Origin of the sequence: Mesoflavibacter sp. SCSIO 43206, assembly GCF_019904215.1 — a bacterium.
Lineage (GTDB): Bacteria > Bacteroidota > Bacteroidia > Flavobacteriales > Flavobacteriaceae > Mesoflavibacter > Mesoflavibacter zeaxanthinifaciens.
In genome coordinates this window covers 1347402-1405072 of the sequence record NZ_CP063201.1, presented here as the reverse complement: position 1 = coordinate 1405072, position 57671 = coordinate 1347402, and the positions used below count along the sequence as shown (strand labels likewise).

Below are 57671 nucleotides of genomic sequence, written 5' to 3'. Positions count from 1 at the left end.
ACAAACTTGTAAAATGAAAGAAAAACAAACACGTAATGGTTTGCGTTTATTACTTACTTTTGATAATATAAAAACAGTAGAAAAAGCACTTCAGGTATTAAAACCAATTTTGGAATAATTTTTGAAACTTGATAAAAAAATAAAACCCATGAATAAAAAGTTATTTTTTGTATTTGCTATAATTCCATTTTTTGCATTAGCACAACATACCATAAAAGGAAAATTCCCAAATACAGACGATTTTAAATTTGCTTTTCTATATCAAGTAACAACACAAACCAGCAAATTTGTAAATAATGCCGAAATAAAAGAAGACGGTTCATTTAGTTTTACTTTAGACAAAAATCAACCTGCAGGTACATACCGCATCGTTTACAATCAACCACAAGATCGATATAATTTTGACTTTTTATATAATAATGAAGATATAGAATTGACTTACGACTTTGACAATGGTCTAACCTTTATTAAATCTGAAGAAAACAAACTATGGAACTCTTACAATAAAAGCATTCAATTAGTTGCAAATAGTCTTAACAACTTTTACCTAAAAGGAGATAACAACGAAGAAGATTTTAATAAAATCATACAAATTTTACAAAATACACAATCCGAATTTGAAAAAGCTGCAGAAGGCAAAATGGCACTAAACTTTATTACAGCAAGCAAGCCTTTTATACCTAAAAAATATGTAGATGCTCAAACATTTTCAGAATTAGCAAAAGCAGAATATTTTGACCATATCAACTTTAGCAATCCTATTTTACAAAACTCAAATTTTCTTATAGAAGCTACTTTAAACTATATTTTTAATTTTATAGACCAAGATCAAGCCAATGCTTCCTATATAAAAAATATTGATACTGCTGTAAATGCAATTGGCAATAACCCTAAAGTAAAAAAAGTAATTTTAGAAGTATTATATTCTCAATTTGCATATGAAAATATAGAACCAGTAGCTAATCATATAGCAACAAAATACTTATTAGATATAGCAAAAGCAGATAACGATAAAGAATTAATAAAAGATCTTACCAATTTTAAAAATGCATCAATAGGTCATAAAGGTTACAATTTTGATATTGTAATTTATGTTGAAAATGGTAAAGCTACCGTAAAAAAAATGCATGATTTAGAAGAAGCTAATACATACTTAATCGTATTTTGGAGCACAACATGTTCTCATTGTTTAGAAGAAATTCCGCAACTTCATAACTACGTAAAAACAATAGATAAAAAACAATTAAAAGTTATTGCTGTAGCATTAGATGAAGACCGTTACCGCTGGAAAGACATGACTTACGATTTTCCAGAATTTCACCATGTTTTTGGAGAAGGCAAATGGGATAACCAAATAGGTAACAATTATAATGTAAAATCTACACCAAGCTACTTTATACTTGATAAAGACAAAGTAATTATTAAAAAACCATACGACTTTGAAGCTTTTAAAGATTATTTTTCTAAAACATTAGAAGAATAGTTATCTATAATATCTAAGCATCTAAATAATTATGAAAAAAAACCGAATTTTCGCAATGTCTTTTGCAAGTGTGTATCCGCATTACATCACAAAAGCCGAAAAAAAAGGAAAAACAAAAGAAGATGTTCATACCATTATTATATGGCTTACAGATTATACTAATGCAGATATAGACACAATTTTAGAAACTAAAATAGACTTTGAGACCTTTTTTGAAAAAGCACCAAAACTTAATCCTAACGTTGATAAAATTAAAGGTCTAATTTGTGGTTACCGTGTAGAAGACATTGAAGATCCTTTAATGCAAAAAATTAGATATTTAGACAAGTTAATAGACGAGCTTGCTAGAGGCAAAAAAATGGAAAGCATTTTAAGATCTTAAAAAAAGAAAAAAGCATCTTCTAAATGCTCAATATTAAATTGCTGTTCTTCTTTTACAATTGCTATAATATCAAAACGCACATCTACTTCTAGGTTATTTACAGTCACATACTCATCTACTGCTTTAACTAAGTTTTTTATTTGTTTTGGTTTTACAAAATCTTGCGGATTCCCAAAATCTGTTGTAGATCGTGTTTTAACTTCAATTATAGCTAAAACATCTTCTTTTTGAGCAATAATATCGACTTCAGCTTTATTAAAACGGTAATTACGTTCAACAATATCGTAGCCATTTTCAATTAAAAAATCGACTGCAAGTTGTTCTCCTTTTTTACCAAGCTGGTTGTGATTAGCCATTACTATTCAAATACAAGTGTAGATTTTGTTTTTTCAACTTTTAAAGTAGCTTTTCTACCTAAAATTAAAGCTCTATTATCATCTTCGTGTCCTGCTGGCATATTAAATGCAATCGGGAAATCATAATCGGCAAGTGCATCTAAAATTAGTTGTTCTATAGATGTTCCCCAAAGGGTCGTATTTTTTCTTAGCTTACTCATATCTCCAACAATCACACCTTTACAGTAATCAAAATAACCAGCACGTTTTAGACTTTGTAACATACGATCTATATGGTATTTGTACTCGCCAATTTCTTCAATAAATAATATTTTTCCAGAAGTATCAATACTAGTTTTACTACCTAACATAGTATGAAGTATCGTCAAGTTACCACCAACAATTGGTGCTGTAACTTCACCTACTTGATTATAATTTGAACCTTGTAAAGTATAACTTAAAGTTTCACCAAAAATGGCTTTTTTAAATGTCGCTATAGTTTGTTCTATTTCACTTTCATCCTTAGGTAAACTTACACACATCATCGCATGTAGACTTTGTACACCTAAATTATGTATTTGGTTATGTAGTGCTGTAATATCGCTATATCCAATAATCCATTTAGGCTGTTCTAAAAATTTAGTATAATCTAATTTATCCAAAATTCTAACCGTACCGTATCCGCCACGTGCGCACCAAATAGCTTTAATATTTGGATTATCTAAAGCATTTTGAAAATCTTCACAACGTTCTTGATCTGTACCCGCAAAATGATTGGCTTGATTAAACACATGTTTACCAACAACAACATTAAGATTCCATTGTTTTAATAAACGTTTTGCGCGTTCAATTTCTTCATTTCTGTGTTTTAAAATTCCTGATGGCGCTACAATTGCAACGGTATCACCAGCTTTTAAATATGGTGGTTGTATCAAATTTTCTGTTAGTTTTTTAAAGTTTGTATTTTGGGATATCATGGCGTTAGTTCCTGTAAAAAGAAACACCAATAAAGTAATAATTATAAATCTGTTTTTTGACATATTGTAAATGTACATTTTTTTTCTAAATCGCTGTTAAAATGTGTATTTTTACGGCTTCAAAAAGATTTTAAGATGTCAAAAAGATATACAATTACTGCTGCTTTACCTTATACTAACGGTCCTATTCATATTGGGCATTTAGCTGGTGTTTATGTTCCAGCAGATATTTATGCACGTTATAAGCGTCTAACCGGTAACGATGTTGCTTTTATCTGCGGAAGTGACGAGCATGGTGTACCAATTACTATAAAAGCAAAAAATGAAGGTGTTACACCACAAGAAATTGTAGACAGATATCATAAAATTATTAAAGATTCTTTTGAAGAATTTGGTATTAGCTTTGATAATTACTCACGTACATCGGCGAAAATTCATCATGATACAGCTTCAGAATTTTTCAAAACCTTATACGATAAAAACGAATTTGTAGAAGAAGTTACAGAGCAATTATACGACGAAGAGGCTAAACAATTTTTAGCCGATCGTTTTGTGATTGGAACTTGTCCAAAATGTGGTAATGAAGAAAGTTATGGTGACCAATGCGAAAAGTGTGGTACATCGCACAACGCCACAGATTTAATCAATCCAAAATCTGCAATAACAGGTAATACACCAACTTTAAAAGAAACTAAACACTGGTTTTTACCGTTAAATAAACACGAAAACTTTTTACGCGAGTGGATTTTAAAAGGTCATAAAAAAGACTGGAAACCAAACGTGTACGGACAAGTAAAATCTTGGATAGACGATGGATTACGTCCGCGTGCAGTTACTCGTGATTTAGATTGGGGAATTCCTGTTCCTGTAGAAGGTGGCGAAGGAAAAGTACTTTACGTTTGGTTTGATGCACCAATTGGTTATATCTCTTCTACTAAAGAATGGGCAGAACGAGAAGGAAAAGATTGGGAACCATATTGGAAAGACCAAGACACTAAATTAGTTCACTTTATTGGTAAAGATAATATCGTGTTTCACTGTATTATTTTCCCGTCTATGTTAAAAGCAGAAGGTAGCTACATTTTACCGGACAATGTACCTGCTAACGAATTTTTAAATTTAGAAGGCAACAAATTATCAACCTCAAAAAATTGGGCAGTTTGGTTACCAGAATACCTAAAAGATTTTCCTGGTAAACAAGATGTATTGCGTTATGCTTTAACTGCTAACGCACCAGAAACCAAGGATAACGATTTTACATGGAAAGATTTTCAAGCCAGAAACAACAACGAACTTGTTGCTATTTTTGGTAACTTTATTAATCGTGTTGTCGTTTTAACTAACAAATATTATAATGGTATTGTGCCAACGCCATCAACATTTACAGCTATAGATGAAGACACTTTAGCTGCTGTAAAAGCCTATCCTGCGGTTATTGAAAGCTCTTTAGAACGTTACCGTTTTAGAGAAGCAAGTCAAGAACTTATGAATTTAGCACGACTTGGTAACAAATATCTTGCAGATGAAGAACCTTGGAAATTAGTAAAAACAGACGAAGCACGCACACAAACCATTATGTATGTTGCTTTACAAATTGCAAGTGCTTTAGCTACATTATCAGAACCGTTTTTACCATTTACTTCAACTAAATTGAAACAAATTTTGAATGTCACATCGAGCGCAGTCGAGATGTCTTGGAGTGACATTTCAACAAAAGACGTGTTATTACCAGCTAATCACCAAATTGGTCAAAGCGAATTACTTTTTAATAAAATTGAAGACAAAGACATTCAAATTCAATTAGATAAATTAGAGGCTAGTAAAAAAGCAAACGAAGCTGCTAACAAAAAAGTAGAGCCACAAAAATACACGATTACTTTTGATGATTTTACAAAATTAGATTTACGTGTTGGAACTATAATTGAAGCCGAAAAAATGCCTAAAGCCAAAAAATTACTAGTTTTAAAAGTAGATACTGGCATAGATGTACGCACTATTGTTTCTGGTATTGCCGAGAGTTTTACTGCAGAAGAAGTTGTTGGTAAACAAGTAACGGTTTTAGTTAACCTAGCACCAAGAGCTTTACGTGGTGTAGAAAGTGAAGGTATGATTTTAATGACCGAAAATGCCGAAGGTGATTTAGTATTTGTAAATCCTGATACAACGGTCAAAAATGGGTTGCAGATTAGTTAGGTTATGAGGTACATGTTTTGTTTTTTACTTTTTTGTTGTAGCATTTCTTTATGGAGTCAAACTGAAGTTTTGACTTTTAAAAATCTTGAAATGTCAAAACGAGTTAGAAAAAATTCTTACACTATTTCTAATTCTATAACTAATGATTTAGCTATAATTTTAGTTGAAAACAAAGATATCTATGCTTACTTAAGTGATTCTAACTTTAAAGTTAATTCTACACAATTTATTAAAACAAAAAACATAAAATCTAAATACAACAAAGTTTTAGGCTTTAGTATCAAACAAAACAACTACCACGTACTTTACACAAATGATTCTAGAAATAAATTCTCAATTTTAAAATTAGATTTTAATAATTTTTCAGGAGAATCTATCGAGGTTGATCTTAATTTAGATAATGACCTATTTTTAGACGCTATCAACTATAAAAACAAATTATATATTTTATCTGCTAATAGTGATTCTATACTTAATCTTAGAGTATATAATAATGAAGGATTTGATTTAGTAAAATCTTTTGAATTAGAAGAAATTAAAGACGAAACTAACTTAATTAGCACAAAATTTCAGTATGGTCTTTTTATGTTTTCTGGTAAAGAAAAAACAAACATAACCAAAATTGAACAAAGAGTTTTTAACTCGATTGAACAAACTTCTGCCAAAAACAAAATGTATCAAAATGATAAATCCATATACTTAACTTTTGATGTCAACGAATTGGCAACACATTTATATAAAATAGATTTAGAGCAACTAAATTTAGATTACAAAATCTATCCTTATCCAAAATCTAAAAGTCACGAATTTAAAAACTATAACTCGTTTATTTTTGAGAATAACATCTATCAAATAGCTTCATCTAAAGAAACTTTAAAGTTTGTGATCTCAGATTTTGATTCAAAAGTCATTAAAGAATTCAATATTTTTAGAGATAAAAAAATACATTTTAAAAATTCTCCAATAATACAAGAAGGTCAAACAGCTTTACCATTTGTTACTACTAGAGAGTTAGAAGAAACCCGAAAATATCTTAGAAAAATAAATAATGGTAATATCGGAATCAATGTTACAAAAAATGATGGTAATTACTATCTAACTTTAGGAGGTTTTCAAGTTATTACCCAACCAAATATGGGATCAGTAAATACTGTAAATGGAAATTTTACAGGTTATAACACTACTTATCTTTCATTTAATTCTTATACAACTACAAAGTCTACTTATTTTAATTCAATTTTAGATTCTAATTTTAATCATGTAAAAGGTAGTTTTGAATCAACACCTTTTAATAAAATAAAAGACTATAAATCGACATTAAAATACTCTAGTGGTGAAGATGTTTTTTTTCATAAAAACGACTTATTCTTTGGCTATTTTAACCAAAAAGAAAGTTCTTATCACCTATTAAAGTTTTAAATAATTAGTTTTCTAGTTTTTAATAATAACTTTTATTTAAATAAAGTCACGTATTAGTGTTCTAATAAAAATTGAAGTTTATTAATGATTTAAAATTTAATTTTTATAGTTGTTAAAGTTAAAAACTGTTAAAACAAAACACCTTAAAACAACAGTTAACATGCTGACAAACTGTTCTTTACAATAAAAACCACAAAGCGAAAGATATGATAAACTTGTCTTAATTAGTCGTCTAAAAAGTGATGATTTTCGTAACTTATAATAGTTACAAACCAAAAACCATTACTATGAAACGACTAATTTTATTATTAGTGACTTTAAGTATTATCTCATGTGGAACACCAAAAACTGTGAGAGATTCTAAAAAAGTCATTAAAGGCGATTGGGTTTTAAACTCGATTACCTACAACCAAACAGGTACTTTTAACGTTACACTATTTGACGATGCTTCAAAATCTTGTTTTGAAGGTAGTACTTGGCAATTTATTCCTAACAACAACACAGGAATTTATACAATTAATTCGGCAGGATGTACTTCTGGCGAAAGAAACTTTGTATTTACCATACAAGAAGTAAGTCCAGAAATGGGATTATACGACTTTTTATTAAAGCCAACCAACGAAAAAAATAAGTCTGAAACTAATCAAGGTTACCGTGTTAATCTATCTCAGTTATCAGATACCAACATGCAATGGAAACAAACCGTTAGTTTAGACGGACAACCATTTGTAATTACAATGAACTTTACCAAAATTTAAAACTAAAAAACCATGAAAAAGACAATTAACAAGATTTCAATATTCAGTCTAACACTACTAATGTGCATTGGACTAACCAACTGTAATGCAGTAAAAAATGCTAATAATAAACAAAAAGGTGCTGTTATTGGTGCAACAAGTGGCGCTGTTTTAGGTGCTATTATTGGTAATAACGTAGGAAAAGGCGGAAACGGAGAATTAGGAGCCGTAATTGGCGGTGTAGTTGGTGGTACTGCTGGAGTACTTATAGGAAAGAAAATGGATAAACAAGCTCAAGAAATTGAGCAAGAAATACCAGGCGCAGAAGTAGAACGTGTGGATGATGGTATTGTTGTTACGTTTGATGAAAATAGTGGTGTCTATTTTGATACTGAAAAGTATAACATTAACGCTGCTTCACAAGCTACATTAAACAAATTAATAGGTGTATTTAAAGAATACCCAGATACTAATTTATTAGTCGTAGGTCATACAGATAGTTCTGGATCTGACGATTATAACATGACACTTTCTAAAAACCGTGCGTATGCAGTAACTAATTACTTAACTAGCAATGGTATTAGCAGTACAAGATTAACAACAAATTGGTTTGGAGAAACACAACCAATGTATGATAATAGTACCGCCGAAGGACGTGCTAAAAATAGACGTGTAAATATTGCTATTTTACCAAATGAAAAAATGATACAAGACGCACAAAACGAGTCTAATTAATAATTATTTGAATATAGAAAAAGAGGTGTAGCCTAAAAACTACACCTCTTTTTTATTTATATCGTATTCTAAGGTATAAAGCAAATGCTCTTATCATTAAAAAAGGGAAAATAATAAGTACAGATCCAAATAAATTTGTTGGTGTAAACGTTTCTGGAAAGTTACGTACTATAAAAAGCATAAGAATAACTCCTAAAATAATAGATACATGAAGCACTAACATATTAGGTGTAAAAGCACCAAAACTAACTTTAACTGGTGTTTGTTTTATGTGTAAAAACACACGTTCTATAGTCACAAATAATAAGTTAATATTAAAAAACCAGTTTCTAAAGAATAGTACTTTCATGTTAGTAAAAATAAGTACTTCATTATTCCAATTTGCCATAAACCCGAAAAAGACAACAATAAAAATAAAATAAACTCCCATTTGTATAATAGAACCAAATATGGATGTTGTTTTATTGCTGGCAAGCACAGCGTTTTTATTTCTTTTGAAAAAAATCCTATCTATAATTATTCTAATAAGCTCGTTCCACCAGAAAAATAAAATCACATAAAATACGGTTGTTTGTCCGCTCCAAATGGATAGCGCTGTAAGTAATGTAAACACTAAAAAATCCCATTGGGAATAATATTTTAATGGTTTTTCTAAAATAGAAGAAAAGCTATTCATATGATTTTATATTTATCCGGTTTATTGAAATATTATAAGAGATTTTTTAACTGTTTAATTCATCTATACTAACGTCGTACAATATGTTTATAAAAGTAGCTTTGTGTAAAAGTAAATTTTGATGTGCTTGTACTTTATTATAAATATGTTCTGACACATTAATAACACCGTTACTAGTTTTTATTTGAAAAGCTGTAGATTTTGTGTTAGAAGTTGTCTTTAACTTATCTATTACCTTAACCTTATTTAGTGATTTTAAATACCCATTTCGTTTAAATTTTGCATATTGATTAATTTGAATAAAGAATTTAAAAGAGTAGTAAACAAATGCTATAATCAATGGTATTAGAAATATAAAAATACCTTTCCATAGTACAAAAAGCAAGACTGTAATTGGTATTAGATATATTAGGTTTTTTCGTGTTTTTTTAAAGAATAATTTTTTTACTAATTCAATTTCCTTATCTCTCATTGGAAGAGACTTTTCTATATTCTCAAAATTTTGATTTCTTGATATTGAATTAAATGATTCTGATGTTTCAGTATTATTTTCTAAAACATTAAATGTTAAAACTTCCTTTTTTTTTGGACTAACTTCTAGATAAACCTCATCATTTAATTTAACCTGAGAAAACTGTTTATAATTAACGCTGTGTTGTTTATTCTCTATTGTAATGTAATAATGTGTTTGTGTATTTTTACGTGAAGAACCATTTCTATGCGATCCAGCTGCTCTATTGTGTTGGGCAGAAGAAGTAGTATGTTTATTTATTCTCTTATCGGTAACAATACCTGAATAGCAATATTTTATTCCTTTTTTTAAATCGATGTAAGTACTCCAAAAAAAATAAGATATAAATATTGAAAAAATTAAGGCGAAAACTGAAAAAACAAAAACAGGAATCTTTCCCATTTTATCAGTAGATAATACAGAATTATAAATGACAAAAAAAATAGCACCTACAAAAACACCAAAAGCAATAAGATAAACATATTGACGCTTTAGCTTTTTTCTATCTTTAACTGACAACGGTTTGATTTCATAAAAATTTTGAGTTGTCATGTATTATAATTGATTTAGACTTTGGTGAATATCCTTAAATTTTTCAAGCACTTTATCATTAAATTTAGTTTCGCCAACAACGGTTCTGTTAGTTAAACTGGTTTTATAAAATTGGATACTAGCAATGGTTTTTGTTTGTACATTAACATCTGCCTTAGCATAAGTTATTTTATTCTTTTGGTCATCTATTACATAATCAAAATAGACAATTTTAGAATCTTTTAATTTATCCTTGTTTTTTGAGTAAAATTGTGCTGTTTGGTTAGAATAACTTCTTAAGCTAAAAGGCAAGTTATCCTTTGGTGCTTCTTCGTTAAAACGCTTAATACCTTTTTGTAATTTATTGATAGCAAATTCATTTTCATTTAAGTCTAACTGCAATGTAAAATCATTTTGATATGTTGTCACTAAAACATTTGAGTTAAGCGATACGTATGATGTAATTTCTTTTCCTTCAAGATAGAGATAATTGATATTTTGCTCTATTTCATTTTGATCTTTTTGAGTTTTAATGGCTTTGTAAAGATTTCCTTTGTTAGAATAAAAATAGGTAATTTTATAGTTATTTATCTCTGATTTAATTTGGTACAACTTATTGTTTTTATAATCGTAAACAATATTATTGCTGTCTCCATTTTTATGAGTTATGGTTTCTTTAATTAGTTGTCCGCTGGTATTGTAAGTATAAGAGTGTTTTTTGTTTTTTTTGGCGTTACTATACTTAAAAACACGTTTATAAAGTCTGTCATTTTTGTAGTAGCTTTTTGTTTTTTGCCAAGAATTGTCTTTTAAATTTTCAGTATGGTAATCTTTTATAAAGCCATTTTTGTTAAATTGATATACAATTGTCTTAATTGGCTCTTTATTTAGATTGTAGTTAACAGCTTCTACTTTTGTAACCTTTTGTGTAAAACCATAATCTATGTTACTTATATCAGGAAGTGATTGAGCAAAGCAAAGAGATTGGAAACCTAATAAAACTGTGATACAAATTGCTTTAATTATCAATTTCATTGTTAATTACCTTAAATTAATTAATACTTAGTTATTAATGTGCCTTTCTGCCAATAGCCTTTACTGCTTATTTGTTTGTTTTTATTTAGATAAACGCCTAAACCACTTCGCTGACCTGACAAAAAATTACCGTAATAACTTGTTCCTGAACTTTTATAATATTGTACACCTTGTCCGCTAAAATTTTTATTTTGGATTTCGCCAATATAACTATCACCTGATGACCAACCATAAGCTCCGACTTTATCCAGTTGTCCATTAGTGAAGAAACCTACATAAGTATCGCGGTTTGCAAATTGATAAAAGCCAAAACCATTACTACAGTTACCTATACAGTTTCCATTAGCTCGTTTGTTTTTAAAATCTGTAGTAATCATATTTTTAGTTTGCTTACCTTTCTCATAGTAACCTGCTTGCAAAATTTCGCCTCCTTTTTTTAGGTATCCATAACCGTGAAATGTTCCATTTTTAAACTGGCCAATATAATATTCTTTTGTATCGTACCATGTAAACATGCCAAAACCATTTCTAAAACCATCAACAAAATTACCCTCATAATAATTTGAGTTATCACTAAAATTTTGTTTGCCAAAACCGTTAGCTTTACCGTTTTTAAAAAAGCCTTTCAGAATATATTCATCAGTTTTTAACTCGCCATATCCATCTACACAATTTCCTGAAAGACATGTAGAGTTTATTTTTGGTGTTTGGTTGTTGGTTTTTACTATTTGATAAGTGTCTGTTGCTTTATTGTACAGTCTTCCTGGGTAAATAGTTTCTTTTTCAGCATTTTTAAAATTAGGTAAATAATACAACGGTTCACTATTTTTGAATAAAACCATATCGTCATTATTATAAGCATAGGCATACTCTTCATTTTTTATTACAATACCTTCTTTCATAACAACCTTTATTTTACCATTATTTATAAATAAAATATTGTCTTTAGATTTTAATTCTTCTAGAGGAATAAATGATGGAATTTTATCTGTATAGTATTTAAAAAAGAAAGTCTTATTTAAAAATCCATCATAACAGATTATATTATTAAAATTTTTAAAAAGTTTTAAACCATTATTTCTTAAAAAGATTTTGTTAGAAATACTTATACCTTCATAATATAAATAACCCACATTTTCTTCAGTTTGTAAATACGTATTTGTATTTAAGTGTACAGTTTTTATTTTTTGTACAGTTCCTTCTTTTGAATCTTCAAAAGGATTATTTATTATCATATAATTTTTCTCAAAAGGGTTATAAACCATAACATCTTTATCATTTACTAAACGTGCATTTAAAAAATAAATTAGTTTATTATTTATGTAAAATTTACAATTAGATAATTGTATTGAACTAAGAGCATTTTTTTTACAGATAAGTGATATTTCAGGTTTGTTTTTTATCTCACTGTAATATATAATTTCACTATATCCTTTAATAGTATGGTTTCCGTATTTATCATAATTAGACTCATATCTTAATTGATTAAGACCAATCTTATGTCCATTTTTAAAAACATGTCTTATTGTTGTAAACTTTCTATCTCCACGGGTCTTTTTTTCTTCAATATGAAGCTCTTCTCCGTATTTGTTATAGACATATTCTATTTCTAAATCATTGTTGGTGTTAGTGGTTTTTATTAATCGGTTTAAATTATCATATTCATAAACAAGGCTATAATTTTCGTATTCTGTTTTTATTAGTAAATCTTTAGAATTGTAATGAAACTTTACGGTTTTCTTTCCTAATTCAGCATACGTTTGTTCTGCTACATAACCTTGGGCATTATATTTATAGGTTTCACCTTCTGTATTGTGTAGTAGCCTGTTATTTTTATCGTAAATAAAAACTTTAGAGTTTAACAACTCATTGGTGCTCATTAAGTAACCGCTTTCTGAGAATATATAACGGTCATAACCGTAAACATCTCCTTTAAGATTAAAATGTTCTAACTTATATCTAATAGCTATAGGATTTAAAGGAGCATTTTGCCAATCTATGGTTTGTGAATTTGCACTTACTACAAATAGTAAAATTAAACTTGCTAATATATGTCTCATCTTAAAATTATTTAGTAGTTATAAATTCTTCAGTAAAATTATCGTCCCATTTAAAGGCATTTACAATCCAACCATTTTTGCTTTTGTAATAGGTAAATATTAAACGTACTGCTGTATTTTCATATTGGATTAAATATGTTTCGCGTTTTGCTATATCACTAATAGTTTCATCTTTAACTTTTAAATAATTAAAAGGCGCTCCAAAACGATCACTAATTATATTGGTATACTTTATAATTTTTTCTTTTAAAGTTTCTATCTCGTTTTCTGGTATTGGCCAATATGGCGTAAGAATTTGAAATGCTTCATTTATTTTATTTTGCTTAAAAAGTGTCGTAACTTCTACAGACATTTGCTTAGTACCTGACACGTCTTTTAATAGCTTGGTTTGAGAAATTGTTTGAAAAGAAATAAAGCAGGTTAAGATTAATAGTAAATGTTTCATTTTAAATGTAAATATGGTTTAAAACAAAACTAGGTTTAAAGAAGACTAAAAACTATACGATAGATGACGTATTTTTGCTAATCATAACATTTATATTTGCCTTTCATTTTTTAAAGAAATTATGCTTCTATTAAACTACATTCAATCCAAAACTAATCTATCAGAAACCTCTATAAAAAACACTGTCAATCTTTTAAATCAAGATTGTACAGTACCTTTTATTTCTAGATACCGTAAAGAAGCAACTGGTAATTTAGATGAAGTTGAAATTGGTGCAATTGTTAAATATAAAGAAGAATTTGAAACGCTTGAAAAACGTAAGGCAACCATCTTAAAAGCATTAGAAGAACAAGACGTTTTAACCAACGAATTAAAAACAAAAATTGAAGCTTGCCAAGACAGTACAACACTTGAAGATTTATATTTACCCTACAAGAAAAGCCGAAAAACAAAAGCCGAAACTGCAAGAAAAAACGGATTAGAACCATTAGCAAAAATCATAATGAGTCAAAATGCTAATGATATAGAAAACATCGCAGTTAAGTACATAAAAGGTGAAGTAACATCTACCGAAGACGCTTTAGAAGGCGCAAGACATATTATTGCCGAATGGATTAACGAACGTGCCGATATTAGGACTAGTTTAAGACAACAATTAGAGCGTTATGCTATGATTTCCACGAAAGTGGTAAAAACAAAAAAAGATGATGAAGAAGCTCAAAAATTTAAAGATTATTTTGATTGGGAAGAAAGTCTAAATCGCATACCATCGCACAGATTATTAGCTATTCTTAGAGCCGAAAAAGAAGGCTTTATTCGAGTAAAAATTGAAGTTGATAATGATCGCGCTTTAGAACGTATAGACCGAAAAATTATAAAGTCGGACAACGCTTGCGCCGATCAAATAGAAATAGCAATAACCGATGCTTACAAACGATTATTATTCCCATCGTTAAGTAACGAAGCGTTACAAAATGCCAAAGATAAAGCAGATGACGAAGCGATAAACATCTTTGCCAAAAACTTAAAACAACTATTGTTAGGATCGCCTTTAGGCGAAAAACGTGTTTTGGCTATAGATCCTGGTTTTAGAACAGGATGTAAAGTAGTTTGTTTAGACGAAAAAGGAGATTTAAAACACAACGAAACTATTTATCCGCATGCGCCAAAAAACGACCAAATTGGTGCCTTAAAAAAGTTAAGTACGTTAACTGAAGCTTACCAAATAGAAGCTATAGCAATAGGTAACGGAACAGCATCTAGAGAAACCGAAGCTTTGGTTAGAAAAATTAGATTTAAAACCGATGTACAAGTTTTTGTGGTTAGCGAAGCTGGAGCTAGTATCTATTCGGCATCAAAAATTGCGCGAGAAGAATTCCCTAATTACGATGTAACCGTTCGTGGTTCAGTTTCAATTGGGCGACGTCTTCAAGATCCTTTAGCCGAGCTAGTTAAGATTGATGCCAAATCTATTGGTGTTGGACAATACCAACACGATGTAGACCAAAATAAATTGCAAAAGCAATTAGATGTTGTAGTAGAAAATTGTGTAAATGCAGTTGGTGTAAATATAAATACTGCAAGTAAAAGTTTATTAAGTTACGTGTCTGGTATTGGTCCAAAATTAGCAGAAAACATAGTAAACTATAGAAGCGAAAAAGGTGCTTTTTCTAGTAGAAAAGATATTAAAAATGTACCAAGATTAGGCGATAAAGCATTTGAACAAGGCGCTGGTTTTTTAAGAATAAAAGATGGAGATAATCCGTTAGACGATTCTGCAGTACATCCAGAAAGCTATGCTATTGTTACTAAAATGGCTAAAGACGAAGGCGTTTCGGTAAAAGAATTGATAGGTAATACCTCTACTTTAAAAAAGATTAATTTAAAAAAATATATTACAGAAGAAGTTGGTCTTTTAACTTTAGAAGACATTGTTAAAGAACTTGAAAAACCAGGTTTAGATATACGTGAGCAGGCAAAAGTTTTCACTTTTAATCAAAACATTAAAACGATTGAAGATTTACGCGAAGGACAATTATTACCTGGTATTGTAAATAATATTACTGCGTTTGGTTGCTTTGTAGATGTTGGTATTAAAGAAAGTGGTTTAATACACGTCTCTAACTTATCAGACAGTTTTGTAAAAGATGTTAACGAGCATGTACACTTACATCAACAGATTATAGTTAAAGTATTGAGTGTTGATCTTCCGCGAAAGCGTATTCAACTTAAATTACATAAATAGATGTTAAAAATAGCTTATCATCCTATTTACAGTCATCCTTTACCTGAAGGACATCGGTTTCCTATGTTAAAATATGAGTTATTACCAAAACAATTATTACACGAAGGGACTTGTATAGAGGATAATTTTTTTGAGCCTGTTAAAATGCTAAATGAAAATCCCATTTTAGCAGTCCATGATGCCAACTATTTTTATGATTTATTAAATTTAACACTAGACCAACGTGCTGCAAGAAAAATAGGGTTTCCTTTAAGTGAATTATTAATTGAACGCGAAATTATTATTGCCGATGGCACTATAAAAGCTAGTGAGTACGCCTTAAAACATGGTATTGCTATGAATATTGCTGGAGGTACACATCATGCGTACACTAACCGTGGCGAAGCATTTTGCATGCTTAATGATCAAGCAATAGGTGCTAGATTTCTTTTAAATAATGGTTTAGCTAAAAAAATTTTAATTGTAGATTTAGATGTACACCAAGGTAATGGAACTGCAGAAATTTTTAATAATGACTCGGCTGTTTTTACCTTTTCTATGCACGGAAAAAACAACTATCCCTTTAAAAAAGAACAAAGCGATTTAGATATTGAATTAGATAATAATGTTGGAGATAGTGAGTATTTATCTATATTAAAAAAAGTGCTTCCGCAATTAATAGAAAAAGAACAACCCGATTTTATTTATTATTTATCTGGTGTTGATGTTATAGCTACAGACAAACTAGGCAAACTTAGCTTAACTATAGAAGGCTGTAAACAGCGCGACCAATTTGTTTTAGAAATTTGTAAGTCTCAAAACATACCGGTAATGTGCAGTATGGGTGGCGGTTATAGTCCTGATATTAAAATAATTGTTAGTGCACATGCTAACACTTTTAGATTAGCTCAAGATATCTTCTTTTAAGATCAAAAACTTTTTAAAAGAATTAATCCTAAAATAATACAACCTATAGGTAATAATAAAAGTATACTTGTATTATAGCTGTTTTTACTTTTATTGAATTTTGCGTTTAAAACCTTTCGGCTTTTACCATTGTACTTCATCCAGTTTTTAAGGTGAATGATTATTGAAAATATGATGAATAACGTCCACATACTAGATGTAGACATTGTTTTAACATGCATCTTACTAAGAAACGTTACAAGAAAAGCACCTATAACAAATAATAAAGCGATTTGAAGTATTGAAATATAAAATAAGGCAATACTGTTAGCTTTTTGTTTAAACTTAGGTTTAAATGCAGAAAATATAGCAAAGAAAAATTGATCAAATGTTGTCATATGTTGAAATAAAAAACCTGCTAAATATAGCAGGTTTTTTTATTTTTTAATGTTCTTAGGAATTTATTATTCTGCAGAAACTTTTACATTATCAATCTCCCAAGTTGCAGCAGCAGAACTTGTAGATGTATATTTAAATGCAATAAAAACATTACCACCTGCAGCAGCAGAAAGATCTAAAGATCCTGAGTCAGTCCAAGAAGACCAACTACCAGTGTTAGTATCTAAAGTTGGTGATAACGCTACCCAAGTACCATCTGTAGTTGGGTCACCACCGTTATAGTCTGTAGCATAAAATACTTCTATATCGTTACCATCGTATCTTTTTACAGTTTGGAATGTTAAGAAAGCACTTGGTGTATTTGATAAGTCAATTGGTAAAGAGATTAACCAATCTTCATTAGTTTGTGCTCCTCCAGAAAAACCAGACATTGTTGCACTATCATCTGGGTTACCAAAAGTATTGTAATACCACTCTTGTGTTCCTGTAACGTTGTAAGGTGTCCATTTATCTAAGTTTCCTGCAGAAAAATCGTCTTCAAATAATGGATCACATCTTAAGTCATTATCAAAGTTAATTGCTTCTGGTGTGTTGATGTAAATTGTGTAAAAATCATCAAAATAATCTCTAGTTAATACACCATCAATACTACCTCTATTTGCTGGTAATGGTAGTCCTTTAAAATCTGAGAAAGTACTTGTACTTAAAATTACACTACTTCCTGTTTCACAACTTTCTAGTAAACGCTCTCCATCAAAACTGTCATTAGTTTCAGAAGCAAATGTAGTTGTATTACCTACTACAAGATTACTATTAAATTGCATGTTATTTAATCTGATATATTGACTTTCTAGAGCATCACTAAACTGAGATATTGACACTTCTTTAGGTACAATAGTTGCAACTTCACTAGTTCTAATAATATGATTTGGTACTAATGTGCTAGCTATTTCATCTATTTGATCTCCATTAAGACGACCTAATTGTAATACTCCGTTACTTTCACCTACAGTCAATCCGTTAAGCTTAACATATACTTTTCTACCAAATTCGTATTGAGTAAATAATGGGTTTTTATCTACTTGTACTACAATTGCAGCAGTTGGATTTTCTGGTGCGTCTTGGATTACTAATTGCTTATAAAAGTTTCCACCTTCATCACTAGACACAACATAACCTACTGTATATTTTTCTGATACTGTTTCGCTAGCTGCTTCATAAGTGTATGCTTCGTTACCGTTACTACCAAATGCACCTAAAACACCACTTAAAGTATTAAATTCTGCATCTGTATTTGGGTATTCTGAAATCCCTTCGATTGTTGAAGGTACATCAAAGTTATCGTCTTCAACACAGCCTGTTAGTACAACTAAGCTTACTAAAAGTACTGCTATTTTGTTTAAATTTATTTTTTTCATCTTTTCTTGAATTATTTTTTTCTATAAATATATTAAAATCTTACGTAAACATTTAAATAATAAGTAGTTCCGTTACCATAAAAATAACGATTACCAAAAACAGGTCCGTTTGGATTTGTTTGTTCTTGCAACTGACTTCTGTAATCCACACGTCTTGATTGCTCAAAACCACCTGTACGATACTCTTGATTAAATACGTTATTTATTGTAGCAAAAAATCCGATAAAGTAATCATTTACTTTCCAAGATTTACCTCCTATAACGTTTACTAACATATAATCGTCAAATTGTTCTTGTTGTAATAGTTGCTTTGCAACTGTAGGATCTACTTCATTTATTTCTCCTCCAGTAACTACGTAATTTTGACCTCCTTGGGTATTATCTTGAAATTGAGTTTCTGAATATAATTCTGGGTCTGTTACGAAAGCAGCACTTCTTTTTAATGCACTAGGATCTACATAAGCGTTAGAGAAATGGTTTGCTGTTACACCTATATTCCAATAGTCTGGATCTCTATATTCAAAACCTATTTGGAAAGCTCTTTCTGGTCCACCAGCAACGTGTAAGTTTTTTAAGTTGGTTGTACCGTCACCAAATTGAGCTGTACCTGTTCCAAATTCTTGACTGTAATAAGTTAAGTTTGGATTGTTGTTATAAATGTATTGACCAAAAGATGCGGCACCTTTTAATTTAATTGTTGGTGTTACTTGTGCTTCTATACCTAATTCTCCTCCTATACGTTGAGTTTCGATATTTGTAATTGCTTCTTGCACTAAGTTGTTTCCTGCACCTTCACTAAAGAAGAAACCTGTATCTGTTCCGTCTTCTGTTGTAGAGTAAAAACCTGTAAGTCTAGCTTTAACTATTGGAGAACGGAAAATATAACTTGCATCTACACTTGTTATTTTTTCGCTATCTACATCTTGTAATAACATATTAGATTGTCTTACGTTTGCAAACGTGTTTCTAATACTTGGTGCTTTAGTCATGTATACACCGTTAAAATCTAATAAGTGACGTCCAGAAATTTTATATGTTAAACCTGCTTTAGCACCAAAGTTTTCAAATTCTACTTTTGGACCTTTACCAAAAGAGTTACCTACAAAATATCCGTTTTCAAATAAACCTGTTCTTTGGTAATCTGTTTTAGAAATGCTTCCTCCTAAATAAAAATCTACTTTACTGTACTTAAATACTGCTTGTGCAAAACCGCTTAATACGTTAGCATCAATTTCATAGTTATACTTATATCTATCTCCTTCTCTAGCAATTCTGTTTGGGTTTCTAACATCAGATTGAGCTGTTGTTAAAGTTCCGTCTGTATTTTGTGCTGGCTCATCAGAGAAAAAGTCTACATCTAAATATCCTGATCCACCTAATAAGTCTGATACTTCTGCAAAGTTTTCACTTTTAAGATTTCTGTAGTTAACAGATGCATTTAATCTGATATTGTCTGATAATTCTGAAGCTAAAATAATATTAGCCATTAACTGCTTATCGTCTATTCTATCTTCTTGTACTGCATATACAGAGTTTTCAAAAGTTGAATTTGCTGTGTATAATGCATTCCAATCAAATTGACCATCGTTTACAAAATTTTGTTGCGCGATGTATGCTTGTTCGTAATCGTAAGCTGTTGGACCACCATCAACATTTAAATGATAGCTTGGTAAGTTTTGATAGTAAGTTGGATCTGTATTTCTAGCTCCTCCAATATAACTATCTTGACCATTAAATCTAACTAACCTTGTTCCTCCGTTATCTATTCTTGTATTACCTATTTGTCCAAATTGGTAACCTATGTTTGTGTTTATAGATGTTTTTTCTGAAATATCCCAATAGTGATTTAACATTAGGATTGGTTCTTCAATTCTTCTAATTCTAGAGTTTCTTATATCTCCATTTAAATCTCCCCAAAATGGGTTGTATTGTCTTCCTTTTAATCTAAAAACTTCTTCTGTAATAGCTGTTGATCTACCTCTTCTGTTTTGTGCGTAGATAGACGTGAAGTTTAAGCTGTGTTTATCATTAATTTTCTTTTCGACTACAGCAACAAAAGAGTTTGCATCATAAAGTGTTCCGTCAATATAACCACCATCACCAAATCTTCTTGAAGCTAAAAGGCTATATGCCCATCCGTCTTCCATTAGTCCAGAGTTATAGCTTGCCATTATACGCCCTTCGTAACTTCTATTTGCAGAAGCAAAAGATAAACGACCACCTTCACGATATTTAGAAGCACGCATAACAATGTTATTTGTACCTGCTAAATCACCAAAGTTATAATCGTTAGGCGTACTACCCATTGAGAATTCTTGATTACGTTGTAAATCATTAATTCCTCCCCAATTTCCCCATTGTGGTCTTCCGGTTGCTTGTTTGTTCATTTCTAAACCATTGATCAACACTTTTCCATTAGCGTTATCTAATCCTCTTGGTCTAAAAAAAGTTGCACTAAAATCAAATGCAGCAGCATTTAAAAATACATCTCTAGATGATTGTAATAGTCCGGATACATTACTTGTTAATCCATCATCTTCACTATTTAACTGATCATCAGAAATAGAAATGATATAAAGGTCTTTTTTATCACTAGCATTATAAGATAAAGTCATATCTTGTATATCTAATGTTTTACCTTCATTAACCACGATAGGATATCTTTTTGTGGTATAATCTACTTTTTCAATTTTAAGAATCTGCTCTCCTAAAGGTAGGTTTTGATTAAAAGCAAATTGACCAAAAGCATCTGTTTTAGTTGTTAAGTTAGACTCTTCAATTGTTACTGTTACATCCGGAATTGGTTCATCGGTTACGGCATCTTTTACACTACCTTTTACAATAGTTTGCTGCGCAAGCACTGTAAACGTTGAAAAAACTCCAAATAAGAAAAATAAAAAACTTTTTTTCATAAGTGAATTTGTTGTTAAAACTTTGTTTTACCATTAAATAATTATTATTTAAGGCTTGCAAATTTACATTATTTATAATAAATATCTACTTTTGGCAGGAGTTTTGTAAATAACATAACAAAAACGTAACAAACACTTTTTAATGAAACATTTTAATTACCTACTATTTGCACTACTATTTATTAGTATTATAAATGTAAATGCACAAGAAAAGAAAAAGTTTAAAATCCACACTGTTGCTTTTTATAATCTTGAAAATTTATTTGACACCATCAATGATCCTACAAAAAATGATGAGGCAAGTCCAATGATGGAAATTAAAGCAAACCGTCAAGACATATACAAGAAGAAAGTACATAATATGGCTAGAGTAATTTCAGAAATTGGATCTGACTTTACTAGAAACTCTCCTGCAATTATTGGCGTTTGCGAGATAGAAAACGTTAACGTCCTTGAAGATGTAGTAAACGACCCATTACTTTTAGGTAAAGATTATGGTATTGTTCACTTTAACTCTCCTGACAACAGAGGTATTGACGTTGCTTTACTTTATCAAAAAAAATTATTTCAAGTAACATCAAGAAGCACACATACTTTAAAGATTTATGATGATGAAACAAGAAAACGTATAAACACAAGAGACCAATTATTAGTATCTGGTGAACTTGAAGGCGAGAAAATGCATTTTATCGTTAACCATTGGCCTTCAAGACGTGGCGGAGAGGCTAGAAGTAGACCAAAAAGAGTTGCTGCTGCTAAGTTAAACAAGCGTATTATTGACAGCTTACAATCTATAGATCCATATGCTAAAATAATAACAATGGGAGATTTAAACGATGATCCTACCAACGCTAGTGTTAAGGACGTTTTAAAAGCAGAAAGAAATAAAAAGAAGGTAGACTTTAAAGGTATTTACAACCCGTACATAGACATGTTTAAAAAAGAAGGATTAGGTACTACTGCTTATAGAGATGCTTGGAGTTTATTTGATCAAATTATGTTAACAGAGCCTTTTTTAAAGAAAGATTATACAAATTGGACTTACTATAGAGCTGGTATCTTTAATGAAAACTACTTAGTAAATAAAAAAGGACGTTGGGAAGGTTACCCGTTAAGAAGTTTTGCAGATGGTGGATTTACCAATGGTTTTAGTGATCACTTTCCTGTTTATGTCTATCTAATTAAAGAACTTGAAGACAAAAAGAACAACGATAAATAAATATCGATAATAATTTAAACAAAAAAGCGAGCTATATAGCTCGCTTTTTTTATATTTTAAAACCAAGTAGACCAAGGTATTTTAGCCAATACTAATATTAATGCGATAGAGTAAAATATAGCAATAGTTTTTAGTTTTTTTGCTGAAGTTAGTTTTTTCTTATGTTTTGAGTATCCTATAGTAATAAATGCTATAGCTAATAACATTGCTACAGGATGTTCTACAGCTACATTACGTATGGCGCTATTTTTCATGATTTCTCCCATGCTCATTTCTCCAAAGTAATCAGCAACAAACCATAAAATAATTCCTATTAAGAATTGAATATGAGAAACAATTAAGGTAAACAAAGAAATTCTAAAATCTCTTGCTTCATATTCTTTATTTGTAAAGGTTTTATATAGTGCGTTTATGGTTGCTATAACTAGCATAAAAAACACTAAGTATGCCCAATAAGAGTGTAACATTTTTACTGTTGAATACATATATTTTTTTTTAAATTAATTAGGCTATAAAGGTAGTAATTATATTGCATAAAAAAACCGCTTCTTTACAGAAGCGGTTTTAAATTTAATTCTTTTTAATAGAATTAGAAGTTATATCTTAAGCTAGCGTTAAACGTTCTTCCAATACCTAAGTAGTAACCAAAAGCATCTCTTTGGTTAATATAGTCTGCATTGAAAAGGTTGTAAACATTAGCTCTAAAAGTCATTTTGTTAGACCCTAAATCAAAGTTATAAGTTAAACCTGCATCTGCAAGAGTATAAGCAGGTAGTCTTACAGAAGAGTATTGGTTACCTGCTAAAGCAGCAGTTGCAACTTCTTCTACGTCAACAAACTCATATAAATCTGTGTAGATGTTATAATCTAAATCTACAGAAAGTCCTTTTAGTAATTTAGCTCTAATACCAGCACCAAATGAAGTTTGAGGAGCGTTACCAACTTTTACGTCTGTTAAATCAACTTTACCATCTGTAATTAAGAATTCACCTGTATCATCGTTTTGTAAAGTATAAGGAGTTTCTCCATCATATTTCCAGTTTCCGATAGAACCATATCCTCTAAAGCTTAAGAAAGAAGCCATAGGTCTGTATTCAAAATCAAATTCTACACCGTTGTGCACCTGAGTTACATCTGTAATTCTGTAGTTACCAAACTCGTCATCAGCATTACCTAAAGTTCCGTCAGGACCAGCTAAATCAGTACCAAATCCTAAGAATCTGTTACTCCATCTTGTTGAATAAACGTCTACATTTACTCTCCATTCTTTACCTTTAAATCTATAACCACCTTCGATACTTGAAATTTCTTCATTATCAATTTCTGGCTCTACTAAAGCATTTGAATATCTAATGTTAGCAAAGATATTATCTAAGAATGGTTGACGAGAGTAAAAACCTGCGTTAGCAAAGAATGCATGCTTATCGTCAATTTTATACCCTAAACCACCTTTTAAATTATAACCAGTTTTAGTTATTTTTTCAGATTTACCTAAACCGTCACCTACACCAACTAAACGACCTTCTCTCTGGTAAGATTGAGTAGATAATGCTCCTTGGAAGAATGCTGAAAAACCACCTTGAGTAAATTCAACTTGACCAAAACCTCCTAAGTAATTAATAGTCTCTGAGTAATCACGGTCATATCTTTGATCTTCATCTGCAAAGTCAAATAAAGCAGACCATGGGTTAGCTTCAAAACTTTCAGTCAATACATAATCTGATGGTCTATCTGTTAAGTAGTTATCATTATAACCTGATAAACCTAAGAAATCATTAATTTGTCTAAAGTGATCACCTCTATAAGTTCTTCCATCAGCACCAACATTAAATGACCAATTTTCATTTAATTCTACATTTAAGTTAGATAATAAACCGTACCAGTTGTGGTTGTTTACAGAAGATCTTCTTAAATAAGAATCTCCAAAGTTACCAACACCATCAGTTGCAGAATCAATGTTATTTTCAACTATTTGATCAAAATCAATAAGTCCGTTTGCATCATTTCTTACTCTTCCTCTACCAAGACCTCCGGTTCCTCCACCACGTCCCCATGATGCATATAACACAGTAGATAAGTCTAATTTTTCATTAATATTAAAATCCCAGTTTAAGTTTGCTACTGGCTTGTGGTAATAGTTTCTTCTTTCTGTATAACGCTCTCCGTCTAAAAACCCTGAGTTACCGTTATATTTATCACCATATCTTTCATAGTTTTCTAAATCGTCTGAGAAATTTTGATCGTGCCATTGTGGTGCTCCTGTTAACAAGAAGTTGAACGAGTGTACTTCGTTTGGCTTATAACCCACAGAAAATAAATAATTTTGACCTTGACCTGCTGTTCCTTCAGAGTATTTTCTGTGTGCTTGCCAGTGGTCTACTAATACTGTATAAGCCCATCCGCTTTCTTTTAAACCAGAACTGTAAGTTGCTGTAATTTTTCCGTAACTATCGTTACCTCCTAATAATCTTACAAAACCACCTTCTTTGTTATCTGTAGTTTTAGATACGATATTAACTGTACCTCCTACTGAAGATATAGCTAATTTTGATGCTCCTAAACCACGTTGTACTTGCACCGCGTTTGCAACATCACTCATACCTGACCAGTTTGACCAATACATTCTACCGTCTTCCATACCATTAATTGGTTGTCCGTTTAATAAGTAAGCTGTATTAGTTTGATCAAAACCTCTTAAGAAAATCTGACTATCTCCAAATCCTCCAGCTTGGTTAGAAACGTAAACAGATGGAGTGTTTTTCATAGCTTCACCAAACTCTACGTTACCAGCTGCTTTTAATTGGATGTCTTTACCTCTAATTGTAGAAACTGCTACAGGAGTTTCTCTTCCTGCTGCTAAATCAATAACTCCAGTTCCGATGATAACAACTTCTTCTAAAGAATTATCTGGAGCTAAAGAAACTTTACCTAAGTTTTTACTTCCGTTAAAAGTTAAAGTTATTGATTCATAACCTACGTAAGATATTACGATTTCTCCTGACTCTGATTGAGTTTTTAAAGTAAAGTTACCATCAAAATCAGTTGTAGTACCATTAGAAGTACCTTTTTCCATAACACTTGCACTTGGCAAAGGGCTATTGATTTCTGAGTCAAGAACAGTACCCGTTACTGTACTTTGAGCCATTGTAAATGCAGTAAACATTAATGCTACTGCCAAAAACATAAATTGAATTTTGTTTTTCATCATGTTGAATTAAAAATTGTTTGTTTTCAAAATTTGATGCAAAATTACTACTAATTATAGATGTAACATTAACTTAATGTTAACAATATTTGCATTTTACAAAACTAAACAACTTTTAAATCACCCAACAATTTGATAAACATAGATATACACATTTTTTTAACAATTATTTAAGAGCCTCAAAATGGTTAATAAGGTTAGTTGTAGAGCTATCATGTACAGCATTATTTTCTGCACCAAACTCACTTAAGATTTTGTTTGCTAATTGTTTTCCTAACTCAACACCAAATTGATCGTAGCTATAAATATTCCAAATAATACCTTGTACAAATATTTTATGTTCATACATAGCTATTAACTTACCTAAACTTTCAGGTGTTAATTTATTAATGAAAATGGAGTTAGTTGGTTTGTTTCCTTCAAAAACTTTGAAAGGTGTTAAAGTTGAAATTTCTTCCTCAGATGCATTTTTTTCTTTAAACTCAGCAATAACTTCTTCTTTAGTTTTTCCGTTTAATAATGCTTCTGTTTGCGCGAAGTAATTAGACATTAATTTATCTTGATGGTCTTGATTACCATGAAGTGATTGTGCAAATCCAATAAAATCTGCTGGAATTAACTTTGTACCTTGATGTATTAACTGAAAAAAGGCATGTTGCGAATTTGTACCTGGTTCTCCCCAAATAATAGTACCTGTTTGGTAATCTACTCTATTTCCGTTTCTGTCAATACTTTTACCGTTGCTTTCCATGATACCTTGCTGAAGGTATGTTGCAAATTGGTTTAAGTATTGAGAATATGGAATAATGGCTTCACTTTCTGCTTTAAAGAAGTTGTTATACCAAATACTTAGTAAGGCTAAAATAACGGGTATATTACTTTCAAAAGATTCACTTTTAAAATGGTTATCCATTTTATTTGCTCCTTTTAAAAGGCTATTAAAATTGTCAAACCCAACTGCTAAACTGATTGATAATCCTACTGCACTCCATAGTGAAAAACGACCGCCAACCCATTCCCACATCGGGAAAATATTATTAGCATCTATACCAAAATCTTTAACTTTTTGAATATTAGTAGACACCGCAACAAAATGTTTTGCAACATCTTCTTCTTTACCATGTTGTAAAAACCAATTTTTAATGGTGGTTGCGTTTGATAATGTTTCTTGAGTTGTAAATGTTTTAGAAACAATAACAAATAAAGTAGTTTCTGGGTTTAGTTTTTTTATAACTTCATTAACATGATCTCCATCTACGTTACTTACAAAGTGTGTTGTTAAATGGTTTTTATAATATTGTAATGAATCCACAACCATTGCTGGACCTAAATCGCTTCCACCAATACCTATATTTACAACATCTGTAAACGCTTTACCAGTATATCCCTTTAATTCGCCCGAAGTGACTTGTTTGGTGAATTTTTCAATTTTTGATTTTACCTCAAAAACTTCTGGCATTACATTAACACCATTCACCTTAAAAACAGCGTCTTTATCTGCTCTTAATGCGGTATGTAAAACAGCTCTTCCTTCGGTTTTATTTATAGCTTCTCCGTTAAACTGAGCGTTAATTGCTTCTCTTAAATTACACTCTTCTGCAAGTTGTAAAAGGTGTTTTAGGGTTTCTTCAGTTATTCTATTTTTAGAAAAATCTACGTAAAAATCTTCCCATTTTACAGTTAGATTATTTGCTCTGTTTGCATCTTCTGCAAACAAATTTTTCATTTTTAAATTTTTTACTTGATCAAAATGCTTTTGTAAATTTTCCCAAGCTTTTGTAGTTGTAGGATTAACTGTAGGTAATGCCATTATTTGGTATATGTAATTGCGTTATCTTGATTGGTTTGTATCTCTAAAACCTGCTCTTCAGTTTCTATAGGATAATTGTATTCTATATTATCTAATTGAATTTTTATAGGTTTTATAAACTTTAAATATTCTGCTTTTAAACTGTCTGATATAGGCTCTGCTTCTGGCAGTTTTTGTTTGAAAGGATCAACTTGTTTTCCGTTTTTCCAGAAACGATAACAAACATGTGGTCCAGATGTATTACCCGTCATCCCAACATATCCAATAATGTCTCCTTGTTTTACAAAATCACCAACTTTTACAGCACGATTACGCATGTGTAAATATTGTGTTGTGTAAGTAGAGTTGTGTTTAACTTTTACATAATTACCGTTACCGCCTCTTCTAGCAGATTCTATTACAGTTCCGTTAGCTGTAGATCGAATTGGCGTACCAATATCTGCAGCAAAATCGGTCCCTTTGTGTGGTCTTACACGATTTCCGTAAAGTGCTATACGTCTATTTAAATTGTATCTAGATGAAATACGTTTATACTCTACAGGTGCTTTTAAGAATGCACGACGAAGGTTTTTTGCGTCCTCAGAAAAATAGTCTTTTAACCCTTTTACAGTATCTGTTTCGAACTGAAATGCGTAAAACGGCTCGCCTTTATGTTCAAAATAAGCAGCTTTAATTTGGTCTATTCCTGCATAAATACTGTCGTCTATATATTTTTCTGTATAAATTACTTTAAATTTATCGTTTTTCTGAAGCCTAAAAAAGTCTATTGTCCAAGCATAAACATCACTCATTTTATAAGCTAAGATGACGCTTTTTCCTTGTTTATCTAATGCTTCTGAAATGTTAGATTCTATAATTCCAGACACTTCTTTTTCGACATATTTTATAGGTTTTGTTGAAGAATATGCGTGAATTGAGTCTTGAAAATTAACAACCACATAATCTGTTTTTGTAGGTTGATAAATAAAACATTTTGGTTCTTTTAAAGAATCGTTAGAACACAATAAAGTATAAGGCTTGCCTATTTGAAGCTTGGTAATATCAAAACTATCTTTTGTTAGCTGTGCTATTTGAAATATTTTTGAATAGTCTATTTGATTACGTTGAAGTATTTCTCCAAAGCTATCACCTTTTCTAATAGTATCTCTTTTTACAAAATAATCTTTAAGATTAAAACCAAACTCATACACTTCTTCTGGCTCTATAACCTCAACGGTTTGTATAGGTTCTTTTACTTCGTTTTTGCAGGCTATACTTAGTAATGCTAAAGCTAGTATTACTAAACATTTTTGCCCCAATCTTCTAACTCTTGCTTGCTCCATAAGTCTGGAAAAAATATTCTTCTTTGATATTTTGGATGCATGTACTTTACCCATTCGCTTCCTCCTGTTGCTTCTGCTGTTTTACCGCCTATGTTTAAATAGTGTTTTGCGGTATTGTAATGTGCCATAACCCAAGTGATGTTTACGGTATAATCGTAGTGGCGCATTGCTTTTATTAAATCTTTATCTTCTTTAACATCTTGTGGTAAACTTTTAAAAATGGTCCACAGGTTGTGTGTGTTATAGAATTCTGCAAATCTAATAAATTCGTCTTTGTATTTCTGCTCGAAAACTGTTAATGTATAACTTTTTTTACCTGTTTTGTAGTCTTTTCCTGCAGCTTGCCAATACAAATGTTCAAAAGCGTGTTCAAAAGAGGTATTTCTGTCAATAGTTTCTCTAAAACGATTATCTATTAAGTTTATTAGCTCGGTAGAAGCAAATTCTATTTTCCTGTATTGTGCAGATTGAAATCCGCTAGCTGGCGTAAGTGTATTTCTAAACTTATTGTATTGTTCTATATCCATACCGTCTTTCATTACGGTAAAGGATGAAGTTAAGACATCAAAATAACGACTTATTCGCATTATTTTAGTTTCAAAAAATGCTGCTGTTATGTCTTTTTTATTTGCAACTTGGTCTATTTCCCAAAGTATCATTTTAAACAACAATTCATTAACTTGATGATAAAGGATGAAAACCATTTCATCTGGTAATGTTGTTCGTTTTATTTGTAAATTTAATAGGGCATCTGTTTGGATATAGTCCCAATAATCTATAGGCTTACTGTGTAGCAAGCCTTCTAAATGTGTATTTAGATTTTGATCTAAATCTGAATATTTTTTATCTAATTGATCTATAATTTTTTGGTCAGCACTCATCGATTAATCTTCTACTAATATTTTAAATTGATGCTTTAGCCCTTTAAAAGCTTCTAAATCTGCTCTTAATGATCCTACAGCAAGGTCTGCTTTGATGCGCAAAGGTATTTTATTTTTATCATTAGATACCCAAAGTGTTAAACTTTCTTCTTCTTTAAATACACGACCAGCCATTACATAGGGTCTAAATATTAAAGCATCTACTTCTCCAAATTTTGTATCTAAATTTTCTCTACCCAAATACTTCAGTTTAAAACCATAATTTTCTTCGTCAAAAAACATATCTAACTTAACCTCATCGCCTACTTTTAAATTTTTGGTGTCTATATTATTTCTTAAATAATAAAAAGTTGACACCATATCTTGGATGTTTGGTTTTGTTGTAAATGACTTTTTAGTATTATGTTTTTTATTATGTACTAGTGCTTCTTTTTTGTCTTGATCAAAAGTGATTTCGATATCTTTTTTATGTCCTCCTTCATCAATTTTTCTGATAAACTTATAAGGCACAATAGATCGTTTATCAAAATAACTTTCATACCTATCCTCTACTTTAAAAAACCATTTTATTGCTCCTGTTGTCCAGCCTTTACCAACAACATGATACACTTGTTTTCCGTCTAAAACGGTTTCATTTACTTGTAGTGTGGCATTACCTGCTTTTAAAAAACCGCTATAGCTCATTTTAAATTTAAACCATTCGCCTTTTTTAAAAGATGACTCTTGTGCATTAGTTAATTGCAATGCTAAGAGACATATTATAATTGGTAAAATTCTTTTCATAACATATTGTATTTGTAACACTTAATTAGCTTAAACATCTTTATTTAAATGTAGTATTACAATTACTATTCCAAAAATATAAAACAAAAAAATGCCATCTATACATTTGATGGCATTTTTTTATTATTAAAAAGTAAACATATATTAAAGTGTACCTCTTTTTGCTTGCTCTCTTTCTATAGACTCAAACAAAGCTTTAAAGTTACCTGCTCCAAAACCACGTGCGCCCATACGCTGTATGATTTCAAAGAATAATGTTGGTCTGTCTTCTACAGGTTTTGTGAAAATTTGAAGTAGATATCCTTCATCATCGGCATCTATCATAATACCTAAACCTCTAAGTGTTTCGATATCTTCTCTTAGCTCGTGACTAAATTCTTCTAATCTTCCTGGTACTGCTTTATAATATTCTTCTGGTGGCGTTGATAAAAACTCTACACCTCTTGCTTTTAATTGTGATACTGTTGTAATAATATCGTCTGTTGCAACAGCTATATGTTGCACACCTGGTCCTTCGTAAAAGTCTAAATATTCTTCAATTTGAGAACGTTTTATACCTTCGGCTGGCTCATTGATAGGGAATTTTATACGACCATTACCATTACTCATCACTTTACTCATTAAAGCAGAATATTCGGTATGAATTTGTTTGTCATCAAAAGATAAAAAGTTAACAAAGCCCATTACATCTTCGTACCATTTTACCCAAGTATTCATTTCTCCCCAACCTACATTTCCTACCATATGGTCTATGTATTTTAGACCTACTGGTTCTGGATTGTAATCGCTTTCCCATTTTTCGAAACCAGGTAAAAATTGTCCGTTGTAGTTTTTACGTTCTACAAACATATGAACGGTTTCTCCATAGGTATAAATACCTGCTCTAACTACTTCACCGAATTCATCTTTTTCAACCGTTGGTTCCATAAAAGATTTTGCACCTCTTTTTGTAGTTTCTTCATAAGATTTTCTTGCATCTTCAACCCAAAGCGCTACAACCTTTACACCATCACCGTGTTTTACTATATGATCATTAATTGGTGATTTACTGTTTAAAGGTGTTGTTAAAACAAGTCTTATTTTGTCTTGTTTTAAAACATAACTTACAGACTCTTTAGAGCCTGTTTCTAATCCTTTGTAAGCATAAGATTGAAATCCAAATGCTGTTTTATAAAAATGTGCTGCTTGTTTTGCATTACCTACGTAAAACTCTACGTAATCTGTACCTAAAAGCGGAAGAAAATCTTGCGCGCCATCAAATATTTTTTCTAAACCGTAATCTACTGATTTTATTTCTTTACTCATTGTTTGTCTTTATTTATAACCAAGATTTAAAATAATCTTCGTCTGCTATTTTTAATGCTTCTTCTGTTACTTGTAACGGTTTAAATGTGTCAACCATTACTGCTAATTCGTCTGTTTTAACTTTTCCTATGCTTCGTTCTACAGCACCAGGATGTGGTCCATGTGGTATACCTGCTGGATGCAAACTAATGTGACCTGCATCAATATCATTACGACTCATAAAATCTCCGTCTACGTAATACAATACCTCATCACTATCTATATTACTATGATTATATGGTGCAGGAATTGAGTCTGGATGATAATCGTATAATCTTGGCACAAAACTACAAACTACAAATGCGTCTGTTTCAAAAGTCTGATGTACTGGTGGCGGTTGATGTATACGTCCTGTTATTGGCTCGAAATCATGTATAGAAAATGCATATGGATAGTTGTAACCATCGTAACCTACAACATCAAAAGGATGTGTTGCATAAACCATATCAAAAATATCATCTTGTTTTTTTACTTTGATTAAAAACTCTCCTTCTTCATTATAAGTTTCTAACTCTTGTGGTTGACGCAAATCGCGCTCGCAAAATGGAGAATGCTCTAATAATTGACCAAACCAGTTACGGTAACGTTTTGGAGTGTAAATCGGTCTTCTTGACTCTACAATAAATAACCTATTATCTTCTGTATCAAAATCTAGTTTGTAAATTATACCTCTTGGTACTAATAGATAATCTCCGTATTTAAAATCTAAATTACCTAGCATAGTACGTAACTTACCTGTTCCTTTATGGATAAAAATAAGCTCGTCTGCATCAGTATTTTTATAAAAATAATCTTTAGTAGATTGTTTTGGCGCAGACAGTATAATACTACAATCACTATTAGTTAATACTGTTTTTCTGCTTTCTAAATAATCATTTTCTGGTTTTACTTGAAAACCTCTAAACCTATAAGATTGTATATTATTTGATTTGGCTATTTTAGGTGCTACACTGTATTGCTTTTTAATTGCTTTTACTTTTGTAGGCGCATGCTCGTGATATGAATTTGTAGACATACCATCAAAGCCAATAGTACCAAATAGTTGCTCTGAATATAGAGACCCATCAGGTTTTCTAAACTGTGTATGGCGTTTAGGCGGTATCTTGCCTAATTTATGATAAAATGGCATTTTTAATATTTTTTATTAATGAAATATTAGAACTACGTCTAATTGTTTGATAGCTAAGATAATTGAATACTATTCTGGATTTCTTTTAATAAGAAATTTTAAGTGAGATAATAAATGCATCCAAATAGTATTCATATACTTCAAATATCGTATTTTTTTTAGAGTTTTGAAAGTCTTTTTTGTTAAGATTAAACAAACTGATTTTCAAAAACTTAACTTAAAACCAATATCCTAAATTAAAAAACCAAAATCCTTTTTTTGTATCAGGAGAATATGTGTATTTAACTTCTATAGGACCTAAAAAACTCTCTAAAGAGTATCCAACAGCATAGCCAGAGTATTGTGGCCAAGATAACCACTCTCCATCATCAAATAATCTATCTTCAACATTGGCGTAATTTGCTGCCAATATTAAATGGTTTTTTGGCACAAAATTATAATCTAAACTTACAGATCCTTTGATATAAGAGTCTGCAGCAATACTTAAAAAATCATAACCATAAAAAGGTTTAAAATTATTTATAAAGTCATTACCATAACCACCTAATACAAAGTCTAAAAATCTATTTGCTTTAGGGTTGATCTTAAAACCTCCATCTGATGTAATATTAAAAGATAATTTATCTGTTGCTCTAAAAGCATAACCTACTTCTGCTTTTAGGATTGAAAAAGGGGAAAAATCTCCTCCAAAATCTGATGAATATAAGTAGTAATTACCTTGTGCGTTAAAGTACATTCCTCTTGTAGGAAAGTATTTGCTATCATAAGAATCAAACTTAAGACTACCAAAAACACTTAAATAATTACTATTTTCAAAAACAGTTTCTTCTTCATCTTCTTCAGTAATTATTGTTTCTGTTTTTACTTTTAGTTTTTTATGTTCTGCACCGATAGTAAACACTAAATCATTTCTAAACAACGTTTGAAAAAAGAATTGATTGGTAAAATCTGATAATTCTGCATTAATTTTATTTACTCCTGCACTTGATATTTCTAATTCAGACAGAAAAGCAGAAGACACAACTCCGTTATCAAACTCGCTAAATCTAGAGTTAACTCCTATACTCCAATAAATTCCTTTATCAATAAAATAATCAAAATTATATCTTACATGATCACCTACTATAAAATCTAAAGAAGCCACATCATTTTTTAACAAAAACTGCTTTTTAGTAATATTAGCTAAAATGGCACTTTTATATAAATCGTCGTAATGTAAAGCAAACTTTAAGAAAGTGGTTTTTTTAGATTCTCTTACTTTAGTTATTAACTTATAACCATCGTCTTCTTCTGGCTTAAGCTCATAAAAGAAATTATCAAAGTTATTAGTAGCCACTAAATTATTTGCTCCCAAAGTAAGATCTTTATAAGCTATTTTAGAATATGGTCTTAACTGAAGTTTACCTAACACATAAGACCTGGTGTATTTTTCTAAACCGTGAGTTTCTATATAATTAAGCCTAATGCTATCTGGAGATTTTTGTATTTGTGTTTTTATTCTTGGTTTAATCTGTTTGTCTTTTAATTGATTTAGTTGTTCTAAATTTTGCAAAGCAGCTTTTTCTCCATTATCAATAATCTCTCTTCCATCATCAAAAGAGACAACTGTAAATTTAGATATATCTGGTTTAATGTATATGTCTGTTTCTTCAGACTTTTTAACCATATCATTTATGGTTCTAAAATTATTTATTTGAAATAATATTGCTGGTGCAGAAGATAAATCTGTACGATTTGCTAAACCATCTTGTACATCTACGCCAATAATTATATCTATTCCTTTAGCTCTTAACTCTTCTATGGGATAGTTATTGACTACTCCACCATCTATTAATAATTGATCTTTAATTAAAACAGGTTCAAATAATGAAGGAAAAGCGCCGCTTGCTTTAACTGCTTGTGCCAAATTACCTTTATCTAGCACAACTTGTTTACCAGTTTCTACATCTGTTGCGATACAGAAAAAAGGTATAGGAAGCTCACTAAAATCTTTTTTATTACAAACATTAATTAAAAGCTTACTTAATAAATTAAAAGTGTTTTGTCCTTTTGAGAGTGCAGAAGGCAATTTCATCTTAAAATTATCAAATGGTAAGGTTACTGCGTATTTTTCTGAAATTTCCCTCTCATAATTAGATTTGGCTTCTCTTGGCAGTTTGTCTGTTATAATATTATCAAAATTTACGCCTTGAAAAATAGAATCTAGCTGTTTACCAGAATAACCTGATGCGTATAAAGAACCAATAATTGCTCCCATACTTGTTCCTGCAACATAATCTACCCTTATTCCTAGACTATCAATAACTTTTAAGGCTCCAATATGTGCAAATCCTTTAGCGCCTCCACCGCTTAAAACTAGACCTACTTTTGGTTCTTTTATATTTTTTTCTTGGGCATTAACAACTGTATTTACAGTTAGTAATAGCAAAATAGCGATGATAAATGGTTTCATTCTTTATGGTAATGGTTGTAAATTTTTGATGCTCTAGATACGCCTACTACTTCTTCTAACTCATCTAGTTTTGCATTAGCTATTCTTTTGGTTGATTTAAATTTTTTAAGTAACTCTACAATAGTTTTTTCGCCAATACCTGGTATCGTATCTAAAGCACTATTTAACGCATTTTTACTTCGTCTATTACGGTGATGCTCTATACCAAATCTATGAGCTTCGTTACGTAATTGTTGTATAATCTTTAGCGTTTCGCTTTTTTTATCTAAATATAACGGAATTGGATCGTTTGGATAAAATAATTCTTCTAAACGTTTTGCAATTCCTATTATAGCAATTTTCCCTCTTAAACCTAAAAGATCTAAACTTTTTAATGCTGAAGATAATTGTCCCTTACCTCCATCTATTATTATTAACTGCGGTAACGGTTGTTCTTCTTCTAATAACCGCTTGTAACGACGGAAAACAACTTCTTCCATAGATGCAAAATCGTCTGGTCCTTCTACTGTTTTAATATTAAAATGGCGGTAATCTTTTTTGCTTGGTTTACCGTTTTTAAAGACTACACAAGCCGCAACTGGATTAGTCCCTTGTATGTTAGAGTTATCAAAACACTCAATATGTCTTGGCTCTTCAGATAATCTTAAATCGGCTTTCATTTGTGCCATTATCCTATTGGCGTGACGATCTGGATCTGTGATCTTTATTTGTTTAAAACGCTCCATTCTATAATACTTTGCGTTTCTTAAAGACAGATCTAAAATGTGTTTTTTGTCTCCTAGTTGTGGTACTGTTACTTTAATTTCTTCACCTATATTTACCTTAAAAGGTACGTAAATTTCTTTTGATTTAGAGTTGAAACGTTCTCTTATTTCAACAATTGCTAATTCTAATAACTCTTTATCGGTTTCGTCTAACTTTTTCTTTATTTCTAAAGTGTGAGACCGGATGATGGATCCATAAGATATCTGAAGAAAATTGATATAGCCAAAACTCTCGTCACTAACAATAGAAAATACATCTACATTACTTATTCTTGGGTTTATAATTGTAGATTTTGCCTGATAATTTTCTAAAACTTCAATTTTTTCTTTAATGCGTTGCGCATCTTCAAACTGCATTTTTTCGGCATAATCCTTCATTTGCTGTTTAAATTGTCCTAAAGAGTCTTTAAAGTTTCCTTTAATTATTTCGCGAATTGCCTTTATATTTTCTTGATAATCTTCTTCGGTTTGATAGCCTTCACAAGGACCTTGACAGTTTCCTAAATGATATTCTAGACATACTTTATACTTACCGTCTTCTATTTTATCTTCGGCTAAATCATAATTACAAGTTCGTAATTGATACAATCCTTTTATTAAATCTAATAAGGTATGTACGGTTTTCATACTTGTGTAAGGCCCAAAATATTCGCTTCCATCTTTGATTAAACGACGTGTTGGAAATACACGTGGAAAACGTTCTTTTTTGATACAAATCCATGGATAAGATTTATCGTCCTTTAACAATACATTGTAACGCGGTTTATGCTTTTTTATCAGATTGTTTTCTAATAGTAAAGCATCCGTTTCAGTTTCAACAACAATAAATTTGATGTCTGCAATACGTTTTACTAAAACTCTTGTTTTACCACTATCATGTGTTTTTGTAAAATAAGAACTTACACGTTTTTTAAGATTTTTTGCTTTACCAACGTAAATTATATTACCTTCTTTGTCGTAATACTGATAAACACCAGCAGATTCTGGAATGGTTTTTAATTGAATATCTAAGTTGGTTTTACTCATAAATTAATAGTAAATAGGTGTAAAGTCTAGTGGTACTCAAAGGTAATTATTTAATAGTTTTTAATTAAAAACTTTAACCAAAATTAAATTTTAAGCAATGTTATATTTACTACATTGCGCGACTTTTAAATAAAAAAAATGACAAAGAAAATTATAGGAAGAACAGATTGTATAGACTTCCCTAAATTAAATTTATTAAACATTAATTGTAAGATAGATACTGGCGCTTACACATCAAGCATACATTGTTCTAACATTACACTTACTGACCAAGGTTTACTTTGCTTTTTTGATGATAATAAAACCGAAAAATCAGAGCCTGTTTTATTTAAAGAGTACAGTTTAACCGATGTAAAAAGCAGTAATGGCTTTGTAGAAAACCGATACAAAATAAAAACTGATGTTGTTTTTTTTGGTAAAACCTACAAGATTAACTTAACTTTAAGCACAAGAAGCGACATGAGGTTTCCTGTTTTAATAGGCAGGCAATTTTTAAAACGAAAATTTTTAGTTGATGTCGATTTACAAAACCAATCATTTAATAAAAAAGTAGAATGAATATAGTTATTCTATCGCGCAACGCAGGTTTATACTCAACAGATAGATTAGTTGAAGAAGCCGAAAATAGAGGTCATAAAGTAGAAGTTATAGACCCTTTAAAATGCGATATTATTATTGAAAAAGAAAAACCAACAATTTACTATAAAGATCGCTATTTAGATTACGTAGATGCAGTTATACCACGTATTGGCGCTTCGGTTACATTTTATGGTTGTGCAGTAGTAAGACAATTTGAAATGATGGGTGTATTTACTACAGTAACTTCAGATTCTATCCTACGATCAAGAGATAAATTAAAAAGTTTACAACGTCTTAGTAAAAGAGGAATTGGCATGCCTAAAACAGTATTTACCAACTATTCTAGAGATGTAGAAGAAGTTATAGACCATGTTGGTGGCGCGCCTGTAATCATTAAACTTTTAGAAGGTACACAAGGTCTTGGTGTTGTTTTAGCCGAAACTAAAAATGCTGCCGAATCTGTTCTAGAAGCTTTTAATGGGTTACAAGCTAGAGTTATTGTACAAGAATTTATTAAAGAAGCCAAAGGTGCAGATCTTAGAGCTTTAGTAGTAGATGGTCAAGTTGTTGGCGCAATGAAACGCCAAGGTAAAGAAGGCGAATTTAGATCTAATTTACATCGTGGTGGTAGCGCAAAAATCATAAAACTTTCTGAAGCAGAACTTCGTCTTGCCATGAATGCTTCTAGAGCATTAAAACTTCCCGTTTGCGGCGTAGACATGCTACAATCTGAAAGAGGACCTTTACTGCTAGAAGTAAACTCTACACCAGGATTAGAAGGCATAGAAAAAGCTACAGGAAAAAATATTGCTAAAAGCATTATCACTTATTTAGAACGAAACAGTAACGCTTAATGATTTATCAACAAAAGGACTTACATATTTTAGATGAAATTATTAAACCAGGTAAAAGTGCAGAACTAAGCTTTAATGTTGCACATTTACACACACGTACTCCAGTAGATGTTCCTGTTATTATAGAACGCTCTAAAAAACCTGGACCTACAGTTTTGTTTACTGCTGGCATACATGGCGACGAAGTAAATGGTATTGAAATTGTACGTCAATTAATTTCAAAAGGAATAAATAAACCTAAAGTTGGGACCACAATTTGTATTCCTGTTTTAAACATCTTTGGATTTATTAATATGGAACGCGAATTTCCTGATGGTAGAGACTTAAATCGTGTTTTTCCTGGAATAAAAAATGGCTCTTTAGCCAGTCGTGTTGCTCATACTTTAGTAAACGAAATTATACCTGAAGTAGACTTTATTGTCGATTTTCATACCGGTGGCGCTTTTAGGTTTAATGCACCTCAAATACGTATTGCTCCTGGTAATGAAGATGATGATGTTATGGCAGAAATATTTGGAGCGCCATTTATTTTGTACTCTAAAAACCTAAACAAATCATTTAGAAAAACATGTAACGAACTTGGTAAACCTATCCTTCTTTTTGAAGGCGGAAAATCGTTTCATATAGACAAAACAGTCACTAACACAGGTGTTAATGGCGCCAAACGCATCCTAAATCACTTTGGCATGCTAAGAAAAAAATATAATGTTTCTGAGCCTAAAAAAGCATGTATAAAAATATTAGATAGCAAATGGCAACGCGCTAGCTTTTCTGGTATGTTTAAAGCTAATGTAGATTTAGGGCAGTATATAAAAGAAGGTGACACCATTGGTAATATTACAGATCCTTACGGAAAATTTAATCATTTTGTAAAAGCTAAACATGATGGTTACGTGTTTAATATAAATGAATCTCCTATTGTTTATCAAGGTGATGCTTTATTTCATATTTCAACAGAAATAGTTAAATAATTAAAAATGAATAAAGCCCAATTACGCCAAAAATATAAAGCTTTAAGACAACAACTTACCGAAGAACAAATAGATCAATTTAGTATTGATATTGCTAACCAATTATTAAAACTATCTATTTGGGATTACAATATGTACCACATATTTTTAACTATTGAATCACAGAAAGAAATTCAAACCGAATTTATTTTAAATATCTTATCCGGAAAAGATAAAAACATAGCTATTTCTAAAAGCAATTTTGAAAGCAACACATTAACCAATTACCTGTTATCGGACAATACCACTTTAAAACTTAATCAATATAACATACCAGAGCCTGTTAGTGGTATTGAGATACCAAACCATAATATAGACGTTGTATTTATACCGCTTTTAGCTTTTGATTTAAAGGGAAATAGAGTTGGTTATGGTAAAGGATTTTACGATAACTTTTTATCCAATTGTAGACCAGACACTGTAAAAATAGGTTTATCTTTTTTTGAAGCTGAAGCTGAAATTAAGGATGCTTATGAAGGTGATATTGCTTTAGATTATTGTGTAACACCTGATAAGGTTTACAAATTCTAAGCATCTTCTGTTTTTGGAAACGCTTTTTTATTAAAGAAAATTAATATTCCAAAACCAATACTAATAGCTACGTCTGCAATGTTAAAAACAGGCTCAAAAAAAGTAAAGTATTTACCGCCAACACTTGGTATCCATTCAGGCAAATATCCTTGCCAAATCGGGAAGTATAACATATCTACTACCTTACCGTGCAACATACTATCGTAACCTTGTTCTGGCATAAATGTAGCTACTTGACCAATACTATCGTCAAATAAAACACCGTAAAACACAGAATCTAATATATTACCCAAAGCACCAGCAAACACAAAGATAAGTGCAACATTAAGCATTTTAGATTGCTGCCTTTTAATGCTATTATACAACCAATATCCAATACCAATAATTGCAAAAATCCTGAAGACAGTAAGACTAACTTTTGCAGTACGATCACTAATAAAAGGAAACAAATCACTTAGTTTTGTTCCCCAAGCCATACCGCTATTTTCTATAAAATAAATTTTAAACCAATCAAAAACAGCAACATCTTCTCCTAATACAAAATGTGTTTTTACATATATTTTACTTACTTGATCAATAAGTAAAATTAAGACGATAAAGATTGTAGCTTTTTTTAGGCTCATAAAGTATAGACTTGTCAACTATGCTTAGTTGACAAGGATTAGTTTTAAACAAAAATAGACTTATTTTTTAAATTTTAGAGACGTTTATATTACCGTTAACAGTTTGCAAATTTAATTGATATAATGCTAGTTTAAATTGCTTAACATCAACTATTCCTGTTTTACTTTTTGCAATGGTTTTTGCGTTATTTGTTTTAATATTAATAGTTCCGTTTATAGTATTTATTGTTGCATTACCAAAAAACGGATCTAACGTACAATTACCAGTTTTTAACTCTATAAATACATTTGGAAAGTGACCTTCTATTTTAGTTTGCGCAATATCACTTTTAATATTTAAATCAATAGGTTTTGGAATACTTAATTGCAACTCTACAGACAATACTTTATGCGCACTTAACTTGTCATTATCTGCTTTAAATAAAGGTTGAAAGTCTGTAGACAGTCTTAAAACACCTTGTTTAATACTATCGATTATCACTAAATTTTCGGAATGCTCGCCTTCAAATTTAACCAACAAATCAATAGTATTAGATTCACTATTCTTAATGTTTATTTTAAAAATTCCTTCACCATTAATATCAACTTTTTCAATTTGTTGTGCATTCCATTGCTTTTCAGTTTGCTTTTGAGCAACAGAAAAATGGACGACTAAAAGAAAAAATATAACGAGTTTGAATTTCAAAATATATAGAAATAAAAAACGCTTCAAAAAAGTATTGAAGCGTTAAATTATGTGATTTATGTGCTTAGCAATAGATTACTTTTGCATGTTTTTTGCTTCAATACTTAAGGTTGCGTGTGGCACAAGCTCTAAACGTTTTTTGTTTATTAACTTACCTGTCACACGACAGATACCATAGGTTTTATTCTCTATACGAATTAGCGCATTTTTTAAATCACGAATAAATTTCTCTTGTCTAATAGCTAATTGCGAGTTAGACTCTTTGCTCATTACTTCACTACCTTCGTCAAACGCTTTAAAAGTAGGCGAGGTATCGTCTGTACCATTATTATGATCGTTCATATAAGCACTTTTTATTAAGTCTAAATCGTGCTGTGCTTTATCGATTTTTTCTTGAATTAAAGCCTTGAACTCTGCTAAGTCTTTATCAGAGTATCTTACGTTTGTATCTGTTGCCATAATTTTTAATTTTTTTGAATAGACAATTTGGTATTTACGTCATCAAAAGCAATTTCTATACCATTGTCTATTTGGTTAATAATTTCAAGATTATCAGTTAAGGTTTCGGTCTTAATATAATCTAGATTGTTGTTAATAGCCTGCTCGATATTTTGGTCGTTTTGGATTTGTACAGTAATTCTATCTGTTACTTCAAATCCTGAGTCTTTACGTAGGTTTTGAATTCGATTTACTAATTCTCTTGCAATACCTTCTTCACGTAATGGTTCTGTAATAGTTACATCTAAAGCTACTGTTATTTTACCCTCGTTTGCAACTAACCAACCTTCAATATCTTGCGATGTTATTTCAACATCTTCACGTTGTAATGTAATAATTTTTCCATTACAATCGATGTCTAAAGTGTTATTTTGTTCAATATTTTTAATATCGTCTGCGCCAAGTTTTTGTATCTCACTAGCAATCAACTTCATATCTTTACCAAAACGTGGTCCAAGTACTTTAAAGTTTGGTTTTATTTGCTTAACTAAGATATCTGAAGCGTCTTCTAAAAGCTCGATTTCTTTAATATTAACCTCGTGTTTTATTAAGTTTTCTACCGCTTTTATTTCTTCTCTTTGCTGTGCAGAATCTACAGGGATCATAATTTTCTGTAGTGGCTGACGCACTTTAATTTTCTCTTTAGCTCTTAACGATAATACTAATGAAGAAATTGTTTGCGCATTCTCCATTTTTCGCTCTAAAGACTTATCTACAAAGCTTGCATCGTATTTAGGAAAATCTGAAAGGTGAACACTTTCAAACGTTTCTTTTTTAGTCACGCTATTTAAATCTAAATACAGCTTATCCATAAAAAATGGAGCAATTGGCGCGCCTAACTTTGCAATGGTTACCATACACGTATACAGCGTTTGGTAAGCCGAAATTTTATCGGTTTGGTAATCGCCTTTCCAGAAACGTCTTCTACTTAAACGCACGTACCAGTTACTTAAGTAATCTTGTGTAAAATCTGAAATAGCACGCGCTGCTTTTGTAGGCTCATATTCGGCATAATATTCGTCTACTTTTTGAATTAAAGTGTGTAATTCTGAAAGAATCCAACGGTCTAATTCTGGTCGTTCTGCTAAAGGAATTTCTGCTTCAGCATAACTAAATTTATCTAAATTGGTATATAAGCTGAAGAACGAATACGTATTGTACAACGTACCGAAAAACTTACGTTTTACTTCTTCTACACCTTCAATATCAAATTTTAAGTTGTCCCATGGATTAGCATTACCAATCATGTACCAACGTGTGGCATCTGCACCGTAATTATCTAAGGTTTCAAAAGGATCTACCGCGTTACCTAAACGCTTAGACATTTTTTGTCCGTTTTTATCTAAAACTAATCCGTTTGATACTACATTTTTATACGCTACAGAATCGAAAACCATAGTACCAATTGCGTGCAATGTGTAAAACCAACCTCGTGTTTGGTCTACACCTTCGGCAATAAAATCGGCAGGATAGGCTTCGTTATTATCAATTAAGTTTTTGTTTTCAAACGGGTAATGCCACTGTGCATAAGGCATTGATCCTGAATCAAACCAAACGTCTATCAAGTCGCTTTCGCGCTTCATTGGTTGACCAGAAGGCGACACTAACGTAATTTGATCTACAATGTTTTTATGTAAATCTATTTTATCGTAGTTGTCTTCAGACATATTACCAACTTCAAAGTCTTCAAAAATATCTTTTTGAAGTACGCCAGCGTTAACCGCTTTAGCCATTTCAGCTTTTAATTCTTCTACAGAACCGATGCAGATTTCTTCTTTACCGTCTTCTGTACGCCAGATTGGTAACGGAATTCCCCAATAACGTGAACGTGATAAATTCCAATCGTTTGCATTGGCTAACCAGTTACCAAAACGTCCTTCTCCAGTAGATTTTGGTTTCCAGTTAATGGTTGTATTTAACTCATGCATTCTATCTTTTACATCGGTTACTTTAATAAACCAAGAGTCTAACGGATAGTATAAAATTGGTTTATCTGTACGCCAACAGTTTGGATAGCTATGCTTGTATTTTTCTACTTTAAAGGCTTTGTTTTCTATTTTAAGTTTGATGGCAATTTCTACATCAACTGACTTTTCTGGTGCTTCGCCTTCTGCGTAATATTCATTCTTTACGTATTTACCAGCAAACTCAGTCACTTCTGGTCTAAATTTACCTTGTAAATCTACTAATGGCACCAAGTTATCATTCTCGTCTTTTACCAACATTGGTGGTATTTCTGGTGTAGCTTGTTTTGCCACTAAAGCATCATCTGCACCAAAGGTTGGCGCTGTATGTACGATACCTGTACCGTCTTCAGTCGTTACGAAATCTCCAGATATTACTCTAAATGCATTTTCAGGATTATCATTTGGTAATACGTAATCTAACAATTGTTCGTACTTGATACCAACTAGATCTTTTCCTTTAAATTCTTTTACAATGTAGAAAGGGATTTTCTTGTCTCCTTCTTTATATTCAATTAATTCTGGCTTTGTTTCAACTTGCTTATACTTACCGTCAAATTGTTTACCAACAAGGTTTTTAGCCAATATCACATTAATAGGTTTGAAGGTATATTGGTTATACGTTTCGACTAAAACGTAATCTATTTTTGGTCCAACGGTTAATGCTGTATTACTTGGTAATGTCCAAGGTGTTGTGGTCCAAGCTATAAAATGAATATCGCCTTCGTTTTGTAAAAAGTCTGGTAACGTATCTGCTACAGCTTTAAACTGCGCTACTACAGTTGTATCTGTTACATCTTGGTATGTTCCTGGTTGATTAAGCTCGTGAGAACTTAATCCTGTTCCTGCTTTTGGAGAATATGGCTGAATGGTATAGCCTTTATACAGCAATTCTTTATTGTAGATTTGCTTTAACAACCACCAAACACTTTCCATATATTTTGGTTTATAGGTAATGTATGGATCGTCCATATCTACCCAATACCCCATTTGTTGGGTTAGGTTATTCCAGATATCTGTGTAACGCATTACAGCTTTACGGCACGCTGCGTTATATTCTTCTACAGTAATTTTTTTACCAATATCTTCTTTGGTAATTCCTAACTCTTTTTCTACACCTAATTCTACTGGTAAACCATGTGTATCCCAACCTGCTTTACGCTTTACTTGGTAACCTTTCATGGTTTTATACCGTGGAAAAATATCTTTAATTGCACGTGCTAATACGTGGTGTACACCAGGTAAACCGTTTGCAGATGGTGGACCTTCAAAAAACACAAAAGGTTCTGCGTTTTCGCGTGAGGTTACACTTTTTTCGAAGATATTATTGTCTTCCCAATAGTTAAGAATTTCTTCTGCTACTTTTGGTAAGTTAAGTCCTTTATATTCAGGAAATCCAGTATTCATGTTTTCGTTTTTCTTATAAGAGTCGCGAAATTAATGAATTCTGTTTAAAAGTCTGATTTTTGAGCATAAAAAAAGCTTCAAATTGAAGCTCTTAAAGAAGGATTTTAATAATTCTAACTTAAAAAATCTACAATATCTTCAATTTTTGAAACCAATTGAATTTTTATTCCTTTAGGTTTAATAGTAATCTTATTGTATTTAGACACAAAAATGGTTGAAAAACCTAGCTTTTCAGCTTCGAGAATACGTTGCTCTACACGTTGTACTGGTCTAATTTCTCCAGATAGGCCAACTTCGGCAGCAAAACAAAAATCGGTTTGAAGTGGCTCGTCTTCATTTGAAGATAAAATAGCAGCTACTACTGCTAAATCTATTGCTGGATCATCAACATTAATACCTCCAGTTATATTTAAAAAAACATCTTTAGCGCCTAATCTAAATCCTGCACGCTTTTCTAAAACTGCCAATAACATATTTAAACGTTTGGCATTAAAACCTGTAGCACTTCGTTGTGGTGTACCATACACAGCTGTACTAACTAGCGCTTGTACTTCTATCATTAAAGGACGCATACCTTCTAAAGTTGCAGCAACTGCATTACCTGATAAAGCTTCGTCTTTTTGAGAAATTAAAATTTCGCTTGGGTTAGACACTTCTCTTAAACCAGATCCTTGCATCTCATAAATACCAAGCTCGTTTGTTGATCCAAAACGGTTTTTGTTTGCTCTTAAAATCCTGAATACATGGTTACGATCGCCTTCAAACTGAAGTACAGTATCTACCATATGTTCTAATATTTTTGGTCCTGCAATGTGACCATCTTTTGTAATATGTCCAATTAAGATTACTGGTGTATTGGTTTCTTTAGCAAACTTGATTAGCTCTGTAGTACATTCTTTAATTTGTGAAATGCTTCCGCTTGAACTTTCAATATAGTCACTATGCAATGTTTGAATGGAATCTACAATAACTATATCAGGTTCAATTGCTTCGATTTGCTTAAAGATATTTTGAGTTTTGGTTTCGGTTAAAATGTAGCAGGTTTCGTTTTTTGGATTAATACGTTCTGCTCTCATTTTTATTTGTTTCTGGCTTTCTTCACCAGAAATATACAACGTTTTGTAAGGTAATTTTAAGGACACTTGAAGCAGCAATGTACTCTTACCAATACCAGGTTCTCCTCCTAAAAGTGTTAAGGATCCTGGTACAATACCACCACCTAAAACACGGTTAAATTCGACGTCATTAGTATCCAATCTTACATCTTGAGACGAATCAATTTCTTTTAGTTTTAAAGGCTTTGAAACTCTTTTTGAAGTGTTGGATGTTGATGTTTTCCAATCGTTTTTTTCAGGCTTTTGCACCACTTCTTCTACAATGGTATTCCACTCTTTACAAGATGTACATTGACCTTGCCACTTAGAAAATTGCGTGCCACAATTTTGACAAAAAAACGTTGTTTTTACTTTAGCCATTAATACCCAAAGTCTGCTTTAATTTGTTCTGCTAATTCTAAAACTAAATCTTTTGTAATACCTCCTATTTCTTGTAAAACATATGCAGATTGATATGTTTTCATTGCTTTTTTAGACTTACCTGTTTCTTCGTAAAAACGTCCTAAATAATAATGTCCAAGTAAGGTATCTGGGTATTCTTTACGAGCTAAATTACCTAAATCTTCAAAGTATTCGTACTTTTCTTTTTTCTTAATCGCAGCTTCGATTGCTTTAAAATCGTTAATTAAAATTGGCTTTTTTATACCAAAAAGCGTTTCTATGGTTTCATATTTTTCTTTTAAATAATCTACCGGATTTCCTTCAAGATTTAGAACAGTTTCTTTGTATTCTTTTAAACTTATTGGTTGAAATACTAAGAATATTTTTTGTAAAGCTTTTGGGATAGCCTGCGCAGGTAAAGAATAATGTGTAGCGTCTGTAAAAACTTCAGAATGATCTAAAAGATTATCATTTTCTATTGAAGAAATACTTTTTGCTAACGCTTCGGTTTCTTCTTTAATGTTACCCTTATCATTGTTTGCTGCTGCTAAATAATAGAATATTTTTTGTTCTAATTTTGGCATTTTCTCTGTTAGATATGTTTTCATATCTGGTGCCAAACTTGGACTTAAACTAATATAAGCTTGATATAAAGGAACTCCTTTTAATAAATAGTAATTGATAAAGTTTGCTGTTTGCCCATGTCCAACTGCTACTTTAAAATTTTCTGTACGGAAATTTTTATCTATAAACGGAATAAGCTCCATACTTACAAACTCAAAAAAAGCAGCACCAGTCTCTATTGGTAACGAGTTTTGCTCGCTATAATAGCAATCTGCCTCACGTTTTTGATATTGATTTATTCCTACTACGATTGCTTCTGGCATATCTTCCCAATAGGCTGCATAATCTACGTTTCCTGCTACGATTTCAAATAAATAATCTCCATCAAAAACGACAACTACCGGATATTTTTTATCTGAAGTATCGTAGTTACGTGGTACTTGGATTTTTAGTTGACGAGATTCGCCTAACTTTTCAGAGTTTATTTCTTTATAAATGGTTTGGGATGTTAGCGTATTGCTTAAAACTAACGTTATTAGCAGTAATAAAAAACGTTTCATAAGGTTAATAGATTAAGTTTAGTGCAATGTACAAATTATTTGTTTCGGTTAAAAAAAGGAAGATACAATAAAGATAGTCCTCCTAAAACAAATATTAATAGAGTTTGGGATGTCCACATAATCCACCCAAATGCACGACTTGGATCTTCAGGTAAACCAAATAAAGTAAAAGCTATTACAATTGCTTCTGGGTATGACCCAATACCTCCGTTTGTTGCTGCTATACTAAAAGTAGCTAAAATAAACCCTATTAAAACAGCTCCAATAGACACATTACCTAGATCCTTTATAGCAAATGTGGTTATGTAAAACATTGAAATATACATAGCCCAAATAAAGAATGTATGGAAGATAAAAGCCCATTTCTTTTTCATTTTAAAGACACTTAACAAACCTTCTATTAATCCTTGAACAAAGGTTTTTATTTTTAAAGCTATTTTTGAGCTGCTTTTTTTGATATAAAGAATAAAAAGAAACGCTAAAATTATTAATCCTGAAAAAGCAATTATAAGCTTGGTTGGATTGAATTTTTCAGTAAAAAAATTAAAGATGAATTCAAATTGAAGCACTAGCGTAACTCCTATTATTAATAGCATGACTATAAAGTCTGCAACACGCTCTGCGACAATAGTCCCAAAACCTTTTTGAAAAGGCACACCTTCGTAATTTGTTAATACGGTTGCTCTTGCCACTTCGCCTGCTCGCGGTATAGTATAATTTATTAAATAAGCAGCAAAAACTGCCATTATACTATTACCCATTTTCACTTTATAACCCATTGGCTCTAACATAAACAACCAACGGTAAGCTCTTGACAAATGACTTAATAAACCAAAAATTACACCTAAAAAGATATAAAGATAATTGGCATTTTTAAAATATTCTAATAAGCCAGAGATTGATATTTTAGATAAAGAATACCAGATTAAAAAAACTCCCAATAAAATTGGGAGCACTATTTTTAAAACTTGTATTATCGGTCTTTTAGACATCTATTTTAGAAGATTTGTTGCTTCATCAGGAAATACTAATGATGGTTTAAACACCTTAGCCTCTTCAATATCCATAAAAGCATAAGTGATTAAAATTAACACATCTCCTGGAGATACTAATCTTGCTGCAGCTCCGTTTAAGGTTATTTCACCAGAATTACGTGGACCTGGTATTGCATAGGTCTCTAATCGTGCGCCATTATTATTATTTACAATCTGTACTTTTTCGCCTTGAATAATATTGGCTGCATCCATTAAATCTTCATCAATGGTTATACTTCCAATATAATTTAAGTCTGCACCTGTTACTTTTACACGATGAATTTTTGATTTTACTACTTGAATTTGCATGGGACAAAGATAATTAATTTAAAGCTATATTGTCAATTAGCCGAATTTTTCCTGCATATACTGCAATAAAAGCTCTGTATTGCTTGTTTTTAGATTTACGTTTTACTGTTTTTAGGGTTGCTTCGTCTGCTATGGTAAAATATTCCAACTCTAACAGTTCGTGATTAGCAAACTGATTTTCAACCCATTCTATAACTTTATTAGCACTTTTTGTGCCAAACTTTTCTTTGGCAGCTTTTAATGTCTTATAAATAAAAGGCGCTACTACCTTATGCTCTGGTTTTAATCTTGTGTTACGAGAACTTAACGCTAAACCATTAGCGTCTCGTTTAATTTTACAACCTACAATATTAACAGGTATATTATATTTTGAAACTAGCTTTTTTATAATTGCTAATTGCTGAAAGTCTTTTTCTCCAAAATAGGCATTATTAGGCTTTACTATATCAAACAAAAGTTTTACAATTGTTCCTACGCCATCAAAATGACCGTCTCTAAATTTACCTTCCATTTGATGTTCTAATCCATCAAAATTAAATTTTCGAGATTTAGTTTCACCTTCATAAATATCCTCTACCGTTGGTGCATAAACAATAATTTTGTCAGATAAAGTATTTAACAAGTCAACATCTTGTTGTAAATTTCGTGGATATTTTTTTAAATCTTCAGAGTTATCAAACTGTGTTGGATTAACAAAAATACTGACTACAACCAGATTATTATTAGCTAAAGCCTCTTCAACTAAACTTAAATGACCTTGATGTAATGCACCCATAGTTGGCACAAATCCAACGGTCGTATTTTCTTCCTTTAAAGAAGAAATCTTAGCATTAAGTTCGTCTTTTTTTCTAAAAATAATCATTGAATAATTATTGTTTATTATTTAATTAACGCATGCAAACTTAATCTTTTAGTGGCAATCTGCATAAAATTTTGTACTTTTGCGTGTTTTTTAATTTTAATTCTAAAAAGCTAGTAATTTATGAAAGATAAGAGGATATTATATGTATCATCTGAAGTGGTGCCTTATTTACCAGAAACTGAAATTTCGTCAATGTCGTTTGAAACACCTAGAATGGTGAATCAACAAGGAGGGCAAATAAGAATTTTTATGCCTAGATATGGCAATATAAATGAAAGAAGACACCAATTACATGAAGTAATACGCTTATCTGGAATAAACCTTGTTATTAACGATTTAGATATGCCTTTAATTATTAAAGTTGCATCTATACCCAAAGAAAGAATTCAGGTATATTTTATCGATAATGACGAATACTTTAAAAGAAAAGCAACATTTACAGATGAAAACGGTAACCTTTTTGAAGATAATGACGAACGCGCTATTTTCTTTGCAAAAGGAGTAATTGAAACTGTAAAAAAATTAAATTGGTCACCAGATATCATTCATGTACATGGTTGGCTAGCATCTCTATTACCATTATACTTAAAACAGTTTTATAAAGACGAACCTTTGTTTAATCAAAGTAAAATTGTAACATCTGTTTACAGCCAAAGCTTTGACGAGACGTTAAATAAGGATCTAATTAATAAAATAAAATTTGACGGTATAGAAGAAGACCAGATTAAGGTTTTAGAAAATCCTACATACTCAAACCTAATGAAGGTTGCAATAGACCAATCTGACGCTTTAATAGTTGGTTCTGAAGATATTCCTGAAGATTTAACAAAACATTTAAAAGATTCTAAAAAACCTGTCTTAGATTACCAACCGAAAGATGAATTTAGTGAAGCTTACACTAATTTTTACAATAATGACGTTTTAAGCTAATAAAAGCATAAAAATTAATGAAAAAATATATAAGTAAAGCCTTTCAACCATTAGCTATTTTAGGTTTAATCGCTTTAGTCACTGTAGGTTGCGACAGAGATTACTTGAATGTAGATAGCGATGTAAGAGGCGTACAAAACTTTGAAACCAATCGCAAAGTTTTCCCTTTTGTTTCTTATACTAAAAAAAGTAATCCAATTCAAACAAACGGATTACCAAACAATCTTTTAGGTGTATATCATGACGATATGCAACCTTACGGAGCTACAGAAGCAAGTATTATAACTCAAGTATTACCAACAAACTTATCTCCTGATTTTGGTGTAAACCCAACACTTCAATCTGTAAAACTTTACATACCATATTATTCTGAAATAGAAAGCACAGATGATGATGGAGTTTCTACATACACATTAGATTCTGTTTTTGGTAATCAATCCGCAACATTTAAACTTTCTATTTATAGAAGCAATTACCTGTTAAGAGACTTAGACCCTGCTTCAGATTTTGAAGACCAACAGCTTTATTACTCAAACATATTTGAAACTATAGATGTAAACTCTCAAACACTAGAGTTACTTTACGAAAACAACGATTTTTCAATTAGTAATTCTACTCACAGTATTACTAACGAAGATGATGAAACAGAGGTTTTAGCTCCTGGTATTTATGTAGATCTTTTTAATGACAGCAACGCAAACATCATTAACTTAAGCGATTGGGAAAATTTATTTTTTCCTTATCAAGACAGCGAAGAACTTTCAAACAACAGTAGTTTTTATAATTACTTTAGAGGGTTAATTTTTAAAGTAGAAGACAATACTGGAGACGGTAGTATGGCTATGCTTAACTTAGGTGATGCCAATGCTAATATAACTTTAGAATATACCTATTACGATGAAGATGATGTTGATCAAGAAGAATTATTAACAGGCCAATACACTTTAGACTTTACAGGAATTAAAGCTAACAACTTTAATAATCTATATACCACGCCTACAGATGGTGACGCTACTTTAGGTGATGACAATTTGTACTTAAAAGGTATGAATGGAAATTTTTCTGTTATAAAACTATTTGAAGGTACAGTTCAAGATGAATCTGGAAGTGATGTTCCTGCTTTAGAATATTTTAAAGAAAAAAATGAAAAATGGTTAATTAATGAGGCAGACTTAATTTTTTACGTAAATCAAGATCTTGTTAATAACCAAAGTAGTTCTAATGATGTTGAATCTGAAAGAGTAATACTTTACGATTTAAAAAACAATGTACCTATCATAGATTATTATTTTGATGCTTCTAGCAACTTTTTCAACCCAATAAACTCAAAAATTATTTATGCGCCACGTTTAGAAAGAGACGAAGATGAAAATGGAATTAGATACAAATTTAGATTAACAGAGCATGTTAAAAATATCCTTATAAGCGACTCAACAAATTTAGATTTAGGAATATTTGTTTCAACTAACGTAAATAACATATCCACTTCAAGAATAATAAACACAACTGAAGAAGATATGATAAATTTTGTTCCTTCAAGTTCAACTATCTCTCCTAAAGGTACTGTACTTTATGGTAGTAAAGAATCTGTACCTGAAGAAAACAGAGCAACTTTTGAAATTTATTACACCGAAACCGAAAACTAAAATTATGTGTGGAATTGTAGGTTACATAGGAAAAAAAGAAGCTTATCCTATTGTAATGGAAGGCTTAAAAAGATTAGAATATAGAGGTTACGATAGTGCCGGTATAGCTATATACGATGGATCAGAACTTAAGTTATCAAAAACAAAAGGTAAAGTTGCTGATTTAGAAGAAAAAGTTAATTCAGAAATTTCAAAAGATGGTTCTGTAGGAATAGGTCATACACGTTGGGCTACTCATGGTGTACCAAACGATGTAAATTCTCATCCACATTATTCTAACTCTGGTGAGTTAGTAATTATTCATAATGGAATTATTGAAAATTATGAATCTATAAAAAAAGAATTAATCAAACGAGGTTACACTTTCAAATCAGATACAGATACCGAAGTTTTAATAAACCTAATTGAAGACGTTAAAAAAAACGAAAAAGTTAAATTAGGAAAAGCAGTACAAATTGCACTAAACCAAGTTGTAGGTGCTTATGCTATTGCTGTTTTTGACAAAAATAAACCAGACGAAATAGTCGTAGCTAAATTAGGAAGTCCATTAGCTATAGGTGTTGGAGAAGAAGAGTTTTTTATAGCAAGTGACGCATCACCTTTTTTAGAATATACTAAAAAAGCTATTTATTTAGAAGATGAAGAAATGGCTATTGTAAGACTTAAAAAAGGAGTTAAAATAAGAAAAATCAAAAACGATTCTTTAGTAGATCCTTACATTCAAGAATTAAAAATAAATTTAGAACAGATAGAAAAAGGTGGTTATGAACATTTCATGCTTAAAGAAATTCATGAACAACCTAACGCTATAAAAGACACCTACAGAGGAAGATTAAGAGTCAATGATAGTATTATAAAAATGGCTGGTATTGATGATAATCTAGAAAAATTCTTAAACGCTAATAGAATTATTATCGTCGCATGTGGTACCTCTTGGCATGCTGGATTAGTTGCAGAATATATATTTGAAGACCTAGCTAGAATACCAGTTGAAGTAGAATATGCTTCTGAGTTTAGATACCGTAATCCAGTAATTTCAGAAAAAGATGTTGTAATAGCAATCTCACAATCAGGTGAAACTGCAGATACACTTGCAGCCATTAAATTAGCTAAACAAAAAGGAGCTTTTGTATTTGGTGTCTGTAATGTTGTTGGCTCTTCTATAGCTAGAGAAACACACGCAGGTGCTTACACTCATGCAGGACCAGAAATTGGTGTAGCTTCAACAAAAGCATTTACAACTCAAATTACGGTACTAACGCTTATAGCTTTAAAATTAGCCAAATCTAATGGAAATTTATCTAATTCTGAATTTCAAAAACATTTAGTAGAATTAGAATTGATACCTAATAAAGTAGCTGAAGCTTTAAAATCTGACGACCATATAAAAATGGTAGCAGAAACTTACAAAGACGCAAAAAACTGTTTATACTTAGGTAGAGGATTTAATTTTCCAGTAGCTTTAGAAGGTGCTCTAAAACTAAAAGAAATTTCTTATATCCATGCAGAAGGTTATCCTGCTGCAGAGATGAAACACGGACCAATTGCATTGATTGATGATCAAATGCCAGTATTTGTAATTGCAACAAAAAAAGGGCATTATGAAAAAGTAGTAAGCAATATCCAAGAAATAAAATCAAGGTCAGGTAAAATAATAGGAATTGTAACTAAAGGTGACCAAGATGTAAAAGAATTGGCAGATCATGTCATTGAAGTTCCAGAAACTATCGAATCTTTAACTCCTTTATTAACAACAATACCATTACAACTTTTATCATATCATATTGCTGTGATGTTAGGTAAAAATGTTGATCAACCAAGAAACTTAGCAAAATCAGTTACGGTAGAATAAAAAACTGAATAGATTACACTAGCTTCAAAATCTTAAAATATTCAATAATCACTGGTGATTTTTACGAATAATAGATTTTGAAGCTATTTTTTTTCGCAAAAACTTATTATGCACGCATAATTTTCTTTCACTTTTTTTTAAGATTTAGTTAAAAAACGTATATTGCTACAATAATTAAACTAAATCTAAAAAATGAAGACAACCCTTAAAATTGCAATGTTGTTATTTTGTGCTATTACTTTTGCACAAACAACAATAACAGGTACAGTTGTAGATGATGTAAGTAAACAACCTATACCTAGTGCTAATGTTATTATTCTTGGAACTTCAGAAGGAACAGTAACAGACTTTGACGGAAATTTTACTTTAAACACAAACCAAACACCACCTTTTAGTATACAAGTAAGTAGTGTAGGTTTTACAAGTCAAACAACCGAAATTACCTCAAACAATCAAAAAGTAGACATCGTGTTAACAGAAGGAACATCTTTAGATGAAGTTGTTATTTCTGCGTCTCGTACACCAGAACGTATTTTTGAATCTCCTGTAACGGTAGAGAGATTCGGTTTAAAAGAAATTAAAAACACTGCTTCTGTAGATTTTTATGATGGATTAGAAAACCTTAAGGGTGTAGACATTAATACAAATAGTTTAACATTCAAATCTATTAACACACGTGGTTTTGCAACATTTGCTAACACTAGATTTATGCAGTTAGTAGATGGTATGGATAACTCAGCTCCTGCCTTAAACTTCCCATTAGGTAACTTATTAGGTATGACAGAAACTGATGTACTAAGTGTAGAGCTTTTACCTGGTGCATCTTCTGCTCTTTACGGTGCAAATGCCTTTAACGGAATCTTATTCATGAGAAGTAAAAACCCTTTTGACCATGAAGGAATTAGTGGTTATTTTAAAAGAGGTATAACATCTCAAGAAGCTGCTGGAGACAATCCTTTAACAGATTTAGGTATTAGAATGGCTCATAAATTCTCAGATAAATTTGCTGTAAAAGTTAACTTTGGTTACTTGAAAGGAACTGATTGGGCTGCAACTAGCGAAAAAGATAAATTAAATAGAGGCTTAACAAGATCAGACTATGACTATGATGGTATTAACGTTTATGGAGATGAAGTATCAACAAACATTAGATCTGCTTCAGGTTTAGGTATTATTCCTGATGTAACAGTAAGTAGAACTGGTTATAACGAAAGAGATCTAACTAACTATAATGCTGAAAGTATAAAAGCAGATTGGGGATTATATTTTAGACCGTTTACAGATAGTGATTTTGAAATTGCTTATGTAGGAAAAGTTGGTTCTGGTAACACTATTTACCAAGGTGCAAATAGATACAATATCAATAATTTCTTTTTACAACAACATAAATTAGAAATTAGAGATAAAAACTTCTTTGTAAGAGGTTATGTAACAGAAGATAAAGCTGGAGATTCTTACGATATGGTTTTTACAGGAATCAATATTAATAGATCATGGAAGAGTGACGAAGATTGGTTTGGAGATTACATTGCAACCTTTGCAGGTATAGAGTTAAGTGGTAACCCTTTAGGCCTATCAGAACAACAAAAGCATGACGCTGCAAGAGCTGCTGCAGATACAGGAAGATATTTACCAGGAACACCAGAATTTCAAAATGCATTTAACAAAGTTACAAGAGATCCTGATTTAAGTACTGGATCTAAATTTCAAGATAATTCAAAAATCTATCATGCAGATGCTAATTACAACTTTAGTGACATGATTGATTTTGCTGAAATTCAAATAGGTGGATCTTATAGAAAGTATAAATTAAACTCTTTTGGAACTATTTATACAGATAATGATGGTCCTATTGATTATTCTGAAGTTGGTTTTTATACTCAAATCCAAAAAAACTTCGACTTAAGCGAAAATGTAGAATTAAAAACCACAGCTTCTGTTCGTTATGACAAATCAGAATTATTTGATGGTTTCTTTTCTCCTAGATTATCTTTAGGATTTACAGTTAACAAAGATCATAACTTCCGCGCTTCAGTTCAAACAGGATTTAGAAACCCTACTACTCAAGACTTGTACATTGGTTTAGATGTAGGAAGAGCTGTATTAGTTGGTGGTGCTTTAGATAACCCAGAAAGATATGTAGACACTTACAATGTAAGTCCTGCAGGTCAAGCTTTTACAAACTCTGCAACTATAGACTTCTCTGGACAAAGTGCTTATACAAACTCATACTTAGCTAACTCTGTACAAGATTTTGCAGAATCAACAAACCCTGCAGATTTAAGAGTAGCAAATTCTAACTTTGCTCAACCAGAACAAGTAACTTCTTTTGAAGTTGGATACAGAGGTAAATTAGATAAGTTTATAGTAGACGTTAGTGCATACTATAACTCTTACAAAGATTTCTTAGCTAATGAAACTGTAATCGCTCCTTTCTACGGAACAGTTGGAGATAACTCTTTATCTTTATTAGCTATTCAAAATGGAGATTACCAAGCTTATCAAACATACACTAACTCTGATGCTAACGTAAATTCTTACGGAACTGCATTAGGTGTAACAACTAAAGTCTTAAATGATTTTGACTTAGGATTTAACTATACATACGCAAAATTAGATTTTGATCAAGAAAATAATCCAGATTTTAGAACAAACTTCAATACTCCAGAACATAAAGTAAAAGCAACATTTGGTAACACAGAGTTATTTAAAAACTTTGGATTTAACCTTGCTTGGAGATGGAGTGATGCTTACTTCTGGGAAGCGTCGTTTGGTGATGGAGAAGTACCTGCATACCACACAATTGATGCACAAATCAACTACAGAGTTCCAAGTTTAAAATCTACATTTAAGGCTGGAGCAACAAACCTGTTAGGTGATGAGTACTTTACAGCTTTTGGTACTGGATTTATTGGATCTCAATACTACGTATCTTGGACTATTAATAACCTATA

Annotated in this window: 47 protein-coding genes (2 of these 47 cut by a window edge); 18 read left to right on the top strand and 29 right to left on the bottom strand. The window is 31.1% G+C overall.

Going from position 1 to position 57671, the window contains the following annotated elements:
- The 3 genes in view from mfd to INR78_RS06540 are tightly spaced (at most 31 nt apart) and all read left to right on the top strand, a layout consistent with a single transcriptional unit that may run on beyond the window.
- Positions 1–118 carry the 3' end of a transcription-repair coupling factor gene (gene mfd / locus INR78_RS06550; RefSeq protein ID WP_223077972.1) on the top strand. Its footprint begins 3221 nt before the window's first position, so the window shows 118 of its 3339 coding nt (coding positions 3222–3339); its start codon lies off the left edge, out of view; its stop codon occupies positions 116–118.
- Between the two features lie 30 nt (positions 119–148).
- Positions 149–1483 carry a TlpA disulfide reductase family protein gene (locus INR78_RS06545; RefSeq protein WP_223077971.1) on the top strand — a complete coding sequence of 445 codons (1335 nt, stop codon included), beginning with the start codon at positions 149–151 and terminating at the stop codon, positions 1481–1483.
- A 31-nt stretch (positions 1484–1514) separates the two neighbouring features.
- The gene (locus INR78_RS06540; RefSeq protein ID WP_223077970.1) at positions 1515–1865 is read left to right on the top strand and encodes a DUF2200 domain-containing protein; all 351 of its coding nucleotides are present in this window, start codon (positions 1515–1517) and stop codon (positions 1863–1865) included.
- Here the strand turns inward: INR78_RS06540 and INR78_RS06535 are convergent.
- Entirely contained in the window at positions 1862–2221 is a 360-nt protein-coding gene (locus tag INR78_RS06535; protein ID WP_106677273.1) for a YraN family protein, read from the bottom strand. The two genes, INR78_RS06540 and INR78_RS06535, sit on opposite strands and share 4 nt — an antisense overlap.
- Positions 2222–2223: 2 nt before the next feature.
- Positions 2224–3240: an LD-carboxypeptidase gene (locus INR78_RS06530; RefSeq protein WP_106677271.1), complete on the bottom strand. Its 1017-nt coding sequence runs from the start codon at positions 3238–3240 to the stop codon at positions 2224–2226.
- Positions 3241–3312: 72 nt separating this feature from the next.
- On the opposite strand from INR78_RS06530, the gene metG reads away from it, so the two are divergent.
- The 4 genes from metG to INR78_RS06510 all read left to right on the top strand — a co-directional run bounded on the left by metG (position 3313) and on the right by INR78_RS06510 (position 8261).
- Positions 3313–5370, top strand: a complete 2058-nt coding sequence (gene metG, locus INR78_RS06525) for a methionine--tRNA ligase (RefSeq protein ID WP_223077969.1) — start codon at positions 3313–3315, stop codon at positions 5368–5370.
- Positions 5371–5460: 90 nt separating this feature from the next.
- A complete protein-coding gene (locus INR78_RS06520) occupies positions 5461–6789 on the top strand; it encodes a hypothetical protein (protein WP_223077968.1) in 1329 nt (442 codons plus the stop codon).
- Between the two features lie 287 nt (positions 6790–7076).
- On the top strand, positions 7077–7547 hold the full coding sequence (locus tag INR78_RS06515) for a lipocalin family protein (RefSeq protein WP_223077967.1): 471 nt from the start codon (positions 7077–7079) through the stop codon (positions 7545–7547).
- Positions 7548–7559: 12 nt separating this feature from the next.
- Positions 7560–8261 (top strand): OmpA family protein, encoded by a 702-nt coding sequence (locus INR78_RS06510; RefSeq protein ID WP_027879580.1) that lies wholly within the window; start codon positions 7560–7562, stop codon positions 8259–8261.
- Between the two features lie 52 nt (positions 8262–8313).
- Here the strand turns inward: INR78_RS06510 and INR78_RS06505 are convergent, their stop codons facing one another.
- Genes INR78_RS06505 through INR78_RS06485 form a run of 5 tightly spaced genes read right to left on the bottom strand, consistent with a single transcriptional unit; the run spans position 8314 to position 13519 of the window.
- Positions 8314–8937 (bottom strand): hypothetical protein, encoded by a 624-nt coding sequence (locus INR78_RS06505; protein ID WP_223077966.1) that lies wholly within the window; start codon positions 8935–8937, stop codon positions 8314–8316.
- Positions 8938–8983: 46 nt separating this feature from the next.
- Complete coding sequence (locus INR78_RS06500) at positions 8984–10000, bottom strand: hypothetical protein (protein WP_223077965.1); 1017 nt, start codon at positions 9998–10000, stop codon at positions 8984–8986.
- A 3-nt stretch (positions 10001–10003) separates the two neighbouring features.
- The gene (locus INR78_RS06495) at positions 10004–11014 is read right to left on the bottom strand and encodes a hypothetical protein (RefSeq protein ID WP_223077964.1); all 1011 of its coding nucleotides are present in this window, start codon (positions 11012–11014) and stop codon (positions 10004–10006) included.
- A gap of 20 nt (positions 11015–11034) precedes the next feature.
- Positions 11035–13074, bottom strand: coding sequence for a hypothetical protein (locus INR78_RS06490; RefSeq protein ID WP_223077963.1), 2040 nt, complete (start codon positions 13072–13074; stop codon positions 11035–11037).
- Positions 13075–13081: 7 nt separating this feature from the next.
- On the bottom strand, positions 13082–13519 hold the full coding sequence (locus tag INR78_RS06485) for a hypothetical protein (protein WP_223077962.1): 438 nt from the start codon (positions 13517–13519) through the stop codon (positions 13082–13084).
- A 121-nt stretch (positions 13520–13640) separates the two neighbouring features.
- Here INR78_RS06485 and INR78_RS06480 point away from each other — a divergent pair, with 121 nt between their 5' ends.
- Both INR78_RS06480 and INR78_RS06475 read left to right on the top strand, forming a co-directional pair.
- A complete protein-coding gene (locus tag INR78_RS06480; protein WP_223077961.1) occupies positions 13641–15764 on the top strand; it encodes a Tex family protein in 2124 nt (707 codons plus the stop codon).
- Entirely contained in the window at positions 15765–16670 is a 906-nt protein-coding gene (locus INR78_RS06475; RefSeq protein WP_223077960.1) for a histone deacetylase, read from the top strand.
- 2 nt (positions 16671–16672) lie between these two features.
- Here INR78_RS06475 and INR78_RS06470 read toward each other — a convergent pair whose 3' ends face one another.
- The 3 genes from INR78_RS06470 to INR78_RS06460 all read right to left on the bottom strand — a co-directional run bounded on the left by INR78_RS06470 (position 16673) and on the right by INR78_RS06460 (position 21378).
- Positions 16673–17047: a hypothetical protein gene (locus INR78_RS06470; protein WP_223077959.1), complete on the bottom strand. Its 375-nt coding sequence runs from the start codon at positions 17045–17047 to the stop codon at positions 16673–16675.
- A 66-nt stretch (positions 17048–17113) separates the two neighbouring features.
- Complete coding sequence (locus tag INR78_RS06465; RefSeq protein WP_223077958.1) at positions 17114–18466, bottom strand: DUF5689 domain-containing protein; 1353 nt, start codon at positions 18464–18466, stop codon at positions 17114–17116.
- 32 nt (positions 18467–18498) lie between these two features.
- Complete coding sequence (locus INR78_RS06460) at positions 18499–21378, bottom strand: carboxypeptidase regulatory-like domain-containing protein (protein WP_223077957.1); 2880 nt, start codon at positions 21376–21378, stop codon at positions 18499–18501.
- A gap of 142 nt (positions 21379–21520) precedes the next feature.
- On the opposite strand from INR78_RS06460, the gene INR78_RS06455 reads away from it, so the two are divergent.
- Complete coding sequence (locus INR78_RS06455; RefSeq protein ID WP_223077956.1) at positions 21521–22597, top strand: endonuclease/exonuclease/phosphatase family protein; 1077 nt, start codon at positions 21521–21523, stop codon at positions 22595–22597.
- Positions 22598–22653: 56 nt separating this feature from the next.
- On the opposite strand, the gene INR78_RS06450 is transcribed toward INR78_RS06455, so the two are convergent.
- The 10 genes from INR78_RS06450 to uvrC form a co-directional block, all read right to left on the bottom strand.
- Positions 22654–23082, bottom strand: a complete 429-nt coding sequence (locus INR78_RS06450) for a hypothetical protein (RefSeq protein WP_223077955.1) — start codon at positions 23080–23082, stop codon at positions 22654–22656.
- A 104-nt stretch (positions 23083–23186) separates the two neighbouring features.
- Positions 23187–25802, bottom strand: a complete 2616-nt coding sequence (locus INR78_RS06445; protein WP_223077954.1) for a carboxypeptidase-like regulatory domain-containing protein — start codon at positions 25800–25802, stop codon at positions 23187–23189.
- Between the two features lie 166 nt (positions 25803–25968).
- Complete coding sequence (gene pgi / locus INR78_RS06440) at positions 25969–27612, bottom strand: glucose-6-phosphate isomerase (protein WP_223077953.1); 1644 nt, start codon at positions 27610–27612, stop codon at positions 25969–25971.
- Positions 27612–28934 carry a peptidoglycan DD-metalloendopeptidase family protein gene (locus tag INR78_RS06435; protein ID WP_223077952.1) on the bottom strand — a complete coding sequence of 441 codons (1323 nt, stop codon included), beginning with the start codon at positions 28932–28934 and terminating at the stop codon, positions 27612–27614. The genes pgi and INR78_RS06435 overlap by 1 nt, the downstream gene beginning before the upstream one ends.
- Entirely contained in the window at positions 28892–29815 is a 924-nt protein-coding gene (locus INR78_RS06430; RefSeq protein ID WP_027879595.1) for a tryptophan 2,3-dioxygenase family protein, read from the bottom strand. The genes INR78_RS06435 and INR78_RS06430 overlap by 43 nt, the downstream gene beginning before the upstream one ends.
- A 3-nt stretch (positions 29816–29818) precedes the next feature.
- Complete coding sequence (locus tag INR78_RS06425; RefSeq protein WP_027879596.1) at positions 29819–30598, bottom strand: DUF3108 domain-containing protein; 780 nt, start codon at positions 30596–30598, stop codon at positions 29819–29821.
- A 144-nt stretch (positions 30599–30742) separates the two neighbouring features.
- Positions 30743–31903 carry a 4-hydroxyphenylpyruvate dioxygenase gene (hppD, locus tag INR78_RS06420; protein ID WP_223077951.1) on the bottom strand — a complete coding sequence of 387 codons (1161 nt, stop codon included), beginning with the start codon at positions 31901–31903 and terminating at the stop codon, positions 30743–30745.
- 13 nt (positions 31904–31916) lie between these two features.
- Positions 31917–33071, bottom strand: a complete 1155-nt coding sequence (locus tag INR78_RS06415; protein WP_106677236.1) for a homogentisate 1,2-dioxygenase — start codon at positions 33069–33071, stop codon at positions 31917–31919.
- A 217-nt stretch (positions 33072–33288) separates the two neighbouring features.
- Complete coding sequence (locus tag INR78_RS06410; protein ID WP_223077950.1) at positions 33289–35523, bottom strand: patatin-like phospholipase family protein; 2235 nt, start codon at positions 35521–35523, stop codon at positions 33289–33291.
- On the bottom strand, positions 35520–37313 hold the full coding sequence (gene uvrC, locus INR78_RS06405) for an excinuclease ABC subunit UvrC (RefSeq protein WP_027879600.1): 1794 nt from the start codon (positions 37311–37313) through the stop codon (positions 35520–35522). Before uvrC ends, INR78_RS06410 begins: the two co-directional genes overlap by 4 nt.
- Before the next feature lie 138 nt (positions 37314–37451).
- Between uvrC and INR78_RS06400 the strand changes: the two genes are divergently transcribed.
- The 4 genes from INR78_RS06400 to INR78_RS06385 are packed head-to-tail and all read left to right on the top strand — an operon-like array spanning position 37452 to position 40287.
- On the top strand, positions 37452–37871 hold the full coding sequence (locus INR78_RS06400) for a RimK/LysX family protein (RefSeq protein WP_027879601.1): 420 nt from the start codon (positions 37452–37454) through the stop codon (positions 37869–37871).
- Positions 37868–38746, top strand: a complete 879-nt coding sequence (gene rimK, locus INR78_RS06395) for a 30S ribosomal protein S6--L-glutamate ligase (protein ID WP_106677232.1) — start codon at positions 37868–37870, stop codon at positions 38744–38746. The genes INR78_RS06400 and rimK overlap by 4 nt, the downstream gene beginning before the upstream one ends.
- Positions 38746–39717: a succinylglutamate desuccinylase/aspartoacylase family protein gene (locus INR78_RS06390; RefSeq protein ID WP_223077949.1), complete on the top strand. Its 972-nt coding sequence runs from the start codon at positions 38746–38748 to the stop codon at positions 39715–39717. The genes rimK and INR78_RS06390 overlap by 1 nt, the downstream gene beginning before the upstream one ends.
- A gap of 6 nt (positions 39718–39723) precedes the next feature.
- Positions 39724–40287 carry a 5-formyltetrahydrofolate cyclo-ligase gene (locus INR78_RS06385; RefSeq protein WP_223077948.1) on the top strand — a complete coding sequence of 188 codons (564 nt, stop codon included), beginning with the start codon at positions 39724–39726 and terminating at the stop codon, positions 40285–40287.
- Here the strand turns inward: INR78_RS06385 and INR78_RS06380 are convergent.
- From INR78_RS06380 to panC, 9 genes are all read right to left on the bottom strand, one after another.
- Positions 40284–40910 (bottom strand): lipoprotein signal peptidase, encoded by a 627-nt coding sequence (locus tag INR78_RS06380; RefSeq protein ID WP_223077947.1) that lies wholly within the window; start codon positions 40908–40910, stop codon positions 40284–40286. The two genes, INR78_RS06385 and INR78_RS06380, sit on opposite strands and share 4 nt — an antisense overlap.
- Before the next feature lie 67 nt (positions 40911–40977).
- Entirely contained in the window at positions 40978–41595 is a 618-nt protein-coding gene (locus tag INR78_RS06375; RefSeq protein WP_223077946.1) for a hypothetical protein, read from the bottom strand.
- Between the two features lie 75 nt (positions 41596–41670).
- Positions 41671–42054, bottom strand: coding sequence for a TraR/DksA C4-type zinc finger protein (locus tag INR78_RS06370; RefSeq protein WP_027879607.1), 384 nt, complete (start codon positions 42052–42054; stop codon positions 41671–41673).
- A 5-nt stretch (positions 42055–42059) separates the two neighbouring features.
- Positions 42060–45464, bottom strand: coding sequence for an isoleucine--tRNA ligase (gene ileS, locus INR78_RS06365; protein WP_223077945.1), 3405 nt, complete (start codon positions 45462–45464; stop codon positions 42060–42062).
- A 113-nt stretch (positions 45465–45577) separates the two neighbouring features.
- Complete coding sequence (gene radA / locus INR78_RS06360) at positions 45578–46939, bottom strand: DNA repair protein RadA (RefSeq protein WP_223077944.1); 1362 nt, start codon at positions 46937–46939, stop codon at positions 45578–45580.
- Positions 46939–48084: an alpha/beta hydrolase gene (locus tag INR78_RS06355; RefSeq protein WP_223077943.1), complete on the bottom strand. Its 1146-nt coding sequence runs from the start codon at positions 48082–48084 to the stop codon at positions 46939–46941. Before INR78_RS06355 ends, radA begins: the two co-directional genes overlap by 1 nt.
- A gap of 35 nt (positions 48085–48119) precedes the next feature.
- Complete coding sequence (locus INR78_RS06350; RefSeq protein ID WP_223077942.1) at positions 48120–49076, bottom strand: lysylphosphatidylglycerol synthase transmembrane domain-containing protein; 957 nt, start codon at positions 49074–49076, stop codon at positions 48120–48122.
- Positions 49077–49427: an aspartate 1-decarboxylase gene (panD, locus tag INR78_RS06345; RefSeq protein ID WP_027879612.1), complete on the bottom strand. Its 351-nt coding sequence runs from the start codon at positions 49425–49427 to the stop codon at positions 49077–49079.
- A 13-nt stretch (positions 49428–49440) separates the two neighbouring features.
- On the bottom strand, positions 49441–50289 hold the full coding sequence (panC, locus tag INR78_RS06340) for a pantoate--beta-alanine ligase (protein WP_223077941.1): 849 nt from the start codon (positions 50287–50289) through the stop codon (positions 49441–49443).
- Positions 50290–50409: 120 nt separating this feature from the next.
- Between panC and INR78_RS06335 the strand changes: the two genes are divergently transcribed.
- The 4 genes from INR78_RS06335 to INR78_RS06320 all read left to right on the top strand — a co-directional run.
- Positions 50410–51219 (top strand): glycogen/starch synthase, encoded by an 810-nt coding sequence (locus INR78_RS06335; protein ID WP_027879614.1) that lies wholly within the window; start codon positions 50410–50412, stop codon positions 51217–51219.
- A gap of 17 nt (positions 51220–51236) precedes the next feature.
- A complete protein-coding gene (locus tag INR78_RS06330; RefSeq protein WP_223077940.1) occupies positions 51237–52865 on the top strand; it encodes a DUF4270 domain-containing protein in 1629 nt (542 codons plus the stop codon).
- A gap of 4 nt (positions 52866–52869) precedes the next feature.
- Positions 52870–54717: a glutamine--fructose-6-phosphate transaminase (isomerizing) gene (glmS, locus tag INR78_RS06325; protein WP_223077939.1), complete on the top strand. Its 1848-nt coding sequence runs from the start codon at positions 52870–52872 to the stop codon at positions 54715–54717.
- 192 nt (positions 54718–54909) lie between these two features.
- Positions 54910–57671 carry the 5' portion of a TonB-dependent receptor gene (locus INR78_RS06320; RefSeq protein ID WP_223077938.1) on the top strand. It continues 1 nt past the right edge of the window, so the window shows 2762 of its 2763 coding nt (coding positions 1–2762); the start codon lies at positions 54910–54912; its stop codon straddles the right edge of the window (only 2 of its three bases are visible, at positions 57670–57671).

What these genes read in the sequence shown, in the direction of transcription:
- INR78_RS06545 (WP_223077971.1), top strand. Translation starts at nt 149, where the DNA reads ATGAATAAAAAGTTATTTTTTGTATTTGCTATAATTCCATTTTTTGCA.
- INR78_RS06540 (WP_223077970.1), top strand. Translation starts at nt 1,515, where the DNA reads ATGAAAAAAAACCGAATTTTCGCAATGTCTTTTGCAAGTGTGTATCCG.
- INR78_RS06535 (WP_106677273.1), bottom strand. Translation starts at nt 2,221, where the DNA reads ATGGCTAATCACAACCAGCTTGGTAAAAAAGGAGAACAACTTGCAGTC.
- INR78_RS06530 (WP_106677271.1), bottom strand. Translation starts at nt 3,240, where the DNA reads ATGTCAAAAAACAGATTTATAATTATTACTTTATTGGTGTTTCTTTTT.
- metG (WP_223077969.1), top strand. Translation starts at nt 3,313, where the DNA reads ATGTCAAAAAGATATACAATTACTGCTGCTTTACCTTATACTAACGGT.
- INR78_RS06520 (WP_223077968.1), top strand. Translation starts at nt 5,461, where the DNA reads ATGTCAAAACGAGTTAGAAAAAATTCTTACACTATTTCTAATTCTATA.
- INR78_RS06515 (WP_223077967.1), top strand. Translation starts at nt 7,077, where the DNA reads ATGAAACGACTAATTTTATTATTAGTGACTTTAAGTATTATCTCATGT.
- INR78_RS06510 (WP_027879580.1), top strand. Translation starts at nt 7,560, where the DNA reads ATGAAAAAGACAATTAACAAGATTTCAATATTCAGTCTAACACTACTA.
- INR78_RS06505 (WP_223077966.1), bottom strand. Translation starts at nt 8,937, where the DNA reads ATGAATAGCTTTTCTTCTATTTTAGAAAAACCATTAAAATATTATTCC.
- INR78_RS06500 (WP_223077965.1), bottom strand. Translation starts at nt 10,000, where the DNA reads ATGACAACTCAAAATTTTTATGAAATCAAACCGTTGTCAGTTAAAGAT.
- INR78_RS06495 (WP_223077964.1), bottom strand. Translation starts at nt 11,014, where the DNA reads ATGAAATTGATAATTAAAGCAATTTGTATCACAGTTTTATTAGGTTTC.
- INR78_RS06490 (WP_223077963.1), bottom strand. Translation starts at nt 13,074, where the DNA reads ATGAGACATATATTAGCAAGTTTAATTTTACTATTTGTAGTAAGTGCA.
- INR78_RS06485 (WP_223077962.1), bottom strand. Translation starts at nt 13,519, where the DNA reads ATGAAACATTTACTATTAATCTTAACCTGCTTTATTTCTTTTCAAACA.
- INR78_RS06480 (WP_223077961.1), top strand. Translation starts at nt 13,641, where the DNA reads ATGCTTCTATTAAACTACATTCAATCCAAAACTAATCTATCAGAAACC.
- INR78_RS06475 (WP_223077960.1), top strand. Translation starts at nt 15,765, where the DNA reads ATGTTAAAAATAGCTTATCATCCTATTTACAGTCATCCTTTACCTGAA.
- INR78_RS06470 (WP_223077959.1), bottom strand. Translation starts at nt 17,047, where the DNA reads ATGACAACATTTGATCAATTTTTCTTTGCTATATTTTCTGCATTTAAA.
- INR78_RS06465 (WP_223077958.1), bottom strand. Translation starts at nt 18,466, where the DNA reads ATGAAAAAAATAAATTTAAACAAAATAGCAGTACTTTTAGTAAGCTTA.
- INR78_RS06460 (WP_223077957.1), bottom strand. Translation starts at nt 21,378, where the DNA reads ATGAAAAAAAGTTTTTTATTTTTCTTATTTGGAGTTTTTTCAACGTTT.
- INR78_RS06455 (WP_223077956.1), top strand. Translation starts at nt 21,521, where the DNA reads ATGAAACATTTTAATTACCTACTATTTGCACTACTATTTATTAGTATT.
- INR78_RS06450 (WP_223077955.1), bottom strand. Translation starts at nt 23,082, where the DNA reads ATGTATTCAACAGTAAAAATGTTACACTCTTATTGGGCATACTTAGTG.
- INR78_RS06445 (WP_223077954.1), bottom strand. Translation starts at nt 25,802, where the DNA reads ATGAAAAACAAAATTCAATTTATGTTTTTGGCAGTAGCATTAATGTTT.
- pgi (WP_223077953.1), bottom strand. Translation starts at nt 27,612, where the DNA reads ATGGCATTACCTACAGTTAATCCTACAACTACAAAAGCTTGGGAAAAT.
- INR78_RS06435 (WP_223077952.1), bottom strand. Translation starts at nt 28,934, where the DNA reads ATGGAGCAAGCAAGAGTTAGAAGATTGGGGCAAAAATGTTTAGTAATA.
- INR78_RS06430 (WP_027879595.1), bottom strand. Translation starts at nt 29,815, where the DNA reads ATGAGTGCTGACCAAAAAATTATAGATCAATTAGATAAAAAATATTCA.
- INR78_RS06425 (WP_027879596.1), bottom strand. Translation starts at nt 30,598, where the DNA reads ATGAAAAGAATTTTACCAATTATAATATGTCTCTTAGCATTGCAATTA.
- hppD (WP_223077951.1), bottom strand. Translation starts at nt 31,903, where the DNA reads ATGAGTAAAGAAATAAAATCAGTAGATTACGGTTTAGAAAAAATATTT.
- INR78_RS06415 (WP_106677236.1), bottom strand. Translation starts at nt 33,071, where the DNA reads ATGCCATTTTATCATAAATTAGGCAAGATACCGCCTAAACGCCATACA.
- INR78_RS06410 (WP_223077950.1), bottom strand. Translation starts at nt 35,523, where the DNA reads ATGAAACCATTTATCATCGCTATTTTGCTATTACTAACTGTAAATACA.
- uvrC (WP_027879600.1), bottom strand. Translation starts at nt 37,313, where the DNA reads ATGAGTAAAACCAACTTAGATATTCAATTAAAAACCATTCCAGAATCT.
- INR78_RS06400 (WP_027879601.1), top strand. Translation starts at nt 37,452, where the DNA reads ATGACAAAGAAAATTATAGGAAGAACAGATTGTATAGACTTCCCTAAA.
- rimK (WP_106677232.1), top strand. Translation starts at nt 37,868, where the DNA reads ATGAATATAGTTATTCTATCGCGCAACGCAGGTTTATACTCAACAGAT.
- INR78_RS06390 (WP_223077949.1), top strand. Translation starts at nt 38,746, where the DNA reads ATGATTTATCAACAAAAGGACTTACATATTTTAGATGAAATTATTAAA.
- INR78_RS06385 (WP_223077948.1), top strand. Translation starts at nt 39,724, where the DNA reads ATGAATAAAGCCCAATTACGCCAAAAATATAAAGCTTTAAGACAACAA.
- INR78_RS06380 (WP_223077947.1), bottom strand. Translation starts at nt 40,910, where the DNA reads ATGAGCCTAAAAAAAGCTACAATCTTTATCGTCTTAATTTTACTTATT.
- INR78_RS06370 (WP_027879607.1), bottom strand. Translation starts at nt 42,054, where the DNA reads ATGGCAACAGATACAAACGTAAGATACTCTGATAAAGACTTAGCAGAG.
- ileS (WP_223077945.1), bottom strand. Translation starts at nt 45,464, where the DNA reads ATGAATACTGGATTTCCTGAATATAAAGGACTTAACTTACCAAAAGTA.
- radA (WP_223077944.1), bottom strand. Translation starts at nt 46,939, where the DNA reads ATGGCTAAAGTAAAAACAACGTTTTTTTGTCAAAATTGTGGCACGCAA.
- INR78_RS06355 (WP_223077943.1), bottom strand. Translation starts at nt 48,084, where the DNA reads ATGAAACGTTTTTTATTACTGCTAATAACGTTAGTTTTAAGCAATACG.
- INR78_RS06350 (WP_223077942.1), bottom strand. Translation starts at nt 49,076, where the DNA reads ATGTCTAAAAGACCGATAATACAAGTTTTAAAAATAGTGCTCCCAATT.
- panD (WP_027879612.1), bottom strand. Translation starts at nt 49,427, where the DNA reads ATGCAAATTCAAGTAGTAAAATCAAAAATTCATCGTGTAAAAGTAACA.
- panC (WP_223077941.1), bottom strand. Translation starts at nt 50,289, where the DNA reads ATGATTATTTTTAGAAAAAAAGACGAACTTAATGCTAAGATTTCTTCT.
- INR78_RS06335 (WP_027879614.1), top strand. Translation starts at nt 50,410, where the DNA reads ATGAAAGATAAGAGGATATTATATGTATCATCTGAAGTGGTGCCTTAT.
- INR78_RS06330 (WP_223077940.1), top strand. Translation starts at nt 51,237, where the DNA reads ATGAAAAAATATATAAGTAAAGCCTTTCAACCATTAGCTATTTTAGGT.
- glmS (WP_223077939.1), top strand. Translation starts at nt 52,870, where the DNA reads ATGTGTGGAATTGTAGGTTACATAGGAAAAAAAGAAGCTTATCCTATT.